The 57,356-nt window shown below is 39.4% G+C and carries 59 protein-coding genes and 1 tRNA gene (1 of these 60 running past the window's edge); 45 read left to right on the top strand and 15 right to left on the bottom strand.

What is annotated here, in order from left to right:
* The 8 genes from DPV95_RS04915 to ndk all read left to right on the top strand — a co-directional run.
* Positions 1-436, top strand: partial view of an IspD/TarI family cytidylyltransferase gene (locus DPV95_RS04915; protein ID WP_111406755.1) — the 3' portion only. 293 nt of this gene lie to the left of the window's left edge; the window shows 436 of its 729 coding nt (coding positions 294-729); its start codon lies beyond the left edge, outside the window; the stop codon is at positions 434-436.
* The gene (locus tag DPV95_RS04910; protein ID WP_111406754.1) at positions 436-1,482 is read left to right on the top strand and encodes an NAD-dependent epimerase/dehydratase family protein; all 1,047 of its coding nucleotides are present in this window, start codon (positions 436-438) and stop codon (positions 1,480-1,482) included. The genes DPV95_RS04915 and DPV95_RS04910 overlap by 1 nt, the downstream gene beginning before the upstream one ends.
* 4 nt (positions 1,483-1,486) lie before the next feature.
* Complete coding sequence (glf, locus tag DPV95_RS04905) at positions 1,487-2,590, top strand: UDP-galactopyranose mutase (protein ID WP_111406753.1); 1,104 nt, start codon at positions 1,487-1,489, stop codon at positions 2,588-2,590.
* Between the two features lie 12 nt (positions 2,591-2,602).
* Positions 2,603-4,018, top strand: a complete 1,416-nt coding sequence (wbaP, locus tag DPV95_RS04900; RefSeq protein WP_111406752.1) for an undecaprenyl-phosphate galactose phosphotransferase WbaP — start codon at positions 2,603-2,605, stop codon at positions 4,016-4,018.
* Between the two features lie 89 nt (positions 4,019-4,107).
* Positions 4,108-5,151: an acyltransferase gene (locus DPV95_RS04895; RefSeq protein WP_165818928.1), complete on the top strand. Its 1,044-nt coding sequence runs from the start codon at positions 4,108-4,110 to the stop codon at positions 5,149-5,151.
* Between the two features lie 3 nt (positions 5,152-5,154).
* Entirely contained in the window at positions 5,155-6,162 is a 1,008-nt protein-coding gene (rfbB, locus tag DPV95_RS04890) for a dTDP-glucose 4,6-dehydratase (protein WP_111406751.1), read from the top strand.
* Positions 6,163-6,180: 18 nt separating this feature from the next.
* Positions 6,181-7,482 carry an aminopeptidase PepB gene (gene pepB, locus DPV95_RS04885; protein WP_111406750.1) on the top strand — a complete coding sequence of 434 codons (1,302 nt, stop codon included), beginning with the start codon at positions 6,181-6,183 and terminating at the stop codon, positions 7,480-7,482.
* 10 nt (positions 7,483-7,492) lie between these two features.
* Entirely contained in the window at positions 7,493-7,912 is a 420-nt protein-coding gene (gene ndk / locus DPV95_RS04880; RefSeq protein ID WP_049364803.1) for a nucleoside-diphosphate kinase, read from the top strand.
* A gap of 47 nt (positions 7,913-7,959) precedes the next feature.
* Here ndk and DPV95_RS04875 read toward each other — a convergent pair whose 3' ends face one another.
* The 4 genes from DPV95_RS04875 to DPV95_RS04860 form a co-directional block, all read right to left on the bottom strand.
* Positions 7,960-8,691: an ABC transporter ATP-binding protein gene (locus DPV95_RS04875; RefSeq protein WP_111406749.1), complete on the bottom strand. Its 732-nt coding sequence runs from the start codon at positions 8,689-8,691 to the stop codon at positions 7,960-7,962.
* A complete protein-coding gene (locus DPV95_RS04870) occupies positions 8,684-9,661 on the bottom strand; it encodes a FecCD family ABC transporter permease (protein ID WP_049367314.1) in 978 nt (325 codons plus the stop codon). The genes DPV95_RS04875 and DPV95_RS04870 overlap by 8 nt, the downstream gene beginning before the upstream one ends.
* Positions 9,662-9,889: 228 nt before the next feature.
* A complete protein-coding gene (locus DPV95_RS04865; protein WP_049367315.1) occupies positions 9,890-10,675 on the bottom strand; it encodes a substrate-binding domain-containing protein in 786 nt (261 codons plus the stop codon).
* A 73-nt stretch (positions 10,676-10,748) separates the two neighbouring features.
* Positions 10,749-12,722: a TonB-dependent receptor plug domain-containing protein gene (locus DPV95_RS04860; protein ID WP_049367316.1), complete on the bottom strand. Its 1,974-nt coding sequence runs from the start codon at positions 12,720-12,722 to the stop codon at positions 10,749-10,751.
* A gap of 201 nt (positions 12,723-12,923) precedes the next feature.
* On the opposite strand from DPV95_RS04860, the gene glyQ reads away from it, so the two are divergent.
* The 9 genes from glyQ to DPV95_RS04815 all read left to right on the top strand — a co-directional run bounded on the left by glyQ (position 12,924) and on the right by DPV95_RS04815 (position 19,969).
* Positions 12,924-13,832 (top strand): glycine--tRNA ligase subunit alpha, encoded by a 909-nt coding sequence (gene glyQ / locus DPV95_RS04855; protein ID WP_005695296.1) that lies wholly within the window; start codon positions 12,924-12,926, stop codon positions 13,830-13,832.
* Positions 13,833-13,884: 52 nt separating this feature from the next.
* Positions 13,885-14,535, top strand: a complete 651-nt coding sequence (locus DPV95_RS04850) for an FABP family protein (RefSeq protein ID WP_049367318.1) — start codon at positions 13,885-13,887, stop codon at positions 14,533-14,535.
* Positions 14,535-14,792 (top strand): hypothetical protein, encoded by a 258-nt coding sequence (locus DPV95_RS04845; RefSeq protein WP_049367320.1) that lies wholly within the window; start codon positions 14,535-14,537, stop codon positions 14,790-14,792. The genes DPV95_RS04850 and DPV95_RS04845 overlap by 1 nt, the downstream gene beginning before the upstream one ends.
* A gap of 4 nt (positions 14,793-14,796) precedes the next feature.
* Entirely contained in the window at positions 14,797-15,243 is a 447-nt protein-coding gene (locus DPV95_RS04840) for a hypothetical protein (RefSeq protein ID WP_049367321.1), read from the top strand.
* A 42-nt stretch (positions 15,244-15,285) separates the two neighbouring features.
* Entirely contained in the window at positions 15,286-16,551 is a 1,266-nt protein-coding gene (locus DPV95_RS04835) for a histidine-type phosphatase (RefSeq protein WP_049367322.1), read from the top strand.
* Positions 16,552-16,556: 5 nt separating this feature from the next.
* The gene (locus DPV95_RS04830) at positions 16,557-16,922 is read left to right on the top strand and encodes an endonuclease domain-containing protein (RefSeq protein ID WP_049367323.1); all 366 of its coding nucleotides are present in this window, start codon (positions 16,557-16,559) and stop codon (positions 16,920-16,922) included.
* Positions 16,923-17,219: 297 nt separating this feature from the next.
* Positions 17,220-17,690: an OsmC family protein gene (locus tag DPV95_RS04825; RefSeq protein WP_049367324.1), complete on the top strand. Its 471-nt coding sequence runs from the start codon at positions 17,220-17,222 to the stop codon at positions 17,688-17,690.
* Between the two features lie 46 nt (positions 17,691-17,736).
* Positions 17,737-19,803: a glycine--tRNA ligase subunit beta gene (gene glyS / locus DPV95_RS04820; RefSeq protein ID WP_111406748.1), complete on the top strand. Its 2,067-nt coding sequence runs from the start codon at positions 17,737-17,739 to the stop codon at positions 19,801-19,803.
* A gap of 89 nt (positions 19,804-19,892) precedes the next feature.
* Positions 19,893-19,969, top strand: a tRNA-Ile gene (locus DPV95_RS04815).
* 29 nt (positions 19,970-19,998) lie between these two features.
* Here the strand turns inward: DPV95_RS04815 and DPV95_RS04810 are convergent.
* Positions 19,999-20,748: a 3-deoxy-D-manno-octulosonic acid kinase gene (locus tag DPV95_RS04810; RefSeq protein ID WP_049369791.1), complete on the bottom strand. Its 750-nt coding sequence runs from the start codon at positions 20,746-20,748 to the stop codon at positions 19,999-20,001.
* A gap of 77 nt (positions 20,749-20,825) precedes the next feature.
* Here DPV95_RS04810 and DPV95_RS04805 point away from each other — a divergent pair, with 77 nt between their 5' ends.
* Complete coding sequence (locus DPV95_RS04805) at positions 20,826-21,881, top strand: glycosyltransferase family 9 protein (protein WP_049369790.1); 1,056 nt, start codon at positions 20,826-20,828, stop codon at positions 21,879-21,881.
* Between the two features lie 70 nt (positions 21,882-21,951).
* Here the strand turns inward: DPV95_RS04805 and DPV95_RS04800 are convergent, their stop codons facing one another.
* A complete protein-coding gene (locus DPV95_RS04800; RefSeq protein ID WP_005698020.1) occupies positions 21,952-22,296 on the bottom strand; it encodes a carboxymuconolactone decarboxylase family protein in 345 nt (114 codons plus the stop codon).
* 103 nt (positions 22,297-22,399) lie between these two features.
* On the opposite strand from DPV95_RS04800, the gene DPV95_RS04795 reads away from it, so the two are divergent.
* From DPV95_RS04795 to DPV95_RS04735, 13 genes are all read left to right on the top strand, one after another.
* The gene (locus tag DPV95_RS04795; RefSeq protein ID WP_111406747.1) at positions 22,400-23,290 is read left to right on the top strand and encodes a cupin domain-containing protein; all 891 of its coding nucleotides are present in this window, start codon (positions 22,400-22,402) and stop codon (positions 23,288-23,290) included.
* A gap of 76 nt (positions 23,291-23,366) precedes the next feature.
* Positions 23,367-25,211: an ABC transporter ATP-binding protein gene (locus tag DPV95_RS04790; RefSeq protein WP_111406746.1), complete on the top strand. Its 1,845-nt coding sequence runs from the start codon at positions 23,367-23,369 to the stop codon at positions 25,209-25,211.
* A gap of 133 nt (positions 25,212-25,344) precedes the next feature.
* Positions 25,345-25,869: a 23S rRNA accumulation protein YceD gene (gene yceD, locus DPV95_RS04785; RefSeq protein ID WP_111304538.1), complete on the top strand. Its 525-nt coding sequence runs from the start codon at positions 25,345-25,347 to the stop codon at positions 25,867-25,869.
* Positions 25,870-25,891: 22 nt separating this feature from the next.
* Positions 25,892-26,062 (top strand): 50S ribosomal protein L32, encoded by a 171-nt coding sequence (rpmF, locus tag DPV95_RS04780; RefSeq protein WP_005544470.1) that lies wholly within the window; start codon positions 25,892-25,894, stop codon positions 26,060-26,062.
* Positions 26,063-26,083: 21 nt separating this feature from the next.
* Entirely contained in the window at positions 26,084-27,103 is a 1,020-nt protein-coding gene (plsX, locus tag DPV95_RS04775; RefSeq protein ID WP_111406745.1) for a phosphate acyltransferase PlsX, read from the top strand.
* 18 nt (positions 27,104-27,121) lie between these two features.
* Positions 27,122-28,072 carry a beta-ketoacyl-ACP synthase III gene (locus DPV95_RS04770; RefSeq protein ID WP_049367331.1) on the top strand — a complete coding sequence of 317 codons (951 nt, stop codon included), beginning with the start codon at positions 27,122-27,124 and terminating at the stop codon, positions 28,070-28,072.
* 92 nt (positions 28,073-28,164) lie between these two features.
* Positions 28,165-29,103, top strand: a complete 939-nt coding sequence (gene fabD, locus DPV95_RS04765) for an ACP S-malonyltransferase (protein ID WP_049367332.1) — start codon at positions 28,165-28,167, stop codon at positions 29,101-29,103.
* Between the two features lie 13 nt (positions 29,104-29,116).
* Positions 29,117-29,845 carry a 3-oxoacyl-ACP reductase FabG gene (gene fabG / locus DPV95_RS04760; RefSeq protein ID WP_005695317.1) on the top strand — a complete coding sequence of 243 codons (729 nt, stop codon included), beginning with the start codon at positions 29,117-29,119 and terminating at the stop codon, positions 29,843-29,845.
* Between the two features lie 216 nt (positions 29,846-30,061).
* Positions 30,062-30,292, top strand: coding sequence for an acyl carrier protein (gene acpP, locus DPV95_RS04755; protein WP_005544465.1), 231 nt, complete (start codon positions 30,062-30,064; stop codon positions 30,290-30,292).
* 280 nt (positions 30,293-30,572) lie between these two features.
* A complete protein-coding gene (locus DPV95_RS04750; protein ID WP_049367334.1) occupies positions 30,573-32,240 on the top strand; it encodes an anaerobic C4-dicarboxylate transporter in 1,668 nt (555 codons plus the stop codon).
* A 308-nt stretch (positions 32,241-32,548) separates the two neighbouring features.
* The gene (gene aroK / locus DPV95_RS04745) at positions 32,549-33,091 is read left to right on the top strand and encodes a shikimate kinase AroK (protein ID WP_005699620.1); all 543 of its coding nucleotides are present in this window, start codon (positions 32,549-32,551) and stop codon (positions 33,089-33,091) included.
* A 9-nt stretch (positions 33,092-33,100) separates the two neighbouring features.
* Positions 33,101-34,189 carry a 3-dehydroquinate synthase gene (aroB, locus tag DPV95_RS04740; protein WP_111406744.1) on the top strand — a complete coding sequence of 363 codons (1,089 nt, stop codon included), beginning with the start codon at positions 33,101-33,103 and terminating at the stop codon, positions 34,187-34,189.
* A 13-nt stretch (positions 34,190-34,202) separates the two neighbouring features.
* Entirely contained in the window at positions 34,203-35,057 is an 855-nt protein-coding gene (locus tag DPV95_RS04735; RefSeq protein WP_111406743.1) for a Dam family site-specific DNA-(adenine-N6)-methyltransferase, read from the top strand.
* 1 nt (position 35,058) lies between these two features.
* On the opposite strand, the gene DPV95_RS04730 is transcribed toward DPV95_RS04735, so the two are convergent.
* The gene (locus tag DPV95_RS04730) at positions 35,059-35,379 is read right to left on the bottom strand and encodes a DciA family protein (RefSeq protein WP_049367338.1); all 321 of its coding nucleotides are present in this window, start codon (positions 35,377-35,379) and stop codon (positions 35,059-35,061) included.
* Between the two features lie 72 nt (positions 35,380-35,451).
* Here DPV95_RS04730 and secM point away from each other — a divergent pair, with 72 nt between their 5' ends.
* From secM to DPV95_RS04710, 4 genes are all read left to right on the top strand, one after another.
* Complete coding sequence (gene secM, locus DPV95_RS04725; RefSeq protein WP_014064170.1) at positions 35,452-35,769, top strand: secA translation cis-regulator SecM; 318 nt, start codon at positions 35,452-35,454, stop codon at positions 35,767-35,769.
* A 73-nt stretch (positions 35,770-35,842) separates the two neighbouring features.
* The gene (gene secA, locus DPV95_RS04720) at positions 35,843-38,539 is read left to right on the top strand and encodes a preprotein translocase subunit SecA (RefSeq protein ID WP_049367340.1); all 2,697 of its coding nucleotides are present in this window, start codon (positions 35,843-35,845) and stop codon (positions 38,537-38,539) included.
* Positions 38,540-38,626: 87 nt separating this feature from the next.
* Entirely contained in the window at positions 38,627-39,031 is a 405-nt protein-coding gene (gene mutT, locus DPV95_RS04715; protein ID WP_049367341.1) for an 8-oxo-dGTP diphosphatase MutT, read from the top strand.
* 22 nt (positions 39,032-39,053) lie between these two features.
* Positions 39,054-40,733 carry a sulfatase-like hydrolase/transferase gene (locus tag DPV95_RS04710; RefSeq protein ID WP_049367342.1) on the top strand — a complete coding sequence of 560 codons (1,680 nt, stop codon included), beginning with the start codon at positions 39,054-39,056 and terminating at the stop codon, positions 40,731-40,733.
* 30 nt (positions 40,734-40,763) lie between these two features.
* Here the strand turns inward: DPV95_RS04710 and holA are convergent, their stop codons facing one another.
* The 7 genes from holA to DPV95_RS04675 form a co-directional block, all read right to left on the bottom strand.
* Complete coding sequence (gene holA / locus DPV95_RS04705) at positions 40,764-41,801, bottom strand: DNA polymerase III subunit delta (RefSeq protein ID WP_049367343.1); 1,038 nt, start codon at positions 41,799-41,801, stop codon at positions 40,764-40,766.
* Complete coding sequence (locus tag DPV95_RS04700; RefSeq protein WP_049367345.1) at positions 41,801-42,304, bottom strand: LPS-assembly lipoprotein LptE; 504 nt, start codon at positions 42,302-42,304, stop codon at positions 41,801-41,803. The genes holA and DPV95_RS04700 overlap by 1 nt, the downstream gene beginning before the upstream one ends.
* An 87-nt stretch (positions 42,305-42,391) precedes the next feature.
* Positions 42,392-44,980, bottom strand: a complete 2,589-nt coding sequence (gene leuS, locus DPV95_RS04695; RefSeq protein ID WP_111406742.1) for a leucine--tRNA ligase — start codon at positions 44,978-44,980, stop codon at positions 42,392-42,394.
* A gap of 118 nt (positions 44,981-45,098) precedes the next feature.
* The gene (gene yggU / locus DPV95_RS04690; protein ID WP_049358014.1) at positions 45,099-45,386 is read right to left on the bottom strand and encodes a DUF167 family protein YggU; all 288 of its coding nucleotides are present in this window, start codon (positions 45,384-45,386) and stop codon (positions 45,099-45,101) included.
* Between the two features lie 78 nt (positions 45,387-45,464).
* On the bottom strand, positions 45,465-46,010 hold the full coding sequence (locus tag DPV95_RS04685) for a YggT family protein (protein WP_049358015.1): 546 nt from the start codon (positions 46,008-46,010) through the stop codon (positions 45,465-45,467).
* On the bottom strand, positions 46,010-46,957 hold the full coding sequence (corA, locus tag DPV95_RS04680) for a magnesium/cobalt transporter CorA (protein WP_049358016.1): 948 nt from the start codon (positions 46,955-46,957) through the stop codon (positions 46,010-46,012). The genes DPV95_RS04685 and corA overlap by 1 nt, the downstream gene beginning before the upstream one ends.
* A 312-nt stretch (positions 46,958-47,269) precedes the next feature.
* On the bottom strand, positions 47,270-47,869 hold the full coding sequence (locus tag DPV95_RS04675; protein WP_111406741.1) for a YajG family lipoprotein: 600 nt from the start codon (positions 47,867-47,869) through the stop codon (positions 47,270-47,272).
* 84 nt (positions 47,870-47,953) lie between these two features.
* Between DPV95_RS04675 and DPV95_RS04670 the strand changes: the two genes are divergently transcribed.
* The 10 genes from DPV95_RS04670 to mnmA all read left to right on the top strand — a co-directional run bounded on the left by DPV95_RS04670 (position 47,954) and on the right by mnmA (position 57,206).
* Complete coding sequence (locus DPV95_RS04670) at positions 47,954-48,265, top strand: BolA family protein (RefSeq protein ID WP_111406740.1); 312 nt, start codon at positions 47,954-47,956, stop codon at positions 48,263-48,265.
* 400 nt (positions 48,266-48,665) lie between these two features.
* Positions 48,666-50,009, top strand: coding sequence for a Na(+)-translocating NADH-quinone reductase subunit A (locus DPV95_RS04665; RefSeq protein WP_111406739.1), 1,344 nt, complete (start codon positions 48,666-48,668; stop codon positions 50,007-50,009).
* Positions 50,010-50,011: 2 nt separating this feature from the next.
* Positions 50,012-51,247, top strand: a complete 1,236-nt coding sequence (locus DPV95_RS04660; RefSeq protein ID WP_049358020.1) for an NADH:ubiquinone reductase (Na(+)-transporting) subunit B — start codon at positions 50,012-50,014, stop codon at positions 51,245-51,247.
* Positions 51,240-52,028, top strand: coding sequence for a Na(+)-translocating NADH-quinone reductase subunit C (locus DPV95_RS04655; protein ID WP_049367351.1), 789 nt, complete (start codon positions 51,240-51,242; stop codon positions 52,026-52,028). Before DPV95_RS04660 ends, DPV95_RS04655 begins: the two co-directional genes overlap by 8 nt.
* Positions 52,028-52,657, top strand: a complete 630-nt coding sequence (locus tag DPV95_RS04650) for an NADH:ubiquinone reductase (Na(+)-transporting) subunit D (protein WP_007243078.1) — start codon at positions 52,028-52,030, stop codon at positions 52,655-52,657. Before DPV95_RS04655 ends, DPV95_RS04650 begins: the two co-directional genes overlap by 1 nt.
* 3 nt (positions 52,658-52,660) lie before the next feature.
* The gene (nqrE, locus tag DPV95_RS04645; RefSeq protein WP_049367352.1) at positions 52,661-53,257 is read left to right on the top strand and encodes an NADH:ubiquinone reductase (Na(+)-transporting) subunit E; all 597 of its coding nucleotides are present in this window, start codon (positions 52,661-52,663) and stop codon (positions 53,255-53,257) included.
* 10 nt (positions 53,258-53,267) lie between these two features.
* Positions 53,268-54,503 (top strand): NADH:ubiquinone reductase (Na(+)-transporting) subunit F, encoded by a 1,236-nt coding sequence (gene nqrF / locus DPV95_RS04640; RefSeq protein WP_049367353.1) that lies wholly within the window; start codon positions 53,268-53,270, stop codon positions 54,501-54,503.
* 144 nt (positions 54,504-54,647) lie between these two features.
* Positions 54,648-55,688, top strand: coding sequence for an FAD:protein FMN transferase (locus tag DPV95_RS04635; RefSeq protein ID WP_005695379.1), 1,041 nt, complete (start codon positions 54,648-54,650; stop codon positions 55,686-55,688).
* 2 nt (positions 55,689-55,690) lie between these two features.
* Positions 55,691-55,951, top strand: a complete 261-nt coding sequence (nqrM, locus tag DPV95_RS04630; protein WP_005695380.1) for a (Na+)-NQR maturation NqrM — start codon at positions 55,691-55,693, stop codon at positions 55,949-55,951.
* 100 nt (positions 55,952-56,051) lie between these two features.
* On the top strand, positions 56,052-57,206 hold the full coding sequence (mnmA, locus tag DPV95_RS04625; RefSeq protein WP_111406738.1) for a tRNA 2-thiouridine(34) synthase MnmA: 1,155 nt from the start codon (positions 56,052-56,054) through the stop codon (positions 57,204-57,206).
* Positions 57,207-57,251: 45 nt separating this feature from the next.
* On the opposite strand, the gene DPV95_RS04620 is transcribed toward mnmA, so the two are convergent.
* Positions 57,252-57,356, bottom strand: a 105-nt coding sequence (locus DPV95_RS04620) for a 50S ribosomal protein L19 (protein ID WP_114989575.1), incomplete at its 5' end; no start/stop codon positions are given.

Below are 57,356 nucleotides of genomic sequence, written 5' to 3'. Positions count from 1 at the left end.
TGTATTGATCCATGATGGTGTTCGCCCATTTATTTCTAGTCAGCTTATCAAAGAAAATATTGAAACGGCAAGGGTTAATAAAATTGCTATTACATGTGTAAAAGCAAAAGAAACATTAGTTTCAGTTGAAGATAATAAAATTAACGGCGTACTTAAACGTGATGTTTCTTATATGGCACGAGCACCGCAAACTTTTGATGTATCTTTATTAAAATTAGCGCACAAAAAAGCGATCGCAGACAATAATTTTTCTTTTGTTGATTCTTGTGCAATTGTAAAACATTATTTCCCTGAATCGGATTTTAATGTTGTGGAATGTGGTTCTGAAAATATTAAGATCACAACGCAAGAGGACTTTTATTTAGCTAAAGCTATGTTTTCTTTAGAAGAAGATGAGCAACTTTATGGCTTTAGACGTGGTGATGAGAAAAGATAATGAAAGATTTAGTTTTAAAAGAAGATTTAGAATTTATTTTAGATAAGGTTTTCAAAGAAGGAAAATTTAATCGTTCAACAGTATTGGTCACTGGTGCGACAGGTCTAGTGGGCTCCTTAATCGTAAAAAGCATGCTGTATGCTAACCAGATATTAAATGCTCAGATTACAGTTTTAGCTAGTGTCCGAAATTTAGAAAAAGCAACAGATACTTTTGCTGATTTTTCAAATGAAAGTTTAATATTTGTGACAGACAGTTTGTTATCTCCCTTGTATTTTGACCAAGCTATTGATTTTATTGTACATACTGCAAGTATTACTGCTTCAAAAGAAATGGTAGAAAATCCAACAGGTGTACTATTAACAGCATTTGAAAGTACAAAGAATTTACTGGAATATGTGAAAGCACATCCAAGTTGTAAAATGCTTTATATTTCTTCAATGGAATATTATGGTCAGGTTACGGATGATTATACTAATGTTACTGAAGATAAATTAGGTTATGTTGATCTTAGTAAACCACGTAGTTGCTACCCCGAAAGTAAGCGAGTTTGCGAGGCACTATGCAATGCTTATGTAGTACAATATAATCTGAATGTGTGCAGTGCAAGGCTGGCTCAAACATTTGGAGCAGGTGTACCTTTTTCCGATAATCGTGTATTTGCACAATTTGCTAAAAGTGCACTCAATAAAACAGATATTATTTTACATACTATGGGGCAATCTGAAGGTAATTATTGTTATACGGCAGATGCAGTGTATGGTATTTTTGTTCTTTTGCAAAAAGGCGAGAAAGGGCAAAGTTATAATGTTGCTCGCAACCATAGCACTATTTTAAATATGGCAAAAATGGTTGCAGATAAAATTAGTAACAATCAAATAAAAGTGGAAGTTCATATTCCTGAAAATTTAGGTAGTTTAGGATATGCTCCAGATGTGAAATTAAAATTAAATTCAGATAAGCTTAAAGCATTAGGTTGGCAACCTGAAATGGATCTTGAGAATATGTTTAAACGAATGATTAGAAGTTGGGAACTACAGGAATAATAAAATGAAAAAATATGATTATCTTATTGTTGGAGCAGGTCTTTTCGGCTCAATCTTTGCTCATGAAGCAGCTAAACGTGGTAAAAAATGTTTAGTGATCGAAAAACGAGATCATATTGGTGGAAACTGTTATACCCAAAATATCGAAGGTATTAATGTGCATAAATATGGTGCGCATATTTTCCATACTAGTAATAAAGTAGTTTGGGGCTATATTCAGCAATTTGCTGAATTTAATCGTTTTACTAACTCTCCTGTAGCTCGTTACAAAGATGAATTGTATAGTTTACCTTTCAATATGCTTACATTTAATAAAATGTGGGGTGTTATCACACCACAAGAAGCTGAAGCAAAAATTAAAGAGCAGATATCAAAAGAGAATATTACAGCCCCTAAAAATCTAGAAGAGCAAGCTATCTCATTGGTTGGTCGAGATATCTATGAAAAATTAATTAAAGGCTATACAGAAAAACAATGGGGGCGTAAATGTACGGAACTTCCTGAATTTATTATTAAACGTTTACCTGTGCGTTATACCTACGATAACAATTATTTCTATGATACTTATCAAGGTATTCCTATTGGTGGGTATACAAGGATTTTTGAAAAAATGTTAGACGGTATTGAGGTTAAACTGGGTGTAGATTTTTTTGCAGAGCGTGAATATTACGAAAGTATAGCTGATAAAATCGTGTTTACAGGAATGATTGATGAGTATTTTGGGTATCAATTCGGTAAATTAGAATATCGTAGTTTGAGTTTTGATAATGAAGTATTAGATATGCCAAATTATCAAGGTAATGCAGTTGTGAACTATACTGAAAGCGAAGTCCCTTATACACGTATAATAGAACATAAACACTTTGAATATGGTACGCAAGATAAGACAGTGATTACTCGTGAGTATTCAAAAGAATATCAAGAGGGGGATGAACCTTATTACCCAATTAACGATCAGCGTAATAACGAATTATATTCAAAATATAAAGCATTAGCAGATAATGTATCAAATGTTATTTTTGGAGGTCGTTTAGCTCAGTATAAATATTTTGATATGCATAATATTATTGCTGAAGCCTTGGGATGTGTAGCTAAAGAGTTAGATTAGATAAGGAGTGATATGCATAGAATAACATTATCAAAAATATTTCTTTGGTTTGGTGATTTTTTTGCTTTTTTTTCCTCTTTTTTTATTTCATTGACTCTATTACCTTTAGTCAATCATAGTCAAGCCTCTTTTCCCAAAGAGGAGCTAGATGAATATATTTTTATTCATCTTGTGATTTCTCTTTGCTGTGTATGCTGGTTTTGGATTCGTTTACGTCACTATACATATAGAAAGCCTTTTTGGTTTGAGCTTAAAGAGATACTTCGAACCCTGTTTATATTTTTTGTTATAGAGTTAGCAATTATCGCGTTCTCCAAACTTTATATATCTAGAACATTGTGGGTGTTAACTTGGTTTGGGGTTGTAGTTTTAGTGCCTGTAGTTAGAATTTGTTTAAAAAAATTACTTTTAAAACTAAATTTATACCAAAAAGATACTGTTATTATTGGTAGCGGTCGAAATGCTAAAGATGTATATAGAGCTTTAGCAGATGAATCTTACTTAGGCTTTAGTCTTCGTTATTTTGTTTCATCGGATACTATTCCAGAAGATGGTATGAATGAAATCAAAGTAATTGATGCGAAGAATAAGGATATTATTTCGCTTCTGCAATTAGATATTAAGATAGTTCAGTTCATATTAGCTTTAGATGACGAGATATTGTTGGATTCTTGGCTGAGATATTTAGCCTTGAACAAATGTCGTTCAGTTTCCGTTATTCCTAATATTAGAGGGATACCATTGTATGGTACAGATATGTCTTTCTTATTCAGCCATGAAATGTTGCTGTTGAGAGTCAATAATAATCTTGCAAAGCGTTCCTCTCGTATTCTAAAAAGAACAATGGATATTGTCGGTTCTTTAGCCATTATTACTTTGCTTTCTCCTGTATTGCTTTATCTTTATTTTTCAGTAAAAAAAGATGGCGGTAATGCTATTTATGGGCATCCTAGAATTGGTCGCAATGGAAAAACATTTAACTGTTTGAAATTTAGATCAATGGTTGTGAACTCTAAAGAAGTGCTAGATGAATTGCTAAGAACAGATCCTGAAGCAAGAGCTGAATGGGAAAAAGATTTTAAATTAAAGAATGATCCTCGTATTACTAAAATTGGTGCCTTTATTCGCAAGACAAGTTTAGATGAATTACCTCAACTCTTTAATGTTTTAAAAGGTGAAATGAGTTTAGTTGGGCCTCGCCCAATTGTCGCTGATGAGCTAGAGCGTTATCAGGATGATGTTGAGTATTACCTTATGGCTAAACCAGGAATGACAGGATTGTGGCAAGTAAGCGGACGTAATGATGTGGATTATAATACCCGTGTTTATTTTGATTCTTGGTATGTTAAAAACTGGTCACTTTGGAATGACATCGCTATTTTGTTTAAAACAGTGAATGTTGTTTTGAAAAAAGATGGAGCCTATTAATTATATGATTGAGATAGATGTTTGAATGAAATTTATGATGATATGAAAACGTTTATTCTCTCGATATAGGTAAGAAATTTAAATATTAAATGAATCAGAAAACTTTAATTTTGAAACAAAGAATACTTTATTTTGATATTTTGAATATCTTAGCCTGCTTTGCGGTGTTGTCGTTACATCATAATGGGATTGTTCATAATTTTAATGTAAATACATTAGCATGGAAACAATCATTGATGTTCGAGGTGTTATTCTATTGGGCTGTGCCTATTTTTTTTATGCTAACAGGTGCTACATTATTTGGATATCGAAATAAATATTCAACTCAGGATTTCTTTAAAAAGAGAGTTTTTAGAGCAATAGTTCCCTTCATTATATGGAGTATTATTTTACTATTCCACTCGTGGTTAGTGGGGAAGTTCTCATATAAGAATATCAATGAAGTTTTAAGTGCTATTATTACAACAAGAATATACCATGGTGATATATATTGGTTCTTTATCCCTCTGATATCATTGTATTTTTTTATACCCGTATTATCCCTGCTGAAGGATAACAGGAACATCTTGTGGTATATGGCTATTTTTTTATTTGTTACTCATTCTTGTTTGCCATTACTCTTCCTATCTTTAGGTGTTAAATATAATAATTCATTATCATTTCCAGTTGCTGGATATGTGTTATTTCTAATTTTAGGTTACCTTTTTTCTACAATCGAGTTATCTAGAAAGCAAAGGATGATAATTTATTTACTTGGCCTGATGTCTGCATTTATTAGATATGCTGGAACCTATTATTATTCTTTAGAGCAAGGAAAGATTGATAAGTTTCTGTTTGGTTATATACAATTTCATTCTGTATTATTAGCCTTGGCAGTATTTGTTCTAGTTAAAGAAATAGGAAAATATGTCGAATCGGTTAAGATCGCAAACTTTCTTGCCGTTTTATCATCATGTAGTTTGGGGATTTATTTAATTCATAAGTTAGCGATGTCTTATGAATTGTATTTTCTACAAATTACAGCTGATAATGTTTATTGGCGCTTTGCTGGGGCTTTTTTGACCTACTTTGTATGCCTAAGTGTAGTGTTAGTTATAAAAAGAATTCCTTATTTGAGGGTTGTTTTTCCATAAGCTATGAATATCCTCATCACCGGCGGTTCCGGCTTCATCGGTTCCGCCCTCATTCGATATATCATTAATCATACTCAAGATTTCGTTATCAATGTTGATAAGCTGACCTATGCTGCAAATCAATCATCCTTAAAAGACATAGAAAATAGTACTCGGTATGCTTTTGAGCAAGTTGATATTTGTGATCTTAAGGCGATAGAAAGCATTTTTGAAAAATATCAGCCGGATGCGGTGATGCATTTGGCGGCAGAAAGTCATGTTGATCGTTCTATTACAGGAGCGGCTGATTTTATTCAAACCAATATTGTTGGTACTTATACATTATTAGAAGTGGCGAAGAATTATTGGCATACCTTAGACGAAGCTAAAAAATCGGATTTTCGATTCCACCATATTTCTACAGATGAAGTGTATGGGGATTTATCCTTTTCTGAACCAGCCTTTACCGAACATTCCGCTTATCATCCGAGTAGCCCTTATTCAGCCTCAAAAGCGGCGAGTGATCATTTGGTGCACGCTTGGCATCGCACTTATGGTTTGCCGGTGATTATCACAAACAGTTCCAATAACTATGGGGCTTATCAACACGCTGAAAAGCTTATTCCTTTAATGATTTCAAATGCTGTGATGGGAAAGAATTTGCCAATTTATGGTGATGGGCAGCAGATTCGTGATTGGTTATTTGTGGAAGATCATGTTCAAGCCTTATATTTAGTTTTAACAAAAGGTCGAGTCGGGGAAAACTATAATATCGGTGGAAATTGTGAAAAAACAAACCTTGAAGTGGTTAAAACAATTTGCCAATTACTCGAAGAACTTGCACCAAATAAGTCTAATCACATAAAGTATTATGAAAATTTAATAACCTATGTAAAAGACCGACCTGGTCACGATGTGCGATATTCATTGGATTGTTCTAAAATTCATGCAGAATTAGGTTGGCAACCGCAAATAACCTTTGAACAAGGACTTCGTCAGACGGTAAAATGGTACCTAGAGAATAATAGATAAATAAAGGAGAAGAACCTCATGCAAATTACATTATCAACTACTCCCTCTTCGGAGAGTTGGGGCAAAAATGCCATTTTAAGTTTTAATCAAGATCAAGCCGTTATTCATCTTAAAGATGATGAAAAATCGAATCTTGTTTTAGTGCAAAAAGCGGCACGTAAATTACGTGGGCAAGGTATTAAAGATGTTGAGCTTGTGGGGGATGCATGGGAATTAGAAAATTGCTGGGCATTTTATCAAGGTTTTTACACGGCGAAGCAAGATTATTCGATTGAGTTTCCTCACTTAGATGATGAGCCACAAGATGAATTATTAGCTCGTATTGAATGTGGTGATTTTGTTCGTGGCATTATTAATGAGCCGGCACAAACCCTTACGCCGGTTAAATTAGCGGAACGCGCGGCTGAGTTTATTTCTAAACAAGCCGAAAGTTATGCCGATAAAAGTGCGGTCAGTTTTCAAATCATTTCTGGCGAAGCATTAAAAGAGCAAGGTTACCACGGGATCTTTACTGTGGGTCGCGGGTCTATTAATCTGCCAGCCATGCTGCAATTAGATTTTAACCCGACTAATGATCCAAATGCGCCCGTATTAGCCTGTCTAGTGGGTAAAGGTATTACTTTTGACAGTGGTGGTTATAGCATCAAACCAAGTGATGGCATGAGCACGATGCGTACTGATATGGGCGGCGCTGCATTATTAACAGGTGCGTTAGGATTTGCCATTGCGCACGGTTTAAATCAACGAGTAAAACTCTATCTATGCTGTGCAGAAAACTTGGTGAGCAGTAATGCGTTTAAATTGGGTGATATCATCACGTATAAAAATGGTGTAACCGCTGAGATTTTAAATACTGATGCGGAAGGCCGTTTAGTATTGGCGGATGGCTTAATTGAAGCCGATAGTCAAAATCCACAATTTATTGTCGATTGTGCAACCTTAACCGGTGCGGCGAAAATAGCAGTCGGTAATGATTACCACAGCGTGCTTTCTATGGATGATGCGTTGGTAAATAGTTTGTTCCAAGCCGCCAAAGAAGAAAATGAACCATTCTGGCGTTTACCTTTTGAAGAGTTCCATCGTAGCCAAATATCTTCTTCTTTTGCAGATATCGCAAATACAGGCACCGCGCCAGTTGTCGCGGGTGCAAGTACAGCAACAGCATTTTTATCGTATTTTGTGAAAAGCTATCAACAACGGTGGTTGCATATTGATTGTTCGGCCACTTATCGTAAATCAGGTAGTGATTTATGGGCGGTTGGTGCAACTGGAATTGGTGTGAAAACTTTAGCAAATTTATTAGTAACGAAAGCAAGTTAAGTAGGATTTTATGACAGAACGTACTTTTTCAATTATCAAACCTGATGCAGTAAAGCGTCATTTAATTGGTGCTATTTTAGGGCGTTTTGAATCTCAAGGATTCCGTGTTGTTGCGCTTAAAATGGTGCAATTAACCAAAGAGCAAGCGGAAGGTTTCTATGCTGAACACCAAGGTAAACCATTTTTTGAACCGTTGGTGGAGTATATGCTCTCTGGTCCGATGGTGGTTTCTGTGTTGGAAAAAGAAAATGCCGTGAAAGATTACCGCACTTTGATTGGCGCAACGAATCCGGCTGAGGCGGCAGAAGGCACTATCCGTAAAGACTTTGCGTTAAGTCAGCGAGAAAACTCTGTCCATGGTTCTGATAGCGTTGAAAGCGCAAAACGAGAAATTGCTTATTTCTTCGTAGATTCAGAAATCCAACCATAATTCATTTCTATAAAAAAGCACTTAGTGAATCGCTAAGTGCTTTTATTTTATTGCTTTTCAATTTTTGAGATAGTCTTTTTCATTGGATCAATCTCCGCACGAATATGAAAGGCTTTTGCCAAATTCTCCGCATTTAACACGGCTTGCGTTTCACCTACAGCTAACAATTTTCCTTTATCTAATAGAACAATTTCATCACAAAATTGATAAGCCAATGAAAGGTGATGAATTGCGACGACACACGTATGTTGCGGTGTGAGTGATTGAAGCTGTTCCATCATATCAATTTGATAATAAGGGTCGAGTGGCGCAATCGGCTCATCGACTAATAAAACAGGAGATTCTTTAATGCAGCAGCGAGCGAGTTGTACACGTGCTTTCTCGCCACCTGAAAGTTGTTGAAATGGCTTATCGAGTAAATGAGTTACCGCAAATTTTTCTGAAAACGCTTGAATTTTTGACCGCTCTTTTTCTTTTGGTAACGGAGCTGCCAAGCCTAATGCAATCACATCATAAACGGATAAATCCCAATGAATTTGCGTATTTTGTGCGAGGTAAGCAATGTGCTGGCTTTTTTCGATCGCGTTCATCTTACTTAATGGCTGAGCATCAAACCAAACCTCTCCTTGTTTGAGGGACAAGATACCTGCAATGGTTTTCAATAAGGTAGATTTCCCCGCACCATTGGCGCCCATAATACCAATCAACTTACCTGATGGAAGCGTACAGTTGATGTCATTTAAGCAATAGGTTTGGGTGAGTTTTTCAATTCTAATCATAGATTTTTCTCTGTTGCGTTAATAACATCCAAATCAAGCAAGGGGCACCGATAAGTGCGGTCAATGTGCCGATGTAAATATGTGAAAACAGTGGGATATATAAAATCGCCAAATCAGCCAATAAGAGCAGTAAAGCCCCAATTAATGCACTGGTGAGGTAAAGCTGTGACGGGCGAGCTTTTAATAAAATACGGGCGAAGTGTGGTGCGATTAAACCGATAAAACCAATGGTACCGGTTTGAGGAATGGTCGCCCCGACTAATAAAGCCACACCAAAGGTGCTGATGAAAAAGCTACGTTTTGGATCCACACCCATGGTGCTCGCTGTTTCTTCACCAAAGGTGAGTAAATCTAAGTATCGGCGAGTGTGGTATAAGCAGAAAACCCCTGCCAGAACAATCGGGAGTGAAATAAGCAAAGTATCTAATTTTGCCCACATCAATGAGCCTTGTAGCCAACGATAAAGTTCAGCTAATGCCCATGGGCTTTCCGCGTTGGAGAGCAGTAATGCAATTGCTGAACCAAGCAACATATTAACCGCTAAGCCGCTTAAAATCATCATCGTGGTGCCGTAGTTTTTGGCGATCAAATACACGATGAAAAAGCTTAAAAGCGCACCAATTACGCCACCCGCTAAAAGCAGTGAAAATGGCACAGCAAAATAATAAAGGATAAATACACTAGCCGCTGTTGCACCAGCGCTACTGCCGAGTAAACCTGGACTCGCTAATGGATTTTGGAAAATACCTTGCATCGCATTGCCGGCAATCGCTAGGCTAGCACCTGTCAATAAAGCTAAACCAATGCGTGGAAAACGAATATCCCACAGCACCATCGAACGCATATCGGTGAGCACACCATCCGCATTTTTGAGATGGGCAAAGTCACCAAGCTGATGATAAATCGCAAAGCCGCTAATTAATAGCAACGCGAAGAAAAGTGCGGTATTTAATTTGAGTGTTTTGGTCAATGAACAATTTCCTATGTAATCCAAATATCATTTGTTAATTTGATTTTGTCAAATCTCCCCTAACCCCTCTTTGCTAAAGAGGGGGATTATAGTGTAGGGACTTATAATTCTGATGGTTTATTCTAATCATTTATACATAAAGACATATAAATATGTCATCTAGAGTTAATTTAATCATGAAGTTCCCCTCTTTAGCAAAGAGGGGGTAGGGGAGATTTGTCAGCTACATTATTTTAACTGCTGATAAATCTTTTCCGCTCCCTGCCACACACCGTGATCAAAGCAATAGGTATATTTCATCGGGATGCTTACAAGCGGTTGGTTTTTGAAAAAATCTTGCAATATAGGGTGGTGCAGTAATTCGGCTTGTGCATTGTAACCTTGTTTGTCAGTCAGTGAAATTAGCACATTCGGTTGGCTTAAAATCACTTTTTCTAACGAGAAATTTTGTGCGGTAAGTGGTGTTTTTAGTGGCGTTAATCCGAGCAAATTTAACAGCACGGGATATTGCGGATAGTAACTCTCTACCACACCTGTCTCTGACAAAATCAGTGTGTCAGTAAGCGGTCGATTTAAGTGAAAGTTTTGCGATTTGAGTTTTGTTACTAAATCTGCTGCCTTTTGCTCATTCCCCAGTTGCTTGCCTAAGTCTAGAATCAGCGCAAATAATTCATCAGGCGTTTGCGGGCTGTCGTTAATCGGGATAATCTTCACACCGAGCTTTTTCAGCTCTGCGACTAATTGGGGATAAAAAGTTTCATTAATCAGAATAGTTTTATCCAAATAGGGCAATAATTCCGTTAATTGCGGTTCTAGCACAGGTTTGTCGGTATTGATTTTGTCTAACATCATCAACGGTTTTTTCGAATAAGGTGACTGTGCAGCAATTTGCGAAGGCTCAGCCAGTTCGATAAGCAGTCTGTCACTGCAAAGCGTAAGTGAGACAAATTGTTCCGAAGACTGAGCGGTAAACGGAAGGAAAAGTGCGGTTAAAATTAAGCGAGTTTTTTGCATATAGATAATGATACGCTACGCCATTAAGAATGTAAAAAGGCGTGCTTAGCACGCCCTTGTTAGTGGGTAATAATTAGAACGATCCTTTCAACCCAACGTAAACATTACGACCTTCTTGGCCATAGCCCAGTACGTTTTCATATTTTTTATTGAATACGTTGTTTAAGTTTGCATAAATGTTTAAGTTTGGAATAAGTTGGTAGTTCACGCCAAGATTAACTAAGGTGTAAGACGGTAATTTTACGTCACTTTGATATGAGCTATAAGTTACCATTGAGTATGGTCCATAGTACATATCATAACGTTTACCCACATAAGCAATATTTGCGCTTGAGCCTAATTTTTCGGTAATTTGATACGCCACGCCAGCATTAGCTGTGTGCATTGGGCGACGTAAGTAGTTTGTACCGTATTGGTCTTTTTGCTTATCGCTGCGAATGTTGGTGTAGGTATAGTTTGCATAGACAGTCAGTGCATCAGTAAATTTGCCGTTATAAACGATTTCAACGCCTTTAATGCGTGTTTTATCATCGCGATTGTAAGCTTGATTAACTACGCCATATTTAGTATCAATATAGTCTTTTACGTTACGAGCAAAGTAAGTGACATCTAAGCTATGAGCTTTATTCGTCGTTTCCATCAATAAACCGATTTCACCACCGATGCTTTTCGCTGGTTTAAGAGCCGGATTGCCGATGTTTTTGCTATCCCAACCAAAATAATCGGTAAGACTTGGATTTTGAATTGCCGAACCAATTCCCGCGTGCGCTTTGAAGTTCGAAGATAAACGATACGCACCTGCTGCACGTCCTGTCCATGCATTTTTGTATTGCGAATTGTCTGTGAAACGACCACTCAACGATAAGCTATGATCAGATTCAGTGAATAAACGATATTCTGCCGCAACACTTTTCTCCGTTAAGCGTTTTTCTACACCATTATAATTTTTTGAAGTAAAGCTAGTACGCTGGTAATCTGTTAATAAACTTACCGCTTGAGTCACGCTACCTTCACGGTCAAAATTTACATCAAGTTGATAATTGGCATTCAGTTTTTTCCAATCTTTATTGGTTGCATTTAAACCAAAAGTATCACTATCTCCTTTCAAGTGGCTCACGCTAGCTTTATGTTTAAATAGTTCCTTATCACTCCCTAAGTATCCTCCTAATTTAAACAAGGTTTCACGAGTACGAATATAGGTAGGCGTTAAATTTTCAAATGCAGTGTAGCCTTGGGTATCCTGTCCTGAAATAATGCCATCGTTATGAAACGTTTGTGAGGAATGAGATGCTAAGAAATCAATTCCTTTTTGGTTATCATCATAACCAAAACGAATTGAGGCACTATCGCGATGGAATTTGTCTTTTTCAACAGCACCACCAGTACGAATTTCATCACCTTGAGTTGAGGTATAACGGAAAGTGTTTTTGCTTGCAACAGAAATGCCGTTTGTGCGGTGACTATCGCCATGAAGAGCATAGTAGAAATTATTTTGTTGCCCTAAAGCGGTGATTGAGCCATCACGGGTGCGATGCGAACCAGTACCGAAATCAAAATCTACATTGAAAGGTTTATCTTTATATAGTCCACTTTTAGTTGTGATATAAACCACACCACCCATTGCATCAGCCCCCCAAAGTGCTGATTGTTCGCCGCGTAAAACTTCAATGCGTTCGATGTTACTTAGGGCTAAACCTCCAAAGCTAAAATTGGTGTCTGCAGGATTCATTTTCACACCATCAATAATAACTGCTGTTTGGTTTGAATTTGCACCACGTAAGAATAAACTAGTTACCGCACCACGACCTCCAGTTGCTCCCATTGCCACACCTGGCACCGTCTTCAATACATCACTCACATAAGTCGCATTACGCTCAGCAAAATCTTTTTCTGTTAATACAGTAACTGATGAGGCAGTTTGATCTTGGTTTACAGGCGTTGCGTAAACTGAATACACATTGATCGGTTCAAGCTCGGTTTTGGTTTCTGCTTGTACAAAAGCTGACGCACTCAATAAAAGTGCGGTAGTAATTAAGTTAGTTTTCATTAAGTTGGTTCCTCTTTTTAAAAAGTACGCTATTTTGACACAATAGAAATTCATTTCCCAGTTGAGAATTTTCATTTACTTTACAAATTCTGTTCATTTTGTAAAAAAATTCGTTTTTTGACCGCACTTTTTCGCCTTTATCCGCCTTATAGTTTCAAGTATAATGCCTGTATTTTTCATCACATTGTTATTAAAAAAATTATGAGTACAAAATTCAACGTAAAAACATTCCAAGGCATGATTTTAGCCTTGCAAGAATATTGGGCAAATCAAGGTTGTACCGTTGTTCAACCTTTTGATATGGAAGTGGGTGCAGGTACTTCTCACCCAATGACCGCATTACGTGCATTAGGCCCAGAGCCGATGGCATTTGCTTATGTGCAACCTTCACGTCGTCCGACCGATGGTCGTTATGGCGAAAACCCAAACCGTTTACAACATTACTATCAATTCCAAGTGGTGATTAAACCGTCCCCAGATAATATTCAAGAACTCTATTTAGGTTCCCTTGAAATGCTCGGTTTTGATCCAACACAAAACGACATCCGTTTCGTGGAAGATAACTGGGAAAACCCAACCTTAGGTGCGTGGGGCTTAGGTTGGGAAGTATGGTTAAACGGTATGGAAGTGACCCAATTTACCTATTTCCAACAAGTGGGTGGCTTAGAATGTAAACCGGTAACAGGTGAAGTCACCTACGGTTTAGAGCGTTTAGCCATGTACATTCAAGGCGTAGATTCTGTGTATGACTTAGTTTGGTCAGATGGGCCACTTGGCAAAACTACTTACGGCGATGTGTTCCATCAAAACGAAGTGGAGCAATCAACTTACAACTTTGAATACGCGGATACCGATTTCTTATTCTACTGTTTCGATCAATACGAAAAAGAAGCGAAAAGCTTATTAGAATTAGAACGTCCATTACCATTACCTGCTTACGAGCGCATTTTAAAAGCGGCACACAGCTTTAACTTGTTAGATGCGCGTAAGGCGATTTCGGTCACAGAGCGTCAACGCTATATTTTACGCATTCGTGCATTAACCAAAGGCGTGGCGGAAGCATACTATGCAAGCCGTGAAGCCTTAGGTTTCCCAGGCTGTAAAAAATAGGCAAAAAACAACCGCACTTTAAGCATCAACCCAATGATATAAGGAGAAAATGATGAAAGATTTTCAATACCCAGACGATATCTACACGGAAGCAGAAACAGATCCGAATACGCTCGCAAATTTAGGTCCATTGGCAAGATTAGCGGGTGTTTGGGAAGGGAAGCGTGGTGTGGATATCAACCCGAAAGCCGAAGGGCCAGAAAAAGATCCTTATATCGAACATTATGAAGCGCATCCAACCGATGCCCAAACGAATGGACCACAACTGTACTATGGATTGCGTTATCACGCCCATATTGTACAACCGGGCGAAGTCGAAACCTTCCACGACCAAGTGGGTTATTGGTTATGGGAACCTGAAACAGGCAATATTTTATTAACAGGTAGCATTCCACGTGGCCAAACGTTTATTGCGGTAGGTAATGCGGCAGCTGATGCGAAAGAATTCACCGTAAAAGCAGTACGCGGTTCACTAACAAACGGCATCATTTCGAATCCGTTCTTAGAGCGTTCATTTACCACGGAAAGTTTTGAGATGACGGTGAAATTCCATGATGATGGCACTTGGTCATACGATCAAACCACAACCATGATTATCCCAAGTTATGATGCACCGTTTGAACATCGCGATCGTAACCGTTTAAGCAAAATTGGCGAACCGAAATTGAACCCAACTGCGGCAGCAGAAAAAGAGGATGAATAATGAAACCGATTCTTTATTATGCGGCAGATTGCCCGGATACAGCGCCATTTGTGGCAGAGTTAAAACGCTTGGGTGTGGATTATGAAGAAGTGGAAGTATTATCTTCCATTTCAAATTTGAAACAATGGTTGCGTTTGCGTGATCGTCACGCCGCATTTGATGATGCAAAAGCACAAGGCTATGCGGGCTTTCCAGCGTTATTGTTAGATGATGATCGTGTTATTTTAAATGAATCCAAATTAAAAGAGATTTTTTAAAGTAATGAAGAAAGTCGGGTTTTGGCAATTTTTATTTAAAATTGGCGATGATTATTTAATGTTTTTGCGTAACTTAACGCCAGCAGTGTTATTTTTATCACTGGCATTATTTATGTTTTCTGAGCTGGATTGGCGGCATTGGGAGTGGAGTAATGTGCTTGTGCTATTTTTATGCCTCGCTTCCGGATTTATTGCACTTAGTGTAATGGCAATTAATACTGTTAATTTTTTACGCAAGATTCTGAAATCTTTAAGAGTATTAAGCGGACAACCTGAACTTGACGAAAATATAGGTACACTTGAGTTATTTAAGATGCTTTGGATTGAAAGTAGCAGCAAACAATTAATTTTTTTCGTCATAGTGAATATTGTTGCGGTATTTATGGTGTTAGTTTACGGCACCAAATATGCATTGAATTTTTATAGCTCGATTTCAACATTAAATAATTAGGTCTTAAGGGCACATAATAGAAAGTTAGGTTAAGTCTCGAATATGAAAAAAACAACCCTAAAATTTACCGCACTTTTACTTGGTTTGACGCTTGCTAGTGGTGTATTTGCAACAGAAAATCACAAAAGTACACAGAATGCAGATTATGAGCTTGAGAAAGTCTTAATTTTCAGCCGTCATGGATTACGCTCGCCAGTGGAAAAAGATCCACAAGAAATGGCAAAATATTCCCCGTATGAGTGGGCGAAATGGGATGTGCCATCAGGCTATCTCACGGCAAAAGGGACGGTGCTAGAAACCTATTTCGGACAGTATTTAGGTCAGTGGCTTTCGGATAAAGGGTTACTAACAACAGAACGTTGTTCATCGGGCGAAGGCATTTTCGCTTATGCGAATGGAGTGCAACGCACCATTGCAACAGGTCAGGCGATTATTTCTGGCGCATTTGCGGGCTGTAATGTTCAACTGCAACATCACGGTAAAATTGGTTCAGAAAAAGATCCAATTTTTAATACGCAGGCGCATAATCCAAGTCAAGCGTTGATTGAATCTGCAAAAAATAACGTTGATTTAACCGCTTTACAGCAGAAACTTGCACCAAATTATGCGTTATTAAGTGAAATCATCGATTATAAAAACTCACCAAACTGCTTGCAAAAAGGCGAGTGTGATTTAGGTGGAAAAGTCGGTGAATACAGTATTAAAGACGGCAAGTCGGTCAAAATTACGGGTTCTATCAGCACAGGAAAGAAAATTGTCAGTGCATTATTGCTCGCGCATTATGTGGGTAAGCCTGCTTCAGAAATCGCAAACGGCCGCGTAGATAGCCAAGAAAAATGGCGTGCAATTAACGAAATTAAAAACGAATATTACCGCACGTTATTTAAAAACAACGAAGCGCTGGCACAAAATGCCTCATATCCGTTGTTAGCATTTATTCAGCAACAACTAAATAGTGAAAACAAAATTAACTTATTGGTTGGACACGATTCTAATATCGTCGCTCTGCTTGCGGCATTGGGTGTTGAGCCTTATGAATTGAATGATTCATTGGAAAATATCCCAATCGGTGGCAAGTTGCTATTTGAAGTGTGGAAGCATAAACCAAGTGGCAAGCTCAAATTTAAGTTGGATTATGTTTATCAAACCACTGAACAGCTGATTAATATCACGCCATTAAGTTTAGCGACACCACCAAACCAAACGGCATTGACACTCAAAGGCTGTGAAAAAGATGAAAATGGCTTTTGTGATTACGAGCGTTTTCAACAGGTGTTGAGTGAAGGGATTGAGAACGGTAAGAAATAGCGTTCATGCAACCCTATGAAAAATACTTAAAAGAGAATTCGCAAAAATTGCGAGTGGATCAAACGGATGCGGAAAGAAAGCTATGGCAACGCATCAATCGAGATCAATTATTAAGTTTTCGATTTAATCGACAAAAGCCACTTTTAAGTTATATCGTTGATTTTTATTGTGCAAAAGCAAAGCTGATTATCGAATTGGACGGTAGTCAGCACTATGAACCTGATTATCAGGAAAAAGACGCATTGCGAGATGCAGAATTAAATTCACTTGGTTTTACGGTGATGCGATTTAGCAATGATGAAGTAATGCGAGAAATTGAAAGTGTAGTAGAGCAGATTTATTTGTTTTTAGAGAATGTAAGGGCTGATTGAGTATGAGCGTTAAGTCGCTCTGCCAAATCTCCCCTACCCCTCTTTGCTAAAGAGGGGGATTTCTTGAGTAAATTGATTGTAACTGGCTCATTTACATTTTAATTTCAATAGAGATTAAATTATCTGCTTTCAAAAAACGTTAAAGTAAAACATAGATATTTAACTCTGCAAAGATCCAATCCCCTCTTTAGCAAAGAGGGGTAGGGGAGATTTGGCAGAAGTGAAAACGAAGAAAATAATCAAATAGGACATGAATTTCTTAATTTACATACGCTATAAGAGATAACGGAAAATATAATGAAGCAACATATTTATCAAACTACCGTAGAGTGGGTTGGAAATTTAGGGCGGGGCACTTCTTCTTATACTGCGTATGAGCGGGATTTTATTGCTTCGGCATTGAATAAACCTAATATTTTAGGTTCTTCTGATCCAGCTTTTCGTGGTGATAAAACACGTTGGAATCCAGAAGATATGTTATTAGCCTCTATTTCTGCTTGCCATAAATTATGGTATTTACATTTTTGTGCCGTTAATAACATTATTGTGCAAGCATACCGTGATGAGGCTATCGCAATTATGGATGAAGGCAGTTCTGAACAAGCAGGACGTTTTATTTCAGCAACATTAAAACCTCGTGTAAGAATTTCAAGTGAGTCGGATGCTGTTAAGGCATTGGTATTACATGAAAATGCGCATCACGCGTGTTTTATTGCAAATTCACTTAATTTTCCAGTGAAATGTGAAGCTATTATTGAAAAAGATTAAATTAAAATAAAATGGTGCCAAGGTGCACCTTACCAGAGAAAAAACAATGACAACTAAAAACTTCCTAGTAGAAATCGGCACAGAAGAGCTGCCACCAAAAGCTCTCAAAACATTAGCGACCTCTTTTGCGGATAATGTTGAGGCGGAATTAAACCAAGCAGGTTTATCATTCGATAAAATCGAATGGTTTGCGGCACCGCGTCGTTTGGCGGTGAAAGTATTGAACTTATCGACACAACAGCCAAGCAAAGAAATCGAAAAACGCGGGCCAGCAGTATCTGCAGCTTTTGACGCGGAAGGTAAAGCAACAAAAGCGGCAGAAGGCTGGGCGCGTGGTTGTGGAATTACCGTTGATCAAGCAGAACGTATTGCGACCGATAAAGGTGAATGGTTAGTTCACCGTGCAAAAATTGAAGGTCAACCGACCAAAAACTTGCTGAACGATATTGTGGCTAATGCCTTGGCGAAATTGCCAATTCCAAAACCAATGCGTTGGGCAGACAAAACCGTGCAGTTTATTCGTCCGGTTCATACTGTGACTATGTTGTTAGGTGATGAGTTAATTGAAGGCGAAATTTTAGGTGTGGCAAGTGCTCGCACCATTCGCGGTCACCGTTTCTTAGGCGAGAAAGAATTTGAAATTCAACATGCAGACCAATATCCACAATTATTGCGTGATAAAGGTTCTGTGGTAGCAGACTTCAATGAACGTAAAGCAGAAATTCTTGCAAAATCTCAAGCAAAAGCGACCGCACTTGGCGGCGTGGCTGACATTGAAGAAAGCTTACTTGAAGAAGTGACTTCGTTGGTGGAATATCCAAATGTTTTAGCGGCAAAATTTGAAGAGCGTTTCTTAGAAGTGCCTGCGGAAGCCTTGGTTTACACCATGAAAGGCGACCAAAAATATTTCCCGATTTATGACAAAGACGGCAAATTATTACCGCACTTTATTTTTGTATCAAACATCAACCCAGAAGATCCAACCGCGATTATCGAAGGGAACGAAAAAGTGGTTCGCCCACGTTTAACCGATGCGGAATTCTTCTTCAAAACCGACTTAAAACAAAAACTGGTTGATCGTTTACCACGTTTAGAAACTGTGTTGTTCCAACAACAGCTCGGTACATTGAAAGACAAAACTGACCGTATTGAACAACTTGCAGGCGAAATTGCAAAACAAATCGGTGCAGATGAAGCGAAAGCAAAACGTGCGGGTTTACTGTCAAAATGTGACTTGATGACCAACATGGTATTTGAATTCACCGATACGCAAGGTGTAATGGGTATGCACTACGCTCGTCATGATGGTGAAGATGAAGAAGTGGCAGTAGCATTAAATGAGCAATATATGCCACGCTTTGCGGGTGATGAATTACCTAAATCTTTGGTGGCAAGTGCGGTCGCTTTAGCAGATAAATTTGACACCTTAACGGGGATCTTCGGCATCGGGCAAGCTCCGAAAGGCAGTGCAGACCCGTTCGCATTACGCCGTGCAGCATTAGGTGCATTGCGTATTATCGTTGAGAAAAACTTGCCGCTGGATTTGGAAGATTTAGTGAAAAAATCCACCGCACTTTTCGGTGATAAACTCACGAATCAAAACGTGGTTACTGATGTGGTGGACTTCATGCTCGGTCGTTTCCGTGCATGGTATCAAGATGAAGGTATTGCGGTGGATGTGATTCAAGCAGTATTGGCACGTCGTCCAACTCGTCCTGCTGATTTTGATGCGCGCGTGCGTGCGGTTTCACACTTCCGTACTTTAGATTCAGCGGAAGCGTTAGCAGCAGCAAACAAACGTGTAAGCAATATCTTAGCGAAAGCGGATGCTGCAATTGGCGAGATCAATTTGACCGCTTGCGTAGAGCCAGCAGAAAAAGCCCTTGCTGAAGCGGTACTTGTATTACGCACTGAAGTACAACCGCTTATCGCGCAAAGTGATTACACGGCTGTATTAGATAAATTAGCGAACTTACGTGCACCGGTAGACAGTTTCTTTGATAACGTAATGGTAAATGCTGAAGATCCAGCATTACGCCAAAACCGCTTAGCGATTTTAAACACGTTACAAGGTCTGTTCTTACAAGTGGCGGATATTTCGGTATTGCAATAATAGATCTAAAAAGGATGGTCAATTTTCAAACGACCATCCTTTTGTATATAGACTTCAACGGATTATTTCTCTATAATCACCCGCACTTTCCCCCCTTAGCTCAGTCGGTTAGAGCAGGCGACTCATAATCGCTTGGTCACTGGTTCAAGTCCGGTAGGGGGGACCATTCACAGAGATCGCATTAGGCGGTCTTTTTTATTGCCTTTCTCTGATGCGTTTTAGGTTGTTATATCCTTTCAATAATTCAGCCCAATTTTCTTCATTGAATTGAATATTCATTCTGCCGACTTCTTTGACAAAAGAGCGGTGTAATCTTTCTAAGTTGCTTTGTTTCCAAAAATCGCCTGATTTTTGACCGCACTTATCGAAATCAATGAGCCAACATTTTTGTTCATTTCCAAGTTGTTGAACGAGAATATTGTGAGCGTTGAGATCCGTATGGCAAATTTGTAAATCATGTAACTGGCGAATTAATTTACCAATGGCTTGCCAGATATCATTCGGTAGCTGCTGGGTTTGCAAAAGTGCGGTCAGATCCTGGGCATTTTCGATCTTTTCAATCAATATATCCGCTTGGTAGCAAATACCTAATTTGCCTTTTTTAACACGTGCAGCAATCGGTTTGGGTACGGCTACACCTGCTTGATGGAGTTGATTTAAAAGCTGAAATTCCGCCACGCTGCGAGTTTCAGTAAATGATTGAAAACGATAGCGATCTTTGTTGAATTTTCCCCATAAACCACCGCGATAATAGTGACGAAGGGCTGTATTTACACCAAACAGATCTTTTGTATCCAGGAAGTAGGTTGTGCCACGTCCTTTGGCTGAACCGGTAATACGTTGTTGTTTTTCCCAAAACGCCGATTCAAAAAATAAAGCGGGCTCCGTTGGTTTTTCCGTGAGATTAAAAAGAAAGAATTGATTATCTTGTTGGAATTCAAGCATTTTAGTTGAACCGAATAATAGAAAATGCTCTCATTCTACTTTAAAATAGGTGGAAATTAAATGCGCGAGGAACTCAAATGTCCCATTCTCCACTTTTTACCTCTCCCCCTAAATCACTTTGTATTTTGCGTTTGTCTGCGGTGGGTGATGTTTGCCATGCACTTGCGGTGGTACAACATATTCAACGTTATTGGCCGCAAACAAAATTAACGTGGATTGTGGGTAAAACAGAAATGGGCTTGCTTTCTGGTATAGAAGGCGTGGAACTTGTTCCTTACGATAAAAAGAGCGGTTGGAAAGGCGTATGGAATTTATGGATGTTTTTGAAAAATAATCAATTTGATGCGCTTTTGAATATGCAGACGGCATTTCGTGCTTCTATTATCTCTCTTGGTATTCAAGCGAAATATAAAATTGGGTTTGGCAAAAAACGTTCTCGAGAAGGGCAGTGGTTGTTTGTGAATCGTCGAGTTCAAGATCCTGAAACGCCTCATGTACTAGATGGTTTCATGGCTTTTGCAGATTATCTTGGTGTACCACCGGCAGAGATGCTTTCTTGGCAATTGGCAATTTCTGATTCAGATCGAGAATATGCCAAACAGTTTATTGATCCTACACGTAAAAATCTGATTATTTCCCCTTGTTCTAGTAAAGTCGAGAAAGATTGGTTGATTAAACGTTACGCGGAGGTGGCGAACATTGCTCATCAACATAATGTGAATGTAATTTTTTGTAGCTCGCCGGCAAAACGTGAATTAGATATGGTGAAAAAAATTACCGCACTTTGTGACTTTCAACCGGTTGATGCTTCAGGAAAAACCAGTTTGAAACAACTTGCTGCATTAATTCATCAAGCAAATTTAGTCATCTCGCCTGATTCTGGGCCCGCTCATATCGCGACCACGCAAGGAACACCTGTCATTGGATTGTATGCCTATCATAATCCATTGCGCACCGCGCCTTATCATAATCTGGATAATGTGGTGTCAGTATATGAAGAAAATGTGCAAAAAGAACAAGGAAAACCTTCATGTGAATTACCTTGGGCAACAAAATTAAAAGGCAAAAATTTAATGGCTGAAATTCAGGTAGAGCAAGTGGTAGCTCAGATGAGAGCGTTGAATTTATTTTAAAGTGCGGTCAATTTTAGAGATAAAAAAGCCCTCAAATGAGGGCTAAAAGAATCATAAAGTTCCTTGCGAATTATTCGCCTTTTTGTGCGTTGTAAGCTTCTAATGCACGAAGAGAGTAGGTGTAAGCTGCACCTGCATTTAATGCGATAGACATCGCTAATGCTGCTGCCACTTCTTCTTCAGTTGCACCTGCTTTCACTGCTTCATCAGCATGTACGCCAATGCAGCTTTCACAACGTGTTGTTACGGCAACTGCTAATGCAATTAATTCACGGGTTTTGGCATCTAATACGTTACCTTCTGCCGCCGCCGCACCTAATGCGCCGTAAGCTTGTAACATTTTAGGGTATTTTTTACCTAATGCACCGAATGATTTTTTAACGTGTGCTACATCATTTTTCCAATCTGCAAACATTGTTTTTCTCCTTAAATTAAGTACAAATTTCGAGAGGAATTATAAGCAGATTAGCGTATGATACTTGTCAAATTGTCTTAACTTTTAGACGGAAAATCTCACAATGGATTATTTAGATAAATTAACTCAGCTAGCGCAAGTGCGTGGGGAAATTAATATTCGCTGCTTGTTTCAAGGGGATTGGCAAGTTGAACATCAGCCAGATACGGCGGAATATCAAGGTTTATTTCATTTAATCGAGCAAGGTGAGTGCTGGGTAACCTTGGCGGGAAAACAGTTTCATTTGAAGAAAGGCGATCTCTTTTTTCTCCCTCAAAATCGACCGCACTTTTTGGGCAGTTCTCAACAAAAAAGAGAGAATAGTCTACAGAGAGCGCAATCAAATGCACTTTTTCATGTTCATCAAATAGGAGCAGGTACGCCCGATCTGAAGATGTTTTGTGGAACATTTTATTATCAAAAACCGTCATTATTAATTGATTCGTTACCAGATTATTTACATCTTTCGCTGCAAAATACACCTGTGCAGCCCTTGGTTTCACTTTTTTTACAAGAAGCCGAGAAACCAGAGCAAGGCACAAAATCGGTGATTGATGCACTATCAAATGTGTTGTTTATTTATATTTTGCGTCATGCTCAGCAAATAGGTTTGCTCAATCAAGGCTTATTGGCCGCGTTGCAGGATAAAAGGCTGAATCAAGTCCTTGAAAAAATCCTGTTTTCACCTCAATTAGATTGGAATATTGAGCAATTAGCAGAGTTGGCTTCCATGTCTCGTGCGACCTTTATGCGGATCTTTCAACAGCAACTCGGGATGCCACCAGGAAAATTTCTCACACAAGTACGGTTAGAAATGGCGGCTGTTTTATTGAAAAATACGCAAAAGACCATTTTGGCAATCGCCCTTGAAGTAGGGTATCAATCAGATGCACATTTTAGTAAGGCGTTTAAAGCAATTTATGGGCTTTCACCAAGCCAATTTCGCAAAACTTAGCCCATCGTTTAAAATTTGCGCTATAATGACCGCACTTTAGGCGGCTCTGTTGCCTTTAATTTTTTAAGGTATTGTTATGTTTAATAAAATATTTTCATGGTTTGAAAACCGTTTAAATCCTTATCCGAAAAGCAATCCAACGACGCCTGAAAAAGGCTTGTTCCGTTTTATTTGGTCAAGCATTGATGGTATGAAAGGTTGGATCTTTTTACTCGCGGTATTGACGGTCGGTACTGGTGTGATGGAAGCCTTACTTTTCCAATTTATGGGATTATTGGTAGATTGGCTCGGCGCTTATTCACCAACCACACTTTGGCAAGAAAAAGGGCATTTACTCGCCGGTATGGCAGCCTTGCTTATTTTCAGTATTGTATGGTCATTCGTGGGCGTGAATGTACGCTTACAAACGCTACAAGGGGTATTTCCAATGCGTTTGCGTTGGAATTTTCACCGTTTGATGCTAGGACAAAGCTTAAGCTTCTATCAAGATGAATTTGCAGGTCGTGTATCGGCGAAAGTGATGCAAACTGCTCTTGCGGTGCGTGATACCGTCATGACCATTGCGGATATGCTGGTGTATGTTGCCGTATATTTTATTACGTCAGGCTTGGTACTTGCGGCTTTAGATACCTGGTTTTTAGTGCCGTTTTTCTTATGGATTGTGGCCTTTGTGACTATTTTACGTTTGCTTATACCACGTTTAGCGAAAACAGCACAACGACAAGCTGATGCGCGATCTTTAATGACAGGGCGTATTACGGATGCTTACTCAAATATTGCAACGGTAAAACTATTTTCACATGATGCGAGAGAAGCGAATTATGTAAAACGTTCCATGGAAGAATTTATGGTCACCGTGCATGCACAAATGCGTTTGGCGAGTTCATTAGACACCTTAACTTATGCAACCAATATCTTCTTAACGTTAAGCACTGCAATTTTAGGTGTGGTGTTATGGCAAAACGGTCAAGTAGGCGTGGGAGCAGTAGCGACTGCAACTGCGATGGCGTTACGTGTGAACGGGCTTTCTCGTTGGATTATGTGGGAATCAGCTCGCTTATTTGAAAATATCGGGACAGTGAATGATGGTATGGCAACATTGACCAAACCGCATACTATTGTTGATAAACCTGATTGTGTTCCACTAGAAGTGAAACAAGGCGAGATCAAATTTAATGATATTTCGTTTGCCTATGAACCGAATAAACCATTGCTTAACCATTTTAATCTCACCATCAAACCAGGCGAAAAAGTGGGCTTAATTGGTCGTTCTGGTGCGGGCAAATCAACCATTGTGAATTTGCTTTTACGTTTCTACGAAGCCCAAGAGGGGGCTATTACCATTGATGGTCAAAATATTTTAGATGTGAGCCAAGAAAGTCTTCGTAGCCAAATTGGTTTAGTGACGCAAGATACCTCGCTTTTACACCGCTCTGTTCGCGATAACATTATTTATGGTCGTCCAACTGCGACAGATGAAGAAATGATCAATGCAGCTAAACGTGCGGAGGCGGCTGATTTCATTCCTTATCTCAGCGATGCTCAAGGCAGAAAAGGCTATGATGCCCATGTTGGTGAACGTGGGGTGAAACTCTCAGGTGGACAACGCCAGCGTATTGCCATTGCGCGTGTCATGTTAAAAGATGCGCCAATTTTACTCTTGGATGAAGCGACCAGTGCGCTAGACTCCGAAGTGGAAGTCGCGATCCAAGAAAGTCTCGATAAGATGATGGAAAATAAAACGGTTATTGCTATCGCTCACCGTTTATCCACTATTGCGGCAATGGATCGTTTAATCGTGTTAGATAAAGGACAAATTGTCGAGCAAGGGACTCACGCAGAATTGCTTGAACAAAATGGGCTTTATGCTCGCCTTTGGAAACATCAAAGCGGTGGCTTCTTGAGTGAGCATGCTGAGTAAAATACAGGAAAAAATGACCGCACTTTGTAAAGGTGTAAATCTTGAGAGAGTTTAGATAGCGATTGAACTTTTCTCATAATTAGTGCGAATTTCCTTTGACTATTTTATTGACAACAGGTAATATTCGCACCCTATGCAAAAGGTAAAACTACCCCTAACCGTTGATCCGGTTAAAGACGCTCAGCAAAGAATTGATTATGATGGTTATTATACCGCTAGTCAGTTAGTGCGTTTAGCTGAATCTACGGGGAAAGTGCTCAGCGATGCACAGGTAACATTATCGTTTTATATTGATCCACAAAAATTAGTGGTGATGAAAGGGCAAGTACAAGTTGACGTTGAATTAGAGTGTCAACGTTGTGGCGAGCCATTCAAACAAACATTGGAATGTCATTTTATGTATAGTCCAGTGGCTAATTGGGATCAGGCTGATGACTTGCCGGAAATTTATGAGCCAATCGAATTTAATGAGTTTGGTGAAATAGATTTAGTTGGTGCAGTGGAAGACGAACTTATTTTAGCTCTACCGCTTGTTCCAATGCATTCATCTGAACACTGTGAAGTGTCCGCGCACGAACAGGTTTTTGGCGAATTGCCTGAAGAATTGGCAAAAAAACCGAACCCGTTCGCTGTATTAGCTAATTTAAAGCAAAAGTAAATTAAATTTAGGAGTATAGCCAATGGCTGTTCAACAAAACAAAAAATCTCGTTCACGTCGTGATATGCGTCGTTCACATGATGCATTAACTACTGCTGCAGTATCAGTGGATAAAGCAAGCGGTGAAACTCACTTACGCCACCACGTAACTGCTGACGGTTACTACCGTGGTCGCAAAGTGATCAATAAGTAATTTTACTTATAAGGTATTCACTTGAACCGTCTAACCTTAGCGTTAGATGTGATGGGCGGGGACATTGGTCCCCGTATTACTATCCCCGCATCTCTTTCAGCGTTGGAAGCAGATCCAATGCTTTCTTTAGTGTTGTTTGGCGATAGCCAACAAATTTCCCCTTTACTGGAAAATGCACCTTCTTCCCTTTTAGAACGTATTCAAATTCATCATTGCACTAAGACTATTGATAACAATCAAGGTATTTCTCATGCATTGCGTCATAGCAAAGGCACGTCGATGCGTTTAGCTATTGAAATGGTTCAGAAAGGAGAGGCGCAAGGTTGTGTGAGTGCAGGAAATACGGGCGCGTTGATGGGATTGTCAAAGGTACTCTTACAACCTTTAGAGGGAATTCAACGTCCTGCGTTGGTATCCTTATTACCGTCGATGACGGGTGATAAAACCGTGATGTTAGATTTAGGCGCGAACGTAGAATGTTCTGCTCAAAATCTCTATGAATTTGCCGTCATGGGCTCGATCTTTGCCGAAAACCGATTGAACTTAGTTTATCCACGCATTGCCTTACTCAATATCGGCGTGGAAGAAATTAAAGGACATCAATCTATTCGTGAAGCTGCGAATTTATTAGAAAAATCGACCGCACTTAATTATACCGGCTTTATTGAAGGTAACTTTTTATTAAATGGCGTGGCTGATGTGGTTGTGAGTGATGGGTTTTCGGGAAATATTGCATTAAAAACCCTTGAAGGGGCGGCTAAAAATCTGTTATCTCTTCTGAAAGGAAAAGAAAAACAGCCTATTTTTAAATCGCTTGCCAAATTTATTCTGCGTTTTTTCTTTAAAGATGCTTATCATCGCTTGAAACGCATTAACCCTGATGAATATAATGGGGCGTCTTTACTCGGATTAACGGCTGTTGTGGTGAAAAGCCATGGCAGTGCAAATGTGGATGCATTTGCTCGTGCAATTGCGGATGCAGCTTTGCAAGCGCGTTTGCAAATTCCACAAAAAATCTTGGCGGGTTTACAACGTTATTAATTAATAAGTTTTGATATTATGAATAGTAGAATTTTATCCACCGGTAGCTATTTGCCGAGCCATATTCGTACCAATGCGGATTTGGAAAAAATGGTTGATACTTCAGATGAATGGATCGTGACTCGTTCAGGCATTCGTGAACGTCGTATTGCAGCAGCAGATGAAACTGTTGCAACAATGGGATATGAAGCAGCCAAAAATGCACTTGAAATGGCCAACCTTGATCCTCAAGAAATTGAGTTGATCATCGTTGCGACAACCAGTGGTTCTCATGCTTATCCAAGTTCAGCTTGCCAAGTTCAAGGTTTATTAGGCATCGAAGACGCAATTTCTTTTGACTTAGCGGCGGCTTGTACCGGTTTTGTTTATGCTTTAGGCGTAGCGGATAAATTTATTCGTTCAGGCAGCGTGAAAAAAGCCCTTGTGATTGGTGCAGATCTTAACTCGCGTAAATTAGATGAAACCGATCGTAGCACTGTCGTGTTATTTGGTGATGGTGCAGGTGCGGTGATCTTAGAGGCATCAGAGCAAGAAGGCATTATTTCAACGCATTTACATGCATCGCCAGATAACAATGCGGCATTACTACTTCCACAAGCTGAACGTGGTGTGGAGAAATCTGGTTATATTGAAATGCAAGGTAACGAAACCTTTAAATTAGCGGTACGTGAGCTTTCTAATGTGGTGGAAGAAACCCTTTCTGCTAATAATCTCCAAAAAACAGATATCGACTGGCTTGTGCCACATCAAGCGAATTTACGTATTATCACCGCGACAGCGAAAAAATTAGAGATGGATATGTCGCAAGTCGTGGTAACGCTTGATCGTACAGCGAATACCAGTGCGGCGACTGTACCAACCGCTTTAGATGAAGCAGTGCGAGATGGTCGAATTCAACGCGGTCAATTGCTTTTACTCGAAGCTTTTGGCGGTGGTTGGACTTGGGGTTCAGCATTGGTGCGATTCTAATTAATTTGTTAGAATCTCGACAGAATTTTAAAAGTGCGGTTAAATTTGACCGCACTTTCAACATTTAAACGATGAAGAAATAGGAAGAAAACATGAAAAAATTCGCAATGGTTTTTCCAGGACAAGGTTCTCAAGCTGTTGGCATGTTAGCTGATCTTGCTAACGAATATCCGGTAGTCACCGAAACTTTTAAACAAGCATCTGAAGCGCTTGGCTATGATTTATGGAACTTGGTTCAACAAGGGCCAGCAGAAGAATTAAATAAAACTTGGCAAACTCAGCCGGCATTATTAGCGGCATCCGTTGCGATCTTCCGTGTATGGCAAGAAAAATACCCACAATTGCAACCAAGTGTGATGGCTGGTCACAGTTTAGGTGAATATTCAGCATTAGTTTGTGCAGGTGTCATTGATTTTAAAGATGCGATTAAATTAGTGGAATTACGCGGTAAATTAATGCAACAAGCAGTACCAGAAGGTACTGGTGCAATGTATGCGATTATTGGCTTAGATAATGAAGCGATTATCAATGCATGTAAACAAGCCGAGCAAGGCGAAGTGGTATCTGCGGTAAACTTTAACTCACCAGGTCAAGTAGTCATTGCTGGAGCGAAAGAAGCGGTAGAACGTGCAGCAGCATTATGTAAAGAAGCGGGTGCAAAACGTGCTTTACCATTAGCGGTAAGCGTGCCTTCACATTGTGCATTAATGAAACCGGCAGCAGAACAATTAGCAGTAACACTTGAAGACATTATGCTTAATGCACCAGCAACACCAGTATTAAACAACGTGGATGTCAAAGCGGAAACAGAAAGTGCAGAAATTCGTACCGCACTTATTCGTCAGTTATATAGCCCAGTTCGTTGGACTGAAACCGTTGAGAAAATGGCGCAAGATGGCGTAGAAGTTTTAGTTGAAATCGGCCCAGGTAAAGTATTAAACGGTTTAACAAAACGTATCGTGGCAGAATTACAAGCAACATCAGTAAACGATGTGGCATCATTAGATGCTGTTGAAGCATTATTAGCATAAAAGGGGATTAAAAATGCAAAATAAAATCGCATTAGTGACAGGTGCAACACGCGGAATTGGCCGCGCAATTGCAGAAGAATTAGCATCAAAAGGTGCATTTGTAATTGGTACCGCAACCTCTGAAAAAGGTGCTGATACAATTTCAGCTTACCTTGGCGATAAAGGTAAAGGTTTAGTATTAAATGTGGCAGACAAAGAAAGTATTGATGCCGTATTAGAGCAAATTAAAGAACAATTTGGCGACATTGATATTCTCGTGAATAACGCAGGTATCACACGTGATAACTTATTAATGCGTATGAAAGATGAAGAATGGTTCGATATTATGCAAACCAACTTGACCTCTGTGTTCCATCTTTCTAAAGCGATGTTACGTTCCATGATGAAAAAACGTTTCGGTCGTATCATTACTATTGGCTCGGTTGTGGGCTCAATGGGTAATCCGGGGCAATCTAACTATTGTGCCGCAAAAGCCGGCTTAATTGGTTTCTCTAAAGGTTTAGCGAAAGAAGTGGCATCTCGTGGCATTACCGTAAACGTTGTGGCTCCAGGCTTTATCGCAACGGATATGACAGAAGTGCTTACTGAAGAACAAAAAGCAGGTATTCTTGGTAATGTCCCAGCTGGTCGTTTAGGTGAGCCAAAAGATATCGCAAAAGCGGTGGCGTTTTTAGCTTCTGACGATGCAGCTTATATTACGGGTACTACATTACATGTGAATGGTGGCTTATATATGAGCTAGCCCTTTAGGGATATATATCTGGGATTTTGTCTATAAAATATAGCAAAGCAGTTTAGTTAATGATAAAATCCCAATCGCAATGTAACTTTTTCTCTGTATGTGTTTTTACATTGCCTGTTTTTTGTGGTGCGACCACCTAAGAAATAGTTGCAACTTTATCAAAAATGCATACACTAACCGCTCTTAAATGAGTTAAAACAACAATAGGAAAAACAAATGAGTATTGAAGAACGCGTGAAAAAAATCATCGTTGAACAATTAGGTGTTAAAGAAGAAGACGTAAAACCAGAAGCTTCTTTCGTTGAAGATTTAGGTGCGGATTCTTTAGATACAGTTGAATTAGTAATGGCTTTAGAAGAAGAATTCGATATCGAAATTCCTGATGAAGAAGCTGAAAAAATCACAACTGTTCAATCTGCGATTGACTACGTTCAAAACAATCAGTAATTTTTAAGTTGGGCGATCTTTTAGGTCGCCTAATTTATTTCTTTAAATTCCTTTCTAAATTACTTATCTTCAAATAAAACAAGATACATCTAAATCTTTTAAATTTCAGACCGCACTTTCCTTTATTTAATCTCTCTCAGATTTGCTTTTATTGTTGGTTCCCCTATTTTTTGATTTAAAACAAAATTTACCCTAAAAATACTTATTATGAGTTAATTTTGGTGCTAATATTTGAGTCAAATTTTTTTCTAATTAACCATAAAATGATTCGGAGTATCTTATGGATTTTCTAATGAACCTAGGTGAAGGTAGCCAGTTTGCGATTCAGCTTGCTATTGTTCTTATCTGTTTATTTTACGGGGCAAAAAAAGGTGGTATTGCACTGGGTATGCTCGGTGGAGTAGGCTTAATTGTTCTTGTTTTCGGCTTTGGTATTGAACCAGGTAAGCCCGCTATCGATGTGATGTTAACCATCCTTGCGGTGGTGGTGACATCAGCAACATTACAAGCCAGTGGTGGTTTAGATGTCATGTTACAAATCGCGGAGAAAATGCTTCGTCGTAACCCGAAATATGTCAGTATTTTGGCACCATTCGTCACTTGTTTCTTAACTATTTTATGTGGTACAGGACACGTGGTTTATACCATGTTACCAATCATCTATGATATCGCAATCAAAAATGATATTCGTCCTGAACGTCCAATGGCAGCAAGCTCAATTGCTTCTCAAATGGGTATCATTGCGTCACCTGTTTCTGTGGCAGTAGTGACTTTAACCACATTCTTAGTGAATGCTAAAACACCATTAGCAGGTTTTGATGGTTATTTAGATTTATTAAAAATTACCGTGCCTTCAACCCTTTGCGGTGTATTGGCTATCGGTATTTTCAGCTGGTTCCGCGGTAAAGATTTAGATAAAGACCCAGAATTCCAAGAGAAATTAAAAGATCCAGAATTCAAAAAATATGTTTATGGTGATAGCACATCATTATTAGATAAAAAATTACCACAATCTAGCTGGAATGCGATGTGGATCTTCTTTGGTGCAATTTTAGTGGTAGCGGTATTAGGTTACTTTAAAGATTTACGCCCAGCCTTTGAAAAATCAGCACCAGCTCAAGTAGTTGAAATTGTTTCTGCCGATAAAGCAGTGAAATCTTTCAATGTTAAAGACGGTAAAATTGTTGCATTAGCAAAAGATGGTACATTAGTGCTTGATGTTAAAGACAGCAAAGCGAAAACACAAACAGCCTACAATAACGTTGCAATTTATAACGATAAAGGTGAAGTCGCTCAAACAATTACCGCTCAAGATAACAATGTTGTCATCACTGCGGGTGATAAAACTGAAACTATCGATAACGCTGCAATCGTATTAAAAGACACTGCGAAGAAAAAAGTGAATTTAAGTATGGTTCACGTTATTCAAATCTTCATGTTATTAGCGGGTGCATTAATTGTTATCTTTACTAAAACTGATGCGGGTAAAATCAGTAAAAATGAAATTTTCCGTTCAGGTATGATTGCATTAGTGGCTGTATTCGGGATTTCTTGGATGGCAGAAACCATGTTTACCGTTCACACTCCAATGATGAAAGCAGCACTTGGTGATGTGGTAAAAGCACATCCTTGGACTTACGCCGTGATGTTGTTATTAATTTCTAAATTCGTAAACTCACAAGCGGCAGCATTGGTTGCATTCGTTCCATTAGCTTTAGGTATCGGCGTTGATCCAGCTGTTATATTAGCCTTTGCTTCAGCTTGTTACGGTTACTACATTTTACCAACTTACCCAAGTGACCTTGCGGCAATCCAATTCGACCGTTCAGGCACAACCCACATTGGTAAGTTTGTAATTAACCACAGCTTTATTTTACCGGGCTTAATCGGTGTAATCACTTCATGTATCTTTGGTTACATTTTCACAAGCTTGTTTGGTTATCTATAATAACTAACAGATAAAAGAAAAGGCTATTCGTTTGAATAGCCTTTTTTGTTTGTAAAGTGCGGTTAAATTTTAGGATGTTTTATCTCAATGCTACATTTGACTTTATCATTCATAAACATTCCTAAAACTGACCGCACTTTTGCTCTTCTTAAAATAAATTCCTGCTAAAGGTTGAAACATAGGGGGATTTATTGCGATAATCCTCATTATTTTTTGGGTGATCTTTCGGGCTACCATTTTTTCAGGTGGCCAGTTTTTATTAGGAAAGATTAAATTGAACATTATTTAAGTAAGTTAGAAGAATAACAATGGCTGAAAAACGTAATATTTTTTTAGTAGGTCCAATGGGCGCAGGTAAAAGCACCATTGGCCGTCAGCTTGCGCAACAATTGAATATGGACTTTGTCGATTCAGATGCAGTAATTGAGGAACGTGCGGGAGCAGACATTAGCTGGATTTTTGATTTAGAAGGCGAAGAAGGTTTTCGTAAGCGTGAAGAGCGAATTATCAATGAATTAACCCAATTACAAGGCGTTGTGCTTTCCACTGGTGGGGGAGCAGTGATGTCAAAAGAGAATCGTAATTATCTTTCTGCTCGTGGTATTGTGATTTATTTAGAAACCTCAGTAGATAAACAATATCAACGTACGCAACGTGATAAAAAACGTCCTTTATTACAAGGAACGGATAACCCGCGCCAAGTGTTGGAAGACTTAGCCAAAGTACGCAATCCGTTATACGAAGAAATTGCAGATATTACTTTGCCAACAGATGAGCAAAATGCCAAAGTAATGGTTAATCAAATTGTTGATTTAATTGATAATCTAAACGGCTTAAACGGTTCACTCTAAGGATTAAAAATGTTGTGCGTAAATGTTGAATTAAAAGAACGTCGTTATCCTATTTATATTGGCGAAGGGTTACTTAAAGATGAAACCTGTTATCCGCTGAAGAAAGGGGATAAAGTGATGATTGTGACTAATCCAACCGTCGCACAATATTATCTTGAGCCCGTTACAGAAACGTTAGAAAAAATAGGTTGTCAGGTTGAATCGGTATTATTGCCTGATGGCGAAAAATATAAAACGCTCGAGTCTTTAAACCTCATTTTTACCGCACTTTTAAAGCATAATCATGGGCGAGATACCACTATTATTGCATTAGGTGGTGGTGTGATTGGTGATGTGGTAGGTTTTGCCGCAGCAAGTTATCAGCGTGGCGTGCATTTTATTCAAATTCCTACCACATTATTAGCCCAAGTGGATTCTTCTGTTGGTGGCAAAACCGCCGTTAATCATGAGTTAGGCAAAAATATGATTGGGGCGTTTTATCAACCTTCTACGGTAATTATTGACACGCTTACACTCAATACCTTGCCAAAACGTGAAGTGAATGCGGGGCTTGCGGAAGTCATTAAATATGGGGCGATTTTAGATTATGCCTTTTTTGAATGGCTTGAAGCTCATATTGATGAATTAGTCGTGTTAAATCAACATTCGCTGCAGTATTGTATTGCGCGTTGCTGCCAAATTAAAGCTGATGTTGTCGCGCGCGATGAAACCGAAAAAGGCGATCGTGCATTATTAAATCTCGGTCATACTTTTGGTCATGCAATTGAAACACATTTAGGCTACGGAAATTGGTTACACGGTGAAGCCGTTGCAGCCGGAATCATGATGGCTGCGGTGTTATCTGAACAATTAGGTGATCTTTCTTTTGAAGATGTAGCACGTCTAGAAAAACTTTTAGCGCGTGCTAATTTGCCTACCGTTTCGCCTGATACCATGCTGCCAGATGATTATTTACCGCATATGATGCGAGATAAAAAAGTGCTGGCAGGCAAGTTGCGTCTTGTGTTGCTAAAAGCCCTTGGTCAAGCTTACGTGGCGACTGATACTGACAAATCTCTTGTGCTAAACGCGATTGAGCGTTGCACACAACATGACTAACAGTCATTGCTCCATGTTGCGTCCGAAAAATAATAAAACAAAACCTCGAATTAAACACCGCCCGTTTTTGAAATGGGCGGGCGGTAAATTTCGTTTAACGGACGATCTCAACCGAGTCTTTCCAAAAAGAAAACAGTGTTTGATCGAACCCTTTGTTGGCGCGGGTGCTGTTTTTTTGAATTCCCATTTTGAACATTATATTTTGGCGGATATTAATCCCGATTTAATTAACTTGTTTAATATCGTCAAAGACAATGTGGATGCCTATATTGAGGCTTGTAAACCAATTTTCTTCGCTGAAAATGCGAATACAGCCGAGTATTATTACGCACAACGTGAAGCTTTTAATCAATCCACCGATCCTTTCGTGCGTTCGGTGTTGTTCCTTTATTTGAACCGCTTTGGGTTTAATGGCTTGTGCCGTTATAACAGTAAAAATGAGTTCAATGTTCCCTTTGGGGCTTATAAAACCCATTATTTCCCAGAGGATGAATTGCGCTATTTTGCTCATAAGGCACAAAGTGCGGTCTTTTTATGTGCTGATTTTCAACAAACGTTTGAATTAGCGGATAAACACAGCGTGATCTATTGTGATCCGCCTTATGCACCGCTTCCGCAAGATACTAATTTTACTGGATATGCAGGAAATGCTTTTGGTCTTGAACATCAAAAGAATTTAGCGGAATGTGCAAAGAGAGCACAAAAAGAAAAGCAAATTTCCGTTGTGATTTCTAACCACGATACGAAATTTACACGTGAGATTTATAAAGGGGCAAAATTTAAACGCGTTAAAGTACAGCGCTCGATCAGTCAATCTTCAGAAAAACGAGTCAAAGTAAAAGAATTAATCGCTATTTTTAAAGGTTAGTTTAGCAGGTTAATTCAGGATTGATTTTAATCTCAAAGCTTTTTACTTCTGGATAAGTTGGTTGAATTGCAGTGAGTAATTCGCGTTGGCGAAATAAAATCCCTTGGCGAACGACCGCACTTTTGACTTCGATAAAGAGTTTCCCATCTGTAATGGAGCCTAAACGGAAGAGCCCTTTGAATTCTTGTGGGAAAAGACGACTGATGTTTTGGTTCAGTTCATTCAACATTAACCCTTTTTGCATGATTTTGGCAAATTGTGATCCTTCTAGCACATCAATAATATTCATGGCTTTTTGATAACGCTCATGCTTGTTTTCCACAAAAATACCCCAATAATGACTTTACGTTGAATTTCCGATACAATACACACAAATTTTGTCAGAGACAATAAGATGATGAAATCAAACAAAGGTAAAACAAATTTCTGGTCGCAGTTGCTGTTAAGCATGATTGCGATTTTTGCTTTGCCTGTTGCTCAGGGATTGGAGGCTCAGCCTTCATCAAATATGAGTGGCGAAAATTATCAAACATCATCTGAACAACATATGTTAATTGCGGTGCGTGAAATTCGTCAAGCATTGCAGGTTCAACCTCAGCCAACAAATCACAAAACCCATTCCAATCAAAAACACGAAAAAATTCAACCGCACTTTATTGCGGCAGAATTCCCTGTTTTTGCCCCTATTCGTGCCGGCCCAGCCATCATTTAATTTTCTTTTATCTTTGAACGAACCGATTTTTTAATCGGATGATCCTTTTTATTTTTTATTTGAAAGAGAAATTATGAGTTTTTTAACAAAAATTTTTGGTAGCCGTAACGATCGTATTTTACGTAAATTAAGAAAACAAGTTGCGAAAATCAACAAAATGGAGCCGGCTTTTGAAGCATTGAGTGATGATGAATTAAGAGCAAAAACTGATGAGTTCCGTAGCCGTTTAGCTAACGGTGAAACCTTACAACAACTTTTACCTGAAGCGTTTGCTACCGTGCGTGAAGCGGGTAAACGTGTACTCGGTATGCGTCATTTTGATGTGCAATTAATTGGTGGTATGGTGCTAACAAACCGTTGTATCGCTGAGATGCGTACGGGTGAAGGTAAAACCTTAACCGCAACCTTACCTTGCTATTTGATGGCGTTGGAGGGTAAAGGCGTACATGTTGTGACAGTGAATGATTACTTGGCACGTCGTGACGCGGATACCAACCGTCCATTATTTGAATTCTTAGGTATGACTGTTGGGGTGAATATCCCTGGCTTACCGCCTGAAGCAAAACGTGAAGCTTATGCGGCTGATATTACATACGCGACAAACAGCGAATTAGGTTTCGATTACCTTCGTGATAACTTAGCGCATTCTAAAGAAGAGCGTTTCCAACGTCATTTAGGCTATGCCTTAGTGGATGAGGTGGACTCTATCTTAATCGACGAAGCACGTACGCCGTTGATTATTTCTGGTCAAGCGGAAGACAGTTCTGAGCTTTATATTGCAGTAAATAAATTAATTCCGAATTTGATTAAGCAAGAAAAAGAAGATACGGAAGAATATACCGGTGAGGGCGATTACACTCTAGATCTTAAAACCAAACAAGCGTATTTAACTGAACGCGGTCAAGAAAAAGTAGAAGAGTGGTTAATCGCACAAGGTTTAATGCCAGAAGGTGATTCACTTTATTCACCTGCGCGTATTGTGTTGTTACACCACGTCATGGCGGCATTACGAGCAAACACCTTATTTGAGCGCGATGTAGACTATATCGTGAAAGATGGCGAGATCGTGATCGTCGATGAACACACAGGTCGTACAATGGCAGGTCGTCGTTGGTCTGATGGTTTACACCAAGCGATCGAAGCAAAAGAAGGGGTAGAAATTAAGAGTGAAAACCAAACTGTTGCCTCTATTTCTTACCAAAACTACTTCCGTCTTTATGACAAATTAGCGGGTATGACAGGTACAGCTGATACCGAAGCCTTTGAATTCCAACAAATCTATGGTTTAGAAACTGTCGTTATCCCAACCAACCGTCCAATGATTCGTGATGATCGTACGGACGTCATGTTTGAGAATGAAGAATACAAATTTAATGCGATTATTGAAGATATCAAAGACTGCGTTGCTCGCAATCAACCGGTTCTTGTGGGTACCGTATCAGTTGAAAAATCAGAAATGCTTTCTCAAGCGTTAGATAAAGCGGGCATCAAACACAACGTATTGAATGCAAAATTCCACGCACAAGAAGCGGAAATTGTTGCTGAAGCGGGGGCCCCTGGCGCAGTAACCATTGCAACCAATATGGCAGGTCGTGGTACCGATATTATCCTGGGTGGTAACTGGAAAGCTCAAGTGGCAAAATTGGATAATCCAACACCAGAGCAAATTGAGGCAATCAAAGCTGAGTGGGAGAAAAATCACGAGATCGTGATGCAAGCCGGTGGTTTACATATTATTGGGACAGAGCGTCATGAATCACGTCGTATTGATAACCAGTTGCGAGGTCGTTCAGGTCGTCAAGGTGACCCTGGTTCTTCACGTTTCTACCTTTCTTTAGAAGATGGCTTAATGCGTATTTATCTGAATGAAGGTAAATTAAATATGATGCGTAAAGCCTTCACTCAACCAGGCGAAGCGATGGAGTCTAAGCTTCTTGCTAAAGTGATCGCATCGGCGCAAGCGAAAGTAGAAGCGTTCCACTTTGATGGTCGTAAAAACTTGCTTGAATATGATGATGTAGCGAACGACCAACGTCATGCGATTTACGAACAACGTAATTACTTGCTCGATAATGATGATATTTCAGAGACTATTAAAGCAATCCGCAGCGATGTATTTAACGATGTGATTGACCAGTATATTCCACCGCAATCGTTGGAAGAACAATGGGATATTAAAGGCTTAGAAGAGCGTTTAGCGCAAGAGTTTGGCCTTGAGTTACCAATTGAACATTGGTTAGAAGAAAATAATAATCTTCACGAAGAAAACTTGCGTGAGCGCATTATTCAAGAAGCGGAAGATGAATACAAAGCGAAAGAAGCGCTTGCGGGTGAAGAAACCATGCGTCATTTCGAAAAAGGCGTAATGTTACAAACCCTTGATGAACTCTGGAAAGAGCACTTGGCTGCAATGGATTATTTACGTCAAGGTATCCATTTGCGTGGTTATGCGCAAAAAGATCCAAAACAAGAGTACAAAAAAGAATCTTTCCGTATGTTTACTGAAATGTTAGATTCTTTAAAACATCATGTGATTACGACACTCACTCGTGTGAAAGTACGTACGCAGGAAGAGATGGAAGAAGCAGAACGTGCACGTCAAGCAATAGCTGAGCGTGAAGCTCAAACGCATCATCCTGTAGGTGAAAACACAGAGCAAGCTCAAAGCGAGGACTATTCAGATCTCCATATTGGACGTAATGAACCTTGTCCTTGTGGGTCAGGTAAAAAATACAAGCATTGTCACGGCAATAAAGCCCGATATGCTTAGTTAAGGAAAAGAGCGGTTAAATTTTTGCGTGTTTTAAAACACCGCTAAAAATGACCGCTCTTTCTACTTTTGAGATAAGGAAAAATGATGAGTAAGCCTATCATTCAAGTTGCGGCAGGGATTATTCGTAATGAATTTGGGCAGCTATATTTGACCCAGCGTTTAGAAGGGCAAGATTTTGCACAGGCATTAGAATTTCCAGGTGGTAAAGTTGATGCAGGTGAAACCCCTGAAGAAGCCTTAAAAAGAGAATTGGAAGAAGAGATTGGCATTCATATTTTAAATGCTGAACTGTACGAACGTTTTCAATTTGAATATCCAACCAAAATTTTAGATTTTAGTTTTTACTTGGTCACAGAATGGATCGGCGAGCCTTTTGGACGCGAAGGCCAGGAAGGCTTCTGGCTTGAACAAGGGGAGCTTGATGCAGGGCAATTCCCACCAGCCAATTTAAAGCTGATTCAGCGTTTAGTGGCTGAAAGTGTCAAATAACATTTAATCAAATTTATTTATTATGATTCCAAGTATTTTTCTGAGTTTATTTTTTATTGCGACGGTGATTTTTATCGTCAATTCGCACTATCGTTGGACATATTTTTTTGCGATTGCATTATTCGTTTTATTGTTTAGCGCAATGTTTGCGATAACTGGTCAATGGCAACGCGGATTGAATTTTGCGTCCGTGCTTTTTGTTGTGTTGATGCTATTCCATCGAATGAAAATTCATTACTACAAACAACCTTTACTCATTTCAGATTTTTGGCTTGTGACAGACTGGCGAAATTGGGAAACCCTTTTACATTATAAAGGGGCTATTTTCGGTGTATTAGGGCTATTAGGTCTACTTGGCTATGCTGTCTTTGGTTGGTCAGATGTGGAAACTGCCTCTACTGGATTTCGCGTATTTGCAGCAATACTTGCAGCAACGAGTTTTGGTTTAATGTGGCATTATTCTAAAGATCCTGATGCAACAAAAGTCTGGTTAGACTCATTGCCGGATGATGGTCGAGATGTTTTCTTAAACCTGCCTATGTCTTGTCGTGGCGTATTCTTTAAAGTGCCAGAATTTGAAGGTAATAGCCAAAAATTTAAAGAAAAAATGACCGCACTTTTAAATGAAAAGGCTGAGAGTAAAACTGAAAGTGCAGAAAAGCCAGACGCAGAAAAACCAGACATAGTGGTGTGTCTACAAGAATCAACCTTGAATCCTCATCAATTTGATTTTGATGCAGAAACCATCCCACCATTTTCAATGTTTAATAAGCAGGAAGATACTGCATTTGTGAGTCCATTGCGTGTACATACGGTGGGCGGTGCAACGTGGAAATCTGAATTTGCTTTCCTTGCAGGGGTACCTTCAACGGATTTTGGTGCTTTGGCAAGTGGCGTGTTTTATTCGGTTGTACCACACTTACAGACGGGGTTTATTAAAAATCTCCGTGAGCAAGGCTATTTTTGTGTGGTGTTATCGCCTTTTACGAAAGGTAACTACAACGCCAAACCAGCCTATGACCACTTTGGTTTTGATTTGATGTTGCAACCACAAGATTTAGGTTATCCGGCATCAATCAGCAAAAATCTCTGGCATATTAGCAGTGAAGAGATGATGTACTACACCAAGCTTATTTTACAGAAACAGCATCCATCATTGGAAAATGTGGAACAGCCAATGTTTGTTTATGTGCTCACGATGAAAGAGCACGGCCCTTACAACACGAACATGCCAAACCACTTTAATTTGGCAAGTAAGCGTTTAGGAGGGAAAGCGATTTCTTGTTTAAATGATTATATTGACCGTATCGCTAGTCTTAATGAGGCGATCGAAGGTTTGAATGATTATTTAAAAGCGCGTGAAACACCTTATGTATTCGGTTATTTTGGTGATCATCAAGTCGCTTTTGATAATCAGCTTCCACCGAAAAAAGGTAACTTTGCGAACCCGGATTATGTGACTCAATTTGTCGTTAGAACTAATCGTAAGACTGACTTTGTTCAACAGCAAGATTTCTTAGATTTAGCCTTTGTTGGGGGTGTATTACTTGATGTGGCAGGTTTATTACCGAAAGATGACTTTATGCGAGCGAATATCGCGATGCGTCAGCTAAGCCAAGGTAAGCTCGAAGATGCAGAGGATATGGATTTAGTGAATAGCTATCGAAATTATCTGTATCAAGATTTAAAAATTGCGCAATAATAAAAAATCTCGGTTAACGCCGAGATTTTTTTATAAGCAAAATTTAACCGATAAGTCTGCCAATTTTACCCACACGTCTTGACCATATTCTTGCTTGGTTGTGCGCTCAATGTCTGCCAATTCTTGCAATATTTCAAAGAGCTTTTGATAAGTGAGTCGTTGTATTGCCGCAGTATAAAGAGGACGACGATTCTGCCAAATTTTGAGACGGTCAAAATCCGCTTTGAGTGTTTGTGTTGGTAAACTCGTGTTAAGAGAGGGATTACGCAGCTGTGGTTTTGTTAATTCTAACAATGTGAGCAGTTCACGTTGTAAAGTACGCAACAAAATAACGGGTTGCACATCTTCAGCTTGTAAACCACGTAAAATTCGCTTTGAGCGGTTTGCTTTGCCTGATAACAATGCATCAATCCATTGGAAAGGGGTAAAGACAGAAGATTGCTCTACCACTGATTTAACGCGGTTATACGTAAGTTTGTGATCTGGGTAAAGCAAATCTAAAAGCTGTAACGCTTGTTTCAATGCCAGTAGATTATTTTCATAGCTGTAACAAAGTAGTTGAATGGCTTCCTCATCAGCTGATAATCCCATATTTTTTGTACGATGCTTCACCCAACGAGAAAGTTGTTCTGAGTTCGGTGTTTGGCAGTTCACGATAACAGCTTGTGGCTCAAGTTGATTTGCCTGAATAAACCACTCTTGTTTTTCGGCTGCTTTAGACAATTTAGGCAAGGTGAGGACAAGCAAGCTATCTTCATTTAATCCACTGATAAATTGTTGAAGATTTTTCTGCAAAAGTGCGGTCAAATTTTCGGGTAAATTAAGAATGAAAATTTGCTTATTAAAGAAGAGTCCCATAGATTGGCTGGCCTCAATTAATGCAGACCAGTCAGTATTAGTATCTATGGTGATTTGATTTTTTTCATCAAAACCTTGAAGAAGGGCAGCTTGATGAATGAGGTCTTCACTTTCACTGAGCAACAGGGGATCGGTCCCAACCAAAAAATAGACTTTCGCTAAATGGCTGTTCAGGTTAGAGGCCAGTTGCTCAGGAAAAATGCGGTTCATTATTTTCCTTGAACTTGATGTTGCAAGGCTGCCATTTTATTAATTAATTGGCGAGCTGCTTGTTCGCGCATATCATTCCAAATCACATCGCGCTCAGCTGATTTTGCTAATGCAGCACGTGAGTTATCAAAGAAAGTGCGGTTGATTTTTGCTGAGATTGGATAGGTTTCTCCGTTAGCCAAGCGTACACTTGCTTCAACATCAAGGGTCAATACTTTTTCTGCTTCACGGCCTTGTTTAAAGACTGACGCCACTTTATCGCTTGAAGTCTGTTTATTTAAACGCAACACTGGCACACCTTGTTTTGCAGGAACAAGGTTTACGTTGTTGCTAAGCAGTTGCTTACGCATTGCCATTGACATTTCACTGTATGGGTCGCTACTTTCAAGAGCCATTGTTTTTAATTCTACAGGAACAGCAGCACCATTATCGAAGTGCCAACCACAAGCAGTTAAAAAGGCTGTCGCCCCAACTAAGCAGAGCGTTTTGATTGATTTCATCATAAAAATTACCTGTAAAATTCACCGCACTTTATTTTGTTTAAGAGTCGTTTATGCAACGCTTGGAATAAAATGCGGTTATTTTATGGATTATTGCGGTTTAACCACCACATTTAACAATTTACCTGGTACATAAATCACTTTCACGATTTGTGTATTGTCAGTAAATTTCTTCACATTTTCATCTGCAAATGCAACAGTTTTCACGGTTTCTTCACCCGCATCAGCAGCAACGGTGACTTTACCACGAACTTTACCGTTGACTTGAACCACGATAAGTTTTTCATCTTCGACCATCGCTGCTTCGTCAGCTTTCACCCATTCGGCATGATCAATGTTACTTTCGTTGCCTAAGGCTTTCCATAATTCAAAGCAGATATGTGGTGTGATTGGGTAAAGCATACGTACGACTGCGCTTAATGCTTCTGCCATAACAGCGCGATCTTGTTCACTTTCTAATGGCGCGCGGGTTAATTTATTCATTAACTCCATTACTGCCGCGATAGCGGTATTGAACGTTTGACGACGACCAATGTCATCGCTCACTTTAGCGATCGTTTTATGCACATCACGGCGAAGTGCTTTTTGGTCTGCAGAAAGTGCGGTCACATCTAAAGCGGTTTTTGCAGGATTTTGACTGTATTCATACACCAAATTCCATACACGACCTAAGAAACGTTTTGCCCCTTCTACACCGGATTCTTGCCATTCAAGTGTCATTTCTGCAGGAGATGCGAACATCATGAAGAGACGCACAGTATCTGCACCGTATTTTTCCACCATCTCTTGTGGGTCGATACCGTTGTTTTTGGATTTCGACATTTTGGTCATACCGGTATGCACCAATTCACGGCCTTCCGGATCGGTGGCTTTGATGATACGACCTTTTTCATCACGCTCAAGAGTCACTTGCGTTGGGCTGACCCAAATACGCTCGTTGGTTGGACTGGTGTAGTAGAACGCATCGGCTAACACCATGCCTTGGCATAATAATTTTTGTGCTGGCTCATCGCTCGTTACGAAACCTGCATCACGCAATAATTTATGGAAGAAACGGAAGTAGAGCAAGTGCATGGTCGCGTGCTCGATACCGCCGATATATTGATCCACGGGTAACCAGTAATTCGCTTCATCTTTATCCAACATGCCTTCAGCATAGCTTGGTGAGGTGTAGCGTGCGTAGTACCAAGACGATTCCATAAAGGTATCAAAGGTATCGGTTTCTTTTAATGCAGGTTCACCGTTGAAAGTGGTTTTTGCCCAGTTTGGATCGGCTTTAATTGGGCTTTTCACGCCATCCATGACCACATCTTCCGGCAGAATAATCGGTAAATCTTCAATTGGGGCTGGTACGGTTTCACCGTTTGCTAAGGTGAGCATTGGAATTGGTGCACCCCAATAACGTTGACGGGAAACGCCCCAGTCACGTAAACGATAATTAACTTGGCGTTTACCTACGCCTAATTTTTCTAATTTGTCCGCAATACCGTTGAATGCAGCATCAAAATCCAAACCATCAAACTCAGCAGAGTTCACTAATTTACCGTGTTCAACGAAAGCTTGTTTGGTTAAATCAATTTCTTCATCGGCAAGCGGTGCGATTACTTGTTTAATTGGCAAGCCATATTTTTGAGCAAATTCAAAGTCGCGTTGGTCGTGCGCTGGAACCGCCATTACCGCGCCAGTACCATAGTGCATTAACACAAAGTTAGCGACCCAAATCGGTAATTTTTCACCGGTTAATGGATGAATGGCGAATAATCCGGTTGCCATCCCTTTTTTCTCCATAGTGGCAAGGTCTGCTTCTGCCACTTTGGCATTTTTTGCTTCACGGATGAATTCAGCCAATTGAGGATTTTTTTCTGCTGCCAATTCTGCTAATGGGTGAGCAGCTGCGATACCTAAATAGCTCACACCATAGAAAGTATCAGGACGGGTCGTATAAACCGCAACTTTTTCTGTGGTATCCGCTACATCAAACGTAATTTCCACCCCTTCAGAACGGCCGATCCAGTTACGTTGCATGGTTTTAACCATGTCTGGCCATTGTGGTAGTTGGTCTAATCCACCTAATAATTGTTCTGCATAGTCGGTGATTTTAATAAACCATTGTGGGATTTCTTTTTGTTCTACCGGAGTATCACAACGCCAACAACAACCGTCGTGCACCTGTTCGTTAGCCAATACGGTTTCATCGTTCGGACACCAGTTTACAGTGGAGGTTTTTTTGTATACTAAGCCTTTTTTGTAAAGCTCGGTGAAGAACCATTGTTCCCATTTATAGTATTCCGGACGGCAAGTCGCAATTTCGCGATCCCAGTCATAACCAAAGCCCAACATTTTGAGCTGGTTTTTCATGTATTTGATGTTTTCGTAAGTCCATTTTGCCGGTGCGGTTTTATTTTTAATCGCAGCACCTTCTGCTGGCAAACCGAATGCATCCCAACCAATTGGCTGTAAGACGTTTTTGCCATTCATACGTTGATAACGAGAAACTACATCACCGATGGTGTAGTTACGTACATGACCCATATGTAAACGACCAGATGGGTAAGGGAACATTGAAAGACAGTAATATTTTTCTTTAGATGTATCTTTGATGGCTTTGAAGACTTTATTTTCAGCCCAATATTGTTGAACAGCGGGTTCAATCAAATCAGGACGGTAATGTTGTTGCATAGAAAATCACCTTAAATTTTGACCGCACTTTGCGGCATATTTTGCTTTATAAAATGTGGTATAGGATAGCGTAAAACGGGGAAAATTGGTAGAAAGTGCGGTGATTTTTTTACTGATTTTATAAGAGATTTTGAATTTCAGATGGAATTAATTTGGGCGAAGGAATCCAAACTTGTTTATGTCGGTTTAATTCGCCTTTTTCAAGAACTATCGAGCTTTTAGGTACTTTGAATGCTTTACTCAAAAATTTCAGCAAGTGAGTATTTGCTTGACCATCAACAGGTGGTGCGCTAATCGTGATTTTGAGTTCATCATCATGCAATCCCACAATTTGATCTTTACTGGCTTTGGGTTGCAGAATGATTTTAAGACGTAGTCCTTCAGGTGTTTGTTCGATTGCTGACATAACTAAATTTACTCACCACATTTACAATAAGGGCTGGAAGATCCAGCCCGAAAAAATAATGTTATTTTTGACCGCACTTTAAGCGGCGATAGCCCATAAAACCTGGAAGTAGTCGTAAAAGAGATTATTCAAAAATAACAGAATAATGGCGATAACCATCGGTGAAAAATCAATCGCGCCCACAGTTGGTAAAATACGTTTAATTGGTTTTAATAATGGCTCAGTAAGTTGATATAACGCATAGAATGCAGGGTTATTGCCACGATTAAACCAACTTAAAATTGCGCCAGCGATTAACACATAGAAAATGGCTATACCGATATTTTTAATCAGCCCTAATATGCCCAATAGTAGGAAGTAGTTGAGATTTAACCCGCCAAACAGAACCGATTTCAATCCGCAAAGCAAGAAGACTAAAACCAGTGCAGTAGTTTCCACTTTTTTCACCACAGGAAAAACTTTACGCAATGGGGCAATAACTGGCTGGGTTAATTTCAGCGTAAATTGAGAAATAGGATTGTAATAATCCACGTTCGCTAAGGGGAGCCATACGCGTAAAATTAACACTAAACAATACAGATCGATAATCGATCCTAAAAATAATGCAGTTTGGGAAATTTCCATTATAACCAACCTTTCCGTTTAAAATAGATATAAGGCGTAAGCGCCGCACCAATCATTAATCCAATAGCCATTGGGTAACCATATTTAAAATGGATCTCTGGCATAAATTCAAAGTTCATCCCGTAAGTAGATGCCACAAGTGTTGCCGGTAGGAACATCACCGACACCACCGAGAAGAATTTCATGATTTTATTCTGCTCGATATTAATATAACCCATTGCCGCCTGCATTAAAAAGTTTACTTTTTGGAACAATGATTCATTATGCGGTTGCAATGATTCGATATCTCGTAAGATTTCTCGTGCTTGTTCTAACTGATTTGGCGGTAAGCGAGTTTTACGCACCAAGAAACCCAATGCACGTTGTGTATCCATCAAACACAAACGCACTTTAGAACTGGTATCTTCTTGTTCTGTTAGGGTATTTAAGGCTTCATTGAAAGCTTCATCTTGCGTACCGTTTAAAATCACGCGACTTAATTTTTCTAAATCCGCATAAACGTTTTCGATAACATCGGCTAATTGCTCAATTTTGGTCTCAAATAAGTCGAGTAAGACTTCATACGCATTGCATTCCAATAAGCGTTGGCTACGGGAACGCATACGATATAAACGGAATGCCGGTAATTCACGATCACGCAGGGTGAATAAACGACCATCACGAATAGTAAATGCTACGCTTGCGAGGTCAGCGTAGTTTTCTTCGTCTTCACAATAGAAGAATGAGTGCAAGTGCAAGCCATCTTCGTCTTCGAAGAAACGTGCGGACGCTTCGATATCTTCCAATTCGAGGAATGAGGCGAGACTTTGTCCTAAGCCTTCTTGCAACATTTCACGTTCTTCCCCTGTCGGCTCCAGCAAATCTAACCAAATGGCAGAGCTGAGATCGGCTGGTTCGTCATCAATACGAAGCAAGCGGGAATCGTTAATGGCAAAAGCGTTAATCATTGGTCATACTCCTTTTGGGATTATGAAGATCCAACTGTGAACAAAAAAAGATCAAACGAAATTGGCACTAGAGAAAAGTGCGGTTAAATTTTTGTGTGTTTTAAAAATGGGTTTCGTTCGATAAAAGATGCCGAAGAAAGGTAAATTGATTACCAGCGAACTCTCGCTGATAAGAGGCGAGAGTCTAAAGCGATATTCGGTATCGACTATGACTGTCCAAAGTGTGTGTCCTTCTCGTTAAAAAATCGGGCGAATGTTACGATTGAAAGGCGCTTTCGTCAAGTATTATTGAAAAGGACATGGCACTTTTAATTAATTGGTATATTGATTAATTGCGTTAGTAACTTCTTGATCTTGATAAATATTATTAACAATATCTTTGAAGGTTTCGCCTAACACTTTTTGAATTTCATCATTGCTCGCATTAAATGCGCCAGATTGTGAACGGGTTGCATTAAAGGTTTTGTTGTATTGTCCGCGTGGACCTTGTACATAAACAACTGCTTGGATTTTGCTGTTCAAGGTATAACGTAAATTACCTTGCTCCACTTTAGTGTTGAATTCTTTTACATCAACAGTTACGCCAGCATTCGCATTATTCGCTTGTCCGATACGGAAACCTTTGCTAACTAAATTTTGTTGCATCACTTGTTGGAAGAGTTGAGTAACGCTTGGTGATGCGTTTAATTTAATCAATTCACCTGATTTAGTATAAGTTGCAATTTCTTGTTGTGGACGAGAATCGCGAGTATTGACTGTTACCACTGCTGATTGGTTAATATTCATTGATGCAGTTGGCGATTGAGGGGTAAAAGTTAAGGTATTAGATTGCGCTTGGCAACCCGCTAAAAATAATGTCGCAGCAGCCAATGTCATTGTTGATAATGCTTTGATTTTGTTTGTTACTTTCATAATTTCCTCATTGAATTAGGTTAAATTGTGTTATTCTTACAAACTTAACGCTGAATGTATAGCAAAAAGTTAGGGAGTTTATTTATGTCAAAACAGCAAGAACTATTAGAGAGAATTCAGGCCGAGTTTCAACCGCACTTTGCCACCGTAGAAAATGAAAGTCATATGCACAGTTCCAGTCGTGGGGCTGATTCTCATTTTAAATTAGTGATTGTCAGCGATGCTTTTGAAGGCATGCGAAAGGTGCAGCGCCACCAAAAACTTTACCAACTTTTTGCCGATGATTTAAAAAATGGCATTCACGCATTAGCGCTTCACCTTTATACAAAAAGCGAATGGGAGAGCCTAGGTGAAGCATTTCCAAAATCACCAAATTGTCTTGGTGTTGGACAGTAAGTATTTCCTTACGTTCCCTATATTCGATTTTCATAAGAAGAGAGAAGGTAAGAGACATTCTCTCTTTTTTATTTTTAATTCCTATTTATTTCTAACTCCTAATAAGTATGAGTCTAAAAGGTTCACAAATATTTCACAAAAAGTAAGGGCGTAAAGTGGAATAAAAGCCCATTTTTCGATAAAATAAGGTGCTTTTAATTTTCGAATTTCAATTTCTGGATGTGTAAGTCATTCTTTACTCGTCGAGGAATTAAACAGATTTGAGTTTTTAAATTTATGTGTCAGTGAATAATGCTTTGATCTTAAAGTATTTTCTGTCACGCTCAATCGTGAGATTGCTTTTAGAGCGTATGCTTTAATCGCAATCGTGTTTTTAACCTAGAAAAGTAGTGCAAACAGTATGATTACAATCAAAAAAGGCTTGGATCTTCCTATTGCAGGAAAACCAGCACAAGTAATCCATAGCGGTAACGCTGTGAATCAGGTTGCGATTCTTGGTGAAGAGTATGTGGGTATGCGTCCTTCTATGAAGGTACGTGAAGGCGATGTTGTGAAAAAAGGCCAAGTGCTTTTTGAAGACAAGAAAAACCCTGGAGTGGTTTTCACAGCCCCTGCAAGTGGTACTATCACTGTAATTAATCGTGGCGAAAAACGTGTATTACAATCTGTGGTCATTGATGTGCAAGGTAACGATCAAGTTACTTTCGCTAAATATAACGCAGGTGAGCTCAATACGCTTTCTTCTGAACAAGTTAAACAAAACCTCGTTGAATCCGGTTTGTGGACAGCGTTCCGCACCCGTCCGTTCAGCAAAGTGCCTGCCTTAGATGCAGAACCTTCTTCTCTGTTTGTAAATGCGATGGATACCAATCCTTTGGCTGCAAATCCAGAGGTGGTATTAAAAGAGCATTGGCAAGATTTTATTGACGGTTTAACGGTATTAAGTCGTCTATTCCCAAATAAACCATTAAATCTATGTAAAGCGGGTGATAGCAATATCCCGACCGTGGATTTACCTAACCTAAAAGTACATGATTTTGGCGGTGTTCATCCTGCTGGTTTAGTGGGTACTCATATTCACTTTATCGATCCAGTTGGTGTGAATAAAACCGTATGGCATATCAATTACCAAGATGTGATTGCTGTAGGTAAATTATTCACCACGGGCGAACTTTATGTAGAACGCATTATTTCTCTTGCTGGTCCGCAAGTGAAAGAGCCTCGTTTAGTTCGTACCGTAATCGGTGCTAACCTTTCTCAATTAATGGCAGGCGAGTTAAAAGACGGTAATAACCGTGTGATTTCTGGTTCTGTGCTTTGTGGTCAAACAGCAAAAGATGCTCATGACTATTTAGGTCGTTATGCATTACAAGTTTCTGTGATTGCAGAAGGTAATGAGAAAGAGTTCTTAGGTTGGATTACACCACAATCAAACAAATATTCAATTACCCGTACCGTATTAGGTCACTTTGGTAAAAAATTATTCAACTTCACTACCGCAGAAAATGGTGGTGAGCGTGCAATGGTACCAATCGGTAGCTATGAGCGCGTGATGCCGTTGGATATTTTACCGACATTATTATTACGTGATTTAATCGTGGGCGATACCGATGGTGCGCAAGCGTTGGGTTGTCTTGAATTAGATGAAGAAGACTTAGCGTTATGTTCTTTCGTTTGCCCGGGCAAATATGAATACGGTTCAATCTTGCGTCAAGTCTTAGATAAGATTGAGAAGGAAGGTTAAAAATGGGTTTAAAAAATCTTTTTGAAAAAATGGAACCCGCGTTTTTACCAGGCGGTAAATACAGCAAGCTTTATCCGATCTTTGAATCGATTTACACCTTGCTTTATACACCAGGTACGGTAACGCACAAAAACACACACGTTCGTGATGCGTTAGACTCAAAACGTATGATGATTACGGTTTTCCTTGCGTTGTTCCCTGCGATTTTCTACGGGATGTACAATGTGGGTAACCAAGCGATTCCTGCCTTAAATCAATTAGGCAATTTAGATCAATTAATTGCTAACGATTGGCACTATGCGCTTGCAAGTTCATTAGGTTTAGATTTAACCAATAATGCAACTTGGGGTTCAAAAATGGCATTAGGGGCGATCTTCTTCTTACCAATTTACTTAGTGGTATTCACCGTTTGTACAATTTGGGAATTATTGTTCTCAGTGGTGCGTGGTCATGAAGTAAATGAAGGGATGTTCGTTTCAACCATTTTATTTGCGTTAATCGTTCCACCAACATTGCCATTATGGCAAGCTGCACTTGGTATCAGTTTTGGTATCGTGGTAGCGAAAGAAATCTTCGGTGGTGTAGGTCGTAACTTTATGAACCCTGCGCTTGCTGGTCGTGCATTCTTATTCTTCGCTTATCCGGCTCAAATTTCTGGTGACTTAGTATGGACTGCTGCAGATGGTTTCTCTGGTGCAACCGCACTTTCACAATGGTCTCAAGGTGGTCAAGCAGCATTACAACACACTGTAACCGGTCAACCTATTACTTGGATGGATGCATTCATCGGTAATATTCCTGGTTCAATGGGTGAGGTTTCAACGCTTGCGTTATTAATCGGTGGTGCGTTAATTGTATTTACCCGTATTGCTTCTTGGCGCATTATGGCTGGTGTCATGATCGGTATGATTGGTACAGCAACCTTATTCAACTTAATCGGTTCTGATTCTAACCAAATGTTCTCAATGCCTTGGCATTGGCACTTTGTATTAGGTGGTTTTGCACTTGGTATGATCTTCATGGCTACAGACCCTGTATCAGCTTCATTCACCAATACGGGTAAATGGTGGTACGGTGCGTTAATTGGCGTGATGGCTGTATTAATTCGTACAGTGAACCCAGCTTATCCAGAAGGGATGATGTTAGCGATTTTATTTGCAAACTTATTTGCACCAATTTTCGACTACATCGTGGTTCAAGCAAATATCAAACGTCGGAGAGCAAGAACAAATGGCTAAATTTAATAAAGATAGCGTTAGCGGTACAGTTACCGTTGTTGTGTTGCTTAGTTTAGTGTGTTCTATCGTGGTTTCTGGTGCTGCAGTAGCATTAAAATCCAAACAAGATGAACAAAAAGCACTCGACGTTCAACGTAACATTTTAACTGTTGCTGGCTTAATGAAAGAAGATAATGCATCAGTAATCAAAGACACTTACAACAAATTTATTGAACCTCGTTTAGTCGATTTGCAAAGTGGTGATTACGTTCAAGCTTCAGCAGAAGAAATCAACAAATTTGAACCTAAAGATGCCATTAAAGATCCTGCAAAAAGCCAAGCAATTCCAGCGGAAGCAGATAAAGCAGGAATTAAAGTTCGTGCAAATCAAGCACGTGTTTATCTTGTAAAAGATGAGCAAGGCAATGTCAGCCAAGTCGTATTACCAATGTATGGTCGCGGTTTATGGTCAACCATGTACGGTTTCGTTTCGGTTGCACCAGATGGAAATACCATCAAAGGTATCACTTACTATGACCAAGGTGAAACAGCCGGTCTTGGTGGTGAAATTGCGAATCCTCGTTGGCAGGCTCAATTCGTTGATAAAAAATTATTCGACGAACAAGGACACCAAAAATTCAAAATCTATAAAGGCACATCAACAGATAAAGCTCACGGTGTAGATGGTTTATCTGGTGCGACCTTAACCAGTAACGGTGTACAAGGTTCATTTGATTATTGGTTCAGCCAAAATGGCTTTGGTCCATTCTTAGCGAAATTTAAAGCAGGAGAAATCAAATAATGGCTGATGCAAAAGTAAATTTGAAAGGTCTTTTATTAGATCCTATTGCTAAAAATAACCCGATTGCCTTGCAAATTTTGGGTATCTGTTCTGCATTAGCGGTAACAACCCAATTACAAACAGCGATCGTAATGGCGATTGCGGTAAGTTTGGTAACCGGTTTCTCCAGTTTGTTCATTTCATTGATTCGTAACTATATTCCAAATAGTATCCGTATCATTGTGCAACTGGCGATTATCGCGTCTTTAGTAATCTTGGTTGACCAAGTATTAAAAGCTTATGCTTATGGTTTATCTAAACAGCTCTCTGTATTCGTTGGTCTTATCATTACAAACTGTATCGTAATGGGTCGTGCAGAAGCGTTTGCGATGAAATCACCTCCGTTAGAAAGTTTTGTAGACGGTATCGGTAACGGTTTAGGTTATGGTGCGATTTTATTAATCGTTGCAACATTACGTGAATTAATCGGTTCTGGTCGTTTACTTGGTTTCCCTGTATTCCAAACTATTCAAGACGGTGGTTGGTATCAACCAAACGGTTTATTCCTTCTTGCACCAAGTGCGTTCTTCATTATCGGCTTCGTTATTTGGGGCTTAAGAACGTGGAAACCTGAGCAACAGGAGAAATAATCAATGGAACATTATATTAGCCTATTCGTGAAGGCGATCTTCATTGAAAACATGGCGCTCTCTTTCTTCTTAGGGATGTGTACTTTCCTTGCGGTTTCTAAGAAAGTTTCCACGGCGTTTGGCCTTGGTGTTGCAGTAGTCGTCGTACTTGGTATTGCGGTACCCGCTAACCAATTTGTGTACGAACACGTATTAAAAGATGGCGCATTGGTAGAAGGTGTGAGCCTTGAGTTCTTAAACTTCATTACCTTTATCGGGATTATCGCGGGTCTTGTTCAATTACTTGAAATGACCTTAGATAAATTCTTCCCTGCACTTTATAACGCATTAGGTATTTTCCTTCCGCTTATCGCCGTAAACTGTGCGATCTTCGGTGGTGTATCTTTTGCGGTACAACGTGAATACACTTTTGCAGAATCTGCAGTTTATGGTGTGGGTGCAGGGCTTGGTTGGATGTTAGCAATCGTTGCGCTTGCAGGCTTAACCGAAAAAATGAAATATGCCGATGTACCGGCAGGCTTAAAAGGATTAGGGATTACCTTTATTACTGCAGGCTTGATGGCGCTTGGCTTTATGTCATTCTCTGGAATTCAGTTATAAGGAGGCATAAATGAGCGAATCTTCAATTTTATTATTAGGTGTTGCGGCATTTACGGTTATCCTTTTAGTGCTCGTTGCGATTATTTTATTCGCTAAATCAAAATTAGTGGATTCTGGTGATATCACCATTTCTATTAATGACGATCCTGAAAAAGCGATTACTTTACCAGCTGGTGGCAAATTACTTGGTGCTTTAGCAAGTAAAGGTATCTTCGTTTCTTCTGCGTGTGGTGGCGGTGGTTCTTGTGGCCAATGTATTGTGAAAGTAAAAAGCGGTGGTGGTGAAATTTTACCTACCGAACTTTCTCATATCAGCAAACGTGAAGCGAAAGAAGGTTATCGTTTAGCTTGCCAAGTAAACGTAAAAGGCAGCATGGACGTTGAATTACCAGAAGAAATCTTCGGCGTGAAAAAATGGGAATGTACTGTTATTTCTAATGATAACAAAGCAACCTTTATTAAAGAGCTTAAATTGGCTATTCCTGAAGGTGAAGAAGTTCCTTTCCGTGCTGGTGGTTATATCCAAATCGAAGCTGATCCACATACGGTTTACTATAAAGATTTCGATATTCCAGAAGAATACCACGAAGATTGGGACAAATACGATTTATGGCGTTATGTGTCTAAAGTGGATGAGCATATTATCCGTGCTTACTCAATGGCTTCATACCCAGAAGAGAAAGGCATTATTATGCTTAACGTGCGTATTGCAACGCCTCCACCACGTCAACCTGATGCGCCTCCAGGTCAAATGTCTTCTTACATTTGGTCATTAAAACCAGGTGATAAAGTGACAATTTCAGGTCCATTCGGTGAATTCTTTGCGAAAGAAACCGACAACGAAATGGTCTTCATCGGTGGTGGTGCGGGTATGGCACCAATGCGTTCTCATATCTTTGACCAATTAAAACGTTTACACTCTAAACGTAAAATGTCATTCTGGTATGGTGCACGTTCTAAACGTGAAATGTTCTATGTGGAAGATTTTGATCAGCTTCAAGCAGAAAATCCAAACTTTACATGGCACGTGGCATTATCTGATCCGTTACCAGAAGATAACTGGACAGGTTACACCGGCTTTATTCACAACGTACTTTATGAAAACTACTTGAAAAATCATGAAGCACCAGAAGATTGTGAATACTACATGTGTGGACCTCCGGTGATGAACGCTGCGGTAATCAAAATGTTGAAAGACCTCGGTGTTGAAGATGAAAACATCTTATTAGATGACTTCGGTGGTTGATTTTAGTTAATCAAAACATCATGAAAACTGACCGCACTTTGTGATGAAGTGCGGTCAAAATTTAAGGTGTTTTTAGAAAATTTTCTATGATTACAGGTAAATTTTGTTTAGTTTGCTAGTAGTTCACAGATTTAGGAAATCCAGATGAAAAAATTAATAAGCGGTATCGTGGCGGTGGCAATGGCATTAAGTCTTGCAGCCTGTGAAAAAGAAACAAAAGTTATCTCATTAAGTGGTAAAACAATGGGAACAACTTATCATGTTAAATACCTTGATGAAGGCTCAATGAAAGCAACATCTGAAAAGACGCATGAAGAAATTGAAGCTATCTTAAAAGATGTGAACGCGAAAATGTCCACTTACAAAAAAGATTCGGAATTGAGTCGTTTCAATCAAAATACCCAAGTGAATACACCGATTGAGATTTCAGCAGATTTTGCCAAAGTATTGGCCGAAGCGATTCGTTTAAATAAAGTGACTGAAGGTGCATTGGATGTAACTGTTGGCCCTGTCGTTAATTTATGGGGATTTGGCCCGGAAAAACGTCCAGAAAAACAACCTACACCAGAACAATTAGCTGAACGCCAAGCTTGGGTTGGTATTGATAAAATTGCCCTCGATATGAGTGCTGCCAAACCGACATTAAGCAAAGCACTTCCTCAAGTTTATGTCGATTTGTCCTCGATTGCTAAAGGCTTTGGCGTTGATCTGGTCGCTGAAAAGTTAGAACAATTAAATGCTCAGAATTACATGGTTGAAATCGGCGGAGAAATTCGTGCGAAAGGAAAAAATATTGAAGGCAAACCTTGGCAGATCGCAATTGAAAAACCAACTACAACAGGTGAAAGAGCGGTTGAAGCTGTCATTGGATTAGACAATATGGGAATGGCAAGTTCTGGCGATTATCGAATTTACTTTGAAGAAAATGGTAAACGCTTTGCTCATGAAATTGATCCGAAAACAGGTTATCCAATTCAGCATCATTTAGCCTCAATTACGGTACTTGCACCAACTTCAATGACTGCAGATGGCTTATCAACAGGGTTATTTGTGCTTGGTGAAGACAAGGCGTTAGAAGTGGCTGAGAAAAATAATCTTGCCGTTTATTTAATCATTAAAACAGATAATGGTTTTGTGACAAAATCATCCTCTGCTTTCAAAAAATTAACAGAAACAAAAGAATAGTTATGCAAACTTTATTTTTTACTTTAATCGCTTTCGTCGCAATTATATTGTTGATGTCTATCGGATTTATTATCAAAAAACAAAGTTTAAAAGGCAGCTGCGGTGGTTTATCTACCCTTGGTATTGCCAAAGCTTGTGATTGTGATAAACCTTGCGACACGCTTCAATCAAAATTAGATGCGGGCGATAAACAAGCAAAAGCCGAATATGAGCAAAAATTTGCGAAAAAAGATGGTGATTCGCAATTTTATGAAGTGAAATAACTTGCATCAAAAATGACCGCACTTTATGTGCAAAATTATTTTGCCGTTTTCTCATTCAATGACCAATGTGCTTCGCCTTAACCGAAGTTACGGGAGAACTATGTTAATTTCAAATACTTATAATCAATACTTTCCTCAATTGACGCAAGAACAGCTTGCGAGAAATGCGACAAAAAAAGTCATTTGTGGTATGTCTGGCGGAGTGGATTCTTCTGTGTCAGCTTTTATTCTTCAACAGCAAGGCTATCAGGTGGAAGGCCTGTTTATGAAAAACTGGGAAGAAGATGATGATACGGATTACTGCACTGCAGCAGCTGATCTTGCAGATGCTCAGGCTGTATGTGATAAGTTGGGGATTAAACTACATAAAATTAATTTTGCTGCAGAATATTGGGATAATGTATTTGAGCATTTTTTAACTGAATATAAAGCAGGGCGCACGCCGAACCCAGATATTTTGTGTAATAAAGAAATTAAATTTAAAGCATTTTTAGAATATGCAGCTGAAGATCTTGGTGCTCATTACATTGCAACAGGGCATTATGTACGTAGGGCTGGTGATGATGAAAATGCAAAATTATTACGTGGTTTAGATGCTAATAAAGATCAAAGTTATTTTCTTTATACCTTAAGCCATAAACAAGTGGGACAAAGTTTATTCCCCGTTGGTGAAATTGGGAAGCCCATTGTTCGCGCTATTGCTGAAGAGCTTGGCTTAATTACGGCGAAGAAAAAAGACTCTACCGGTATTTGTTTTATTGGTGAGCGTAAATTTAAGGATTTCTTAGCTCGTTACTTACCGGCTCAACCTGGTGATATTCGTACTGTTGATGGTGAAATTATTGGTCGCCATGATGGTTTGATGTATCACACGTTGGGACAGCGTAAAGGGTTAGGCATTGGTGGTTTAAAAAATGCGGGTGATGAGGCTTGGTATGTGGTAGATAAGGATGTTGAAAATAATGAGCTTATTGTCGCTCAGGGGCATGATCATCCTCGTTTATTTTCAAAAGGTTTGATTGCTAGCCAATTACATTGGGTTGATCGCGAGCCAATTCGTGAATTAGTACGTTGCACGGTTAAAACACGTTATCGCCAACAAGATATTCCTTGTGTGATTGAACCGATTGATGATGAAACTATTCGAGTGATTTTTGATGAACCTCAATCAGCCGTCACACCAGGACAATCTGCCGTATTTTACCTTGGTGAAATTTGTTTGGGCGGTGGGATTATCGAAGAACGGATTAAATAACCTAACAAAAAAGGCTTGGGATCCCAAGCCTTTTTCTTTGCGAAATTATTCGCCCAAACGCTCTTTAATACGAGCAGATTTACCTGAACGTTCACGTAAGTAGTAAAGTTTAGCTTTACGTACTGCACCTTTACGTTTAACAGCAATAGA

The organism is Haemophilus parainfluenzae (assembly GCF_003252755.1).
Classification (GTDB): Bacteria; Pseudomonadota; Gammaproteobacteria; order Enterobacterales; family Pasteurellaceae; genus Haemophilus_D; species Haemophilus_D parainfluenzae_N.
Note: the sequence above shows the minus strand (reverse complement) of the source record. Positions and strands in the feature narration are given on the sequence as shown.

What these genes read in the sequence shown, in the direction of transcription:
- DPV95_RS04790 (WP_111406746.1), top strand. Translation starts at nt 23,367, where the DNA reads ATGTTTAATAAAATATTTTCATGGTTTGAAAACCGTTTAAATCCTTAT.
- mnmA (WP_111406738.1), top strand. Translation starts at nt 56,052, where the DNA reads ATGTTAATTTCAAATACTTATAATCAATACTTTCCTCAATTGACGCAA.
- DPV95_RS04665 (WP_111406739.1), top strand. Translation starts at nt 48,666, where the DNA reads ATGATTACAATCAAAAAAGGCTTGGATCTTCCTATTGCAGGAAAACCA.
- leuS (WP_111406742.1), bottom strand. Translation starts at nt 44,980, where the DNA reads ATGCAACAACATTACCGTCCTGATTTGATTGAACCCGCTGTTCAACAA.
- DPV95_RS04865 (WP_049367315.1), bottom strand. Translation starts at nt 10,675, where the DNA reads ATGCAAAAAACTCGCTTAATTTTAACCGCACTTTTCCTTCCGTTTACC.
- aroK (WP_005699620.1), top strand. Translation starts at nt 32,549, where the DNA reads ATGGCTGAAAAACGTAATATTTTTTTAGTAGGTCCAATGGGCGCAGGT.
- acpP (WP_005544465.1), top strand. Translation starts at nt 30,062, where the DNA reads ATGAGTATTGAAGAACGCGTGAAAAAAATCATCGTTGAACAATTAGGT.
- DPV95_RS04825 (WP_049367324.1), top strand. Translation starts at nt 17,220, where the DNA reads ATGAAGCAACATATTTATCAAACTACCGTAGAGTGGGTTGGAAATTTA.
- DPV95_RS04810 (WP_049369791.1), bottom strand. Translation starts at nt 20,748, where the DNA reads ATGCTTGAATTCCAACAAGATAATCAATTCTTTCTTTTTAATCTCACG.
- DPV95_RS04770 (WP_049367331.1), top strand. Translation starts at nt 27,122, where the DNA reads ATGAATAGTAGAATTTTATCCACCGGTAGCTATTTGCCGAGCCATATT.
- DPV95_RS04700 (WP_049367345.1), bottom strand. Translation starts at nt 42,304, where the DNA reads ATGATGAAATCAATCAAAACGCTCTGCTTAGTTGGGGCGACAGCCTTT.
- DPV95_RS04635 (WP_005695379.1), top strand. Translation starts at nt 54,648, where the DNA reads ATGAAAAAATTAATAAGCGGTATCGTGGCGGTGGCAATGGCATTAAGT.
- secM (WP_014064170.1), top strand. Translation starts at nt 35,452, where the DNA reads ATGATGAAATCAAACAAAGGTAAAACAAATTTCTGGTCGCAGTTGCTG.
- DPV95_RS04660 (WP_049358020.1), top strand. Translation starts at nt 50,012, where the DNA reads ATGGGTTTAAAAAATCTTTTTGAAAAAATGGAACCCGCGTTTTTACCA.
- DPV95_RS04850 (WP_049367318.1), top strand. Translation starts at nt 13,885, where the DNA reads ATGAAAGATTTTCAATACCCAGACGATATCTACACGGAAGCAGAAACA.
- glf (WP_111406753.1), top strand. Translation starts at nt 1,487, where the DNA reads ATGAAAAAATATGATTATCTTATTGTTGGAGCAGGTCTTTTCGGCTCA.
- aroB (WP_111406744.1), top strand. Translation starts at nt 33,101, where the DNA reads ATGTTGTGCGTAAATGTTGAATTAAAAGAACGTCGTTATCCTATTTAT.
- DPV95_RS04845 (WP_049367320.1), top strand. Translation starts at nt 14,535, where the DNA reads ATGAAACCGATTCTTTATTATGCGGCAGATTGCCCGGATACAGCGCCA.
- DPV95_RS04655 (WP_049367351.1), top strand. Translation starts at nt 51,240, where the DNA reads ATGGCTAAATTTAATAAAGATAGCGTTAGCGGTACAGTTACCGTTGTT.
- mutT (WP_049367341.1), top strand. Translation starts at nt 38,627, where the DNA reads ATGAGTAAGCCTATCATTCAAGTTGCGGCAGGGATTATTCGTAATGAA.
- ndk (WP_049364803.1), top strand. Translation starts at nt 7,493, where the DNA reads ATGACAGAACGTACTTTTTCAATTATCAAACCTGATGCAGTAAAGCGT.
- DPV95_RS04840 (WP_049367321.1), top strand. Translation starts at nt 14,797, where the DNA reads ATGAAGAAAGTCGGGTTTTGGCAATTTTTATTTAAAATTGGCGATGAT.
- DPV95_RS04895 (WP_165818928.1), top strand. Translation starts at nt 4,108, where the DNA reads ATGAATCAGAAAACTTTAATTTTGAAACAAAGAATACTTTATTTTGAT.
- DPV95_RS04830 (WP_049367323.1), top strand. Translation starts at nt 16,557, where the DNA reads ATGCAACCCTATGAAAAATACTTAAAAGAGAATTCGCAAAAATTGCGA.
- wbaP (WP_111406752.1), top strand. Translation starts at nt 2,603, where the DNA reads ATGCATAGAATAACATTATCAAAAATATTTCTTTGGTTTGGTGATTTT.
- rpmF (WP_005544470.1), top strand. Translation starts at nt 25,892, where the DNA reads ATGGCTGTTCAACAAAACAAAAAATCTCGTTCACGTCGTGATATGCGT.
- DPV95_RS04795 (WP_111406747.1), top strand. Translation starts at nt 22,400, where the DNA reads ATGGATTATTTAGATAAATTAACTCAGCTAGCGCAAGTGCGTGGGGAA.
- DPV95_RS04735 (WP_111406743.1), top strand. Translation starts at nt 34,203, where the DNA reads ATGTTGCGTCCGAAAAATAATAAAACAAAACCTCGAATTAAACACCGC.
- fabG (WP_005695317.1), top strand. Translation starts at nt 29,117, where the DNA reads ATGCAAAATAAAATCGCATTAGTGACAGGTGCAACACGCGGAATTGGC.
- glyQ (WP_005695296.1), top strand. Translation starts at nt 12,924, where the DNA reads ATGAGTACAAAATTCAACGTAAAAACATTCCAAGGCATGATTTTAGCC.
- fabD (WP_049367332.1), top strand. Translation starts at nt 28,165, where the DNA reads ATGAAAAAATTCGCAATGGTTTTTCCAGGACAAGGTTCTCAAGCTGTT.
- nqrM (WP_005695380.1), top strand. Translation starts at nt 55,691, where the DNA reads ATGCAAACTTTATTTTTTACTTTAATCGCTTTCGTCGCAATTATATTG.
- corA (WP_049358016.1), bottom strand. Translation starts at nt 46,957, where the DNA reads ATGATTAACGCTTTTGCCATTAACGATTCCCGCTTGCTTCGTATTGAT.
- DPV95_RS04860 (WP_049367316.1), bottom strand. Translation starts at nt 12,722, where the DNA reads ATGAAAACTAACTTAATTACTACCGCACTTTTATTGAGTGCGTCAGCT.
- DPV95_RS04875 (WP_111406749.1), bottom strand. Translation starts at nt 8,691, where the DNA reads ATGATTAGAATTGAAAAACTCACCCAAACCTATTGCTTAAATGACATC.
- DPV95_RS04650 (WP_007243078.1), top strand. Translation starts at nt 52,028, where the DNA reads ATGGCTGATGCAAAAGTAAATTTGAAAGGTCTTTTATTAGATCCTATT.
- DPV95_RS04710 (WP_049367342.1), top strand. Translation starts at nt 39,054, where the DNA reads ATGATTCCAAGTATTTTTCTGAGTTTATTTTTTATTGCGACGGTGATT.
- DPV95_RS04800 (WP_005698020.1), bottom strand. Translation starts at nt 22,296, where the DNA reads ATGTTTGCAGATTGGAAAAATGATGTAGCACACGTTAAAAAATCATTC.
- DPV95_RS04675 (WP_111406741.1), bottom strand. Translation starts at nt 47,869, where the DNA reads ATGAAAGTAACAAACAAAATCAAAGCATTATCAACAATGACATTGGCT.
- nqrE (WP_049367352.1), top strand. Translation starts at nt 52,661, where the DNA reads ATGGAACATTATATTAGCCTATTCGTGAAGGCGATCTTCATTGAAAAC.
- glyS (WP_111406748.1), top strand. Translation starts at nt 17,737, where the DNA reads ATGACAACTAAAAACTTCCTAGTAGAAATCGGCACAGAAGAGCTGCCA.
- DPV95_RS04805 (WP_049369790.1), top strand. Translation starts at nt 20,826, where the DNA reads ATGTCCCATTCTCCACTTTTTACCTCTCCCCCTAAATCACTTTGTATT.
- secA (WP_049367340.1), top strand. Translation starts at nt 35,843, where the DNA reads ATGAGTTTTTTAACAAAAATTTTTGGTAGCCGTAACGATCGTATTTTA.
- DPV95_RS04685 (WP_049358015.1), bottom strand. Translation starts at nt 46,010, where the DNA reads ATGGAAATTTCCCAAACTGCATTATTTTTAGGATCGATTATCGATCTG.
- yggU (WP_049358014.1), bottom strand. Translation starts at nt 45,386, where the DNA reads ATGTCAGCAATCGAACAAACACCTGAAGGACTACGTCTTAAAATCATT.
- DPV95_RS04750 (WP_049367334.1), top strand. Translation starts at nt 30,573, where the DNA reads ATGGATTTTCTAATGAACCTAGGTGAAGGTAGCCAGTTTGCGATTCAG.
- holA (WP_049367343.1), bottom strand. Translation starts at nt 41,801, where the DNA reads ATGAACCGCATTTTTCCTGAGCAACTGGCCTCTAACCTGAACAGCCAT.
- yceD (WP_111304538.1), top strand. Translation starts at nt 25,345, where the DNA reads ATGCAAAAGGTAAAACTACCCCTAACCGTTGATCCGGTTAAAGACGCT.
- nqrF (WP_049367353.1), top strand. Translation starts at nt 53,268, where the DNA reads ATGAGCGAATCTTCAATTTTATTATTAGGTGTTGCGGCATTTACGGTT.
- DPV95_RS04910 (WP_111406754.1), top strand. Translation starts at nt 436, where the DNA reads ATGAAAGATTTAGTTTTAAAAGAAGATTTAGAATTTATTTTAGATAAG.
- DPV95_RS04835 (WP_049367322.1), top strand. Translation starts at nt 15,286, where the DNA reads ATGAAAAAAACAACCCTAAAATTTACCGCACTTTTACTTGGTTTGACG.
- rfbB (WP_111406751.1), top strand. Translation starts at nt 5,155, where the DNA reads ATGAATATCCTCATCACCGGCGGTTCCGGCTTCATCGGTTCCGCCCTC.
- DPV95_RS04670 (WP_111406740.1), top strand. Translation starts at nt 47,954, where the DNA reads ATGTCAAAACAGCAAGAACTATTAGAGAGAATTCAGGCCGAGTTTCAA.
- pepB (WP_111406750.1), top strand. Translation starts at nt 6,181, where the DNA reads ATGCAAATTACATTATCAACTACTCCCTCTTCGGAGAGTTGGGGCAAA.